General features: G+C 35.4%; 50 protein-coding genes (1 of these 50 cut by a window edge). 35 read left to right on the top strand and 15 right to left on the bottom strand.

The annotated features are described in order from the left end of the window. The 20 genes from tilS to NO995_RS16295 all read left to right on the top strand — a co-directional run. A protein-coding gene (tilS, locus tag NO995_RS16200) for a tRNA lysidine(34) synthetase TilS (RefSeq protein ID WP_258228408.1) crosses the window boundary here: on the top strand, nt 1-951 show its 3' portion. The gene continues 375 nt to the left of window position 1, outside the view; only the last 951 of its 1326 coding nucleotides appear in the window; the start codon falls outside the window, past its left edge; its stop codon occupies nt 949-951. Next, entirely contained in the window at nt 951-2576 is a 1626-nt protein-coding gene (gene ade / locus NO995_RS16205) for an adenine deaminase (RefSeq protein WP_258228409.1), read from the top strand. The genes tilS and ade overlap by 1 nt, the downstream gene beginning before the upstream one ends. A gap of 2 nt (nt 2577-2578) precedes the next feature. After that, complete coding sequence (locus NO995_RS16210) at nt 2579-3535, top strand: YheT family hydrolase (RefSeq protein WP_258228410.1); 957 nt, start codon at nt 2579-2581, stop codon at nt 3533-3535. 96 nt (nt 3536-3631) lie between these two features. Then, nucleotides 3632-4087, top strand: coding sequence for a (2Fe-2S)-binding protein (locus NO995_RS16215; RefSeq protein ID WP_258228411.1), 456 nt, complete (start codon nt 3632-3634; stop codon nt 4085-4087). Nucleotides 4088-4098: 11 nt separating this feature from the next. Continuing rightward, entirely contained in the window at nt 4099-6291 is a 2193-nt protein-coding gene (locus NO995_RS16220; RefSeq protein ID WP_258228412.1) for a xanthine dehydrogenase family protein molybdopterin-binding subunit, read from the top strand. Nucleotides 6292-6311: 20 nt separating this feature from the next. Next, nucleotides 6312-7340 (top strand): XdhC family protein, encoded by a 1029-nt coding sequence (locus tag NO995_RS16225; RefSeq protein ID WP_258228413.1) that lies wholly within the window; start codon nt 6312-6314, stop codon nt 7338-7340. A 4-nt stretch (nt 7341-7344) separates the two neighbouring features. Then, nucleotides 7345-7959, top strand: coding sequence for an NTP transferase domain-containing protein (locus NO995_RS16230; RefSeq protein ID WP_258228414.1), 615 nt, complete (start codon nt 7345-7347; stop codon nt 7957-7959). 1 nt (nt 7960) lies between these two features. Beyond that, the gene (locus NO995_RS16235; RefSeq protein ID WP_258228415.1) at nt 7961-10255 is read left to right on the top strand and encodes an FdhF/YdeP family oxidoreductase; all 2295 of its coding nucleotides are present in this window, start codon (nt 7961-7963) and stop codon (nt 10253-10255) included. Nucleotides 10256-10424: 169 nt separating this feature from the next. Further along, the gene (gene nirB, locus NO995_RS16240; protein ID WP_258228416.1) at nt 10425-12935 is read left to right on the top strand and encodes a nitrite reductase large subunit NirB; all 2511 of its coding nucleotides are present in this window, start codon (nt 10425-10427) and stop codon (nt 12933-12935) included. Between the two features lie 24 nt (nt 12936-12959). Next, nucleotides 12960-13337, top strand: a complete 378-nt coding sequence (gene nirD, locus NO995_RS16245; RefSeq protein ID WP_240573260.1) for a nitrite reductase small subunit NirD — start codon at nt 12960-12962, stop codon at nt 13335-13337. A gap of 15 nt (nt 13338-13352) precedes the next feature. Next, entirely contained in the window at nt 13353-13937 is a 585-nt protein-coding gene (locus NO995_RS16250; protein ID WP_240573259.1) for a DUF4202 domain-containing protein, read from the top strand. 13 nt (nt 13938-13950) lie between these two features. Further along, on the top strand, nt 13951-15768 hold the full coding sequence (locus tag NO995_RS16255; RefSeq protein WP_258228417.1) for an ATP-binding protein: 1818 nt from the start codon (nt 13951-13953) through the stop codon (nt 15766-15768). 140 nt (nt 15769-15908) lie between these two features. Beyond that, a complete protein-coding gene (locus tag NO995_RS16260; protein WP_240573257.1) occupies nt 15909-16574 on the top strand; it encodes a response regulator transcription factor in 666 nt (221 codons plus the stop codon). Nucleotides 16575-16932: 358 nt separating this feature from the next. Beyond that, nucleotides 16933-20454: a nitrate reductase gene (locus NO995_RS16265; protein ID WP_258228418.1), complete on the top strand. Its 3522-nt coding sequence runs from the start codon at nt 16933-16935 to the stop codon at nt 20452-20454. A gap of 5 nt (nt 20455-20459) precedes the next feature. Then, entirely contained in the window at nt 20460-21899 is a 1440-nt protein-coding gene (locus NO995_RS16270; protein ID WP_258228419.1) for a rubredoxin, read from the top strand. 128 nt (nt 21900-22027) lie between these two features. Further along, the gene (locus NO995_RS16275; protein WP_258228420.1) at nt 22028-22441 is read left to right on the top strand and encodes a response regulator; all 414 of its coding nucleotides are present in this window, start codon (nt 22028-22030) and stop codon (nt 22439-22441) included. Between the two features lie 147 nt (nt 22442-22588). Beyond that, nucleotides 22589-24523: a PAS domain-containing sensor histidine kinase gene (locus NO995_RS16280; RefSeq protein WP_258228421.1), complete on the top strand. Its 1935-nt coding sequence runs from the start codon at nt 22589-22591 to the stop codon at nt 24521-24523. Then, nucleotides 24510-24827, top strand: a complete 318-nt coding sequence (locus tag NO995_RS16285) for an Hpt domain-containing protein (protein ID WP_258228422.1) — start codon at nt 24510-24512, stop codon at nt 24825-24827. Before NO995_RS16280 ends, NO995_RS16285 begins: the two co-directional genes overlap by 14 nt. A 9-nt stretch (nt 24828-24836) precedes the next feature. Next, nucleotides 24837-25550, top strand: a complete 714-nt coding sequence (locus NO995_RS16290) for a LytTR family DNA-binding domain-containing protein (RefSeq protein WP_258228423.1) — start codon at nt 24837-24839, stop codon at nt 25548-25550. 461 nt (nt 25551-26011) lie between these two features. Next, the gene (locus tag NO995_RS16295) at nt 26012-26785 is read left to right on the top strand and encodes a hypothetical protein (RefSeq protein WP_258228424.1); all 774 of its coding nucleotides are present in this window, start codon (nt 26012-26014) and stop codon (nt 26783-26785) included. Nucleotides 26786-26890: 105 nt separating this feature from the next. On the opposite strand, the gene moaA is transcribed toward NO995_RS16295, so the two are convergent. The 12 genes from moaA to NO995_RS16355 all read right to left on the bottom strand — a co-directional run bounded on the left by moaA (nt 26891) and on the right by NO995_RS16355 (nt 39924). Beyond that, nucleotides 26891-27901, bottom strand: coding sequence for a GTP 3',8-cyclase MoaA (gene moaA / locus NO995_RS16300; protein WP_240573249.1), 1011 nt, complete (start codon nt 27899-27901; stop codon nt 26891-26893). Between the two features lie 269 nt (nt 27902-28170). Beyond that, nucleotides 28171-29259, bottom strand: coding sequence for a tyrosine-protein phosphatase (locus NO995_RS16305; protein WP_240573248.1), 1089 nt, complete (start codon nt 29257-29259; stop codon nt 28171-28173). Between the two features lie 33 nt (nt 29260-29292). Continuing rightward, entirely contained in the window at nt 29293-30135 is an 843-nt protein-coding gene (locus NO995_RS16310; protein WP_258228425.1) for a tyrosine-protein phosphatase, read from the bottom strand. 5 nt (nt 30136-30140) lie between these two features. Then, nucleotides 30141-33014: a TonB-dependent receptor gene (locus NO995_RS16315; RefSeq protein ID WP_258228426.1), complete on the bottom strand. Its 2874-nt coding sequence runs from the start codon at nt 33012-33014 to the stop codon at nt 30141-30143. A 189-nt stretch (nt 33015-33203) separates the two neighbouring features. Next, nucleotides 33204-34268: an AraC family transcriptional regulator gene (locus NO995_RS16320; protein ID WP_258228427.1), complete on the bottom strand. Its 1065-nt coding sequence runs from the start codon at nt 34266-34268 to the stop codon at nt 33204-33206. A gap of 97 nt (nt 34269-34365) precedes the next feature. Beyond that, complete coding sequence (gene moaCB, locus NO995_RS16325) at nt 34366-35277, bottom strand: bifunctional molybdenum cofactor biosynthesis protein MoaC/MoaB (protein WP_258228546.1); 912 nt, start codon at nt 35275-35277, stop codon at nt 34366-34368. Nucleotides 35278-35300: 23 nt separating this feature from the next. Further along, nucleotides 35301-35744: a molybdenum cofactor biosynthesis protein MoaE gene (locus NO995_RS16330; RefSeq protein ID WP_258228428.1), complete on the bottom strand. Its 444-nt coding sequence runs from the start codon at nt 35742-35744 to the stop codon at nt 35301-35303. A gap of 2 nt (nt 35745-35746) precedes the next feature. Continuing rightward, entirely contained in the window at nt 35747-36826 is a 1080-nt protein-coding gene (moeB, locus tag NO995_RS16335; RefSeq protein WP_258228429.1) for a HesA/MoeB/ThiF family protein, read from the bottom strand. Nucleotides 36827-36831: 5 nt separating this feature from the next. Then, a complete protein-coding gene (locus tag NO995_RS16340; RefSeq protein WP_258228430.1) occupies nt 36832-37632 on the bottom strand; it encodes an NTP transferase domain-containing protein in 801 nt (266 codons plus the stop codon). 1 nt (nt 37633) lies between these two features. Beyond that, nucleotides 37634-38377 carry a sulfite exporter TauE/SafE family protein gene (locus tag NO995_RS16345; protein WP_258228431.1) on the bottom strand — a complete coding sequence of 248 codons (744 nt, stop codon included), beginning with the start codon at nt 38375-38377 and terminating at the stop codon, nt 37634-37636. Between the two features lie 16 nt (nt 38378-38393). Further along, nucleotides 38394-38732: a winged helix-turn-helix domain-containing protein gene (locus NO995_RS16350; RefSeq protein ID WP_240573239.1), complete on the bottom strand. Its 339-nt coding sequence runs from the start codon at nt 38730-38732 to the stop codon at nt 38394-38396. A gap of 13 nt (nt 38733-38745) precedes the next feature. Further along, nucleotides 38746-39924 (bottom strand): molybdopterin molybdotransferase MoeA, encoded by a 1179-nt coding sequence (locus tag NO995_RS16355; RefSeq protein ID WP_258228432.1) that lies wholly within the window; start codon nt 39922-39924, stop codon nt 38746-38748. A gap of 195 nt (nt 39925-40119) precedes the next feature. On the opposite strand from NO995_RS16355, the gene NO995_RS16360 reads away from it, so the two are divergent. The 11 genes from NO995_RS16360 (at nt 40120) to NO995_RS16410 (ending at nt 50629) form a co-directional block, all read left to right on the top strand. After that, nucleotides 40120-40830, top strand: coding sequence for a Crp/Fnr family transcriptional regulator (locus NO995_RS16360; protein WP_240573237.1), 711 nt, complete (start codon nt 40120-40122; stop codon nt 40828-40830). Nucleotides 40831-41095: 265 nt separating this feature from the next. Beyond that, the gene (locus tag NO995_RS16365) at nt 41096-41509 is read left to right on the top strand and encodes a globin family protein (RefSeq protein ID WP_240573236.1); all 414 of its coding nucleotides are present in this window, start codon (nt 41096-41098) and stop codon (nt 41507-41509) included. 18 nt (nt 41510-41527) lie between these two features. After that, entirely contained in the window at nt 41528-42355 is an 828-nt protein-coding gene (locus tag NO995_RS16370) for a DUF3365 domain-containing protein (protein ID WP_258228433.1), read from the top strand. 54 nt (nt 42356-42409) lie between these two features. Continuing rightward, nucleotides 42410-42889: a hypothetical protein gene (locus tag NO995_RS16375; protein WP_258228434.1), complete on the top strand. Its 480-nt coding sequence runs from the start codon at nt 42410-42412 to the stop codon at nt 42887-42889. 6 nt (nt 42890-42895) lie between these two features. Next, a complete protein-coding gene (locus tag NO995_RS16380; protein ID WP_258228435.1) occupies nt 42896-43924 on the top strand; it encodes a ferredoxin--NADP reductase in 1029 nt (342 codons plus the stop codon). Nucleotides 43925-43934: 10 nt separating this feature from the next. Continuing rightward, nucleotides 43935-44654 carry a cytochrome c3 family protein gene (locus NO995_RS16385; protein WP_258228436.1) on the top strand — a complete coding sequence of 240 codons (720 nt, stop codon included), beginning with the start codon at nt 43935-43937 and terminating at the stop codon, nt 44652-44654. Between the two features lie 319 nt (nt 44655-44973). Continuing rightward, on the top strand, nt 44974-46362 hold the full coding sequence (locus NO995_RS16390; RefSeq protein WP_240573231.1) for a CmpA/NrtA family ABC transporter substrate-binding protein: 1389 nt from the start codon (nt 44974-44976) through the stop codon (nt 46360-46362). Between the two features lie 113 nt (nt 46363-46475). Further along, the gene (locus tag NO995_RS16395) at nt 46476-47582 is read left to right on the top strand and encodes an ABC transporter permease (protein WP_258228437.1); all 1107 of its coding nucleotides are present in this window, start codon (nt 46476-46478) and stop codon (nt 47580-47582) included. Nucleotides 47583-47615: 33 nt separating this feature from the next. Beyond that, nucleotides 47616-48461: an ABC transporter ATP-binding protein gene (locus NO995_RS16400; protein ID WP_258228438.1), complete on the top strand. Its 846-nt coding sequence runs from the start codon at nt 47616-47618 to the stop codon at nt 48459-48461. Between the two features lie 12 nt (nt 48462-48473). After that, a complete protein-coding gene (locus tag NO995_RS16405) occupies nt 48474-49298 on the top strand; it encodes an ABC transporter ATP-binding protein (RefSeq protein WP_258228439.1) in 825 nt (274 codons plus the stop codon). 62 nt (nt 49299-49360) lie between these two features. Beyond that, nucleotides 49361-50629 carry an alginate export family protein gene (locus NO995_RS16410; protein ID WP_258228440.1) on the top strand — a complete coding sequence of 423 codons (1269 nt, stop codon included), beginning with the start codon at nt 49361-49363 and terminating at the stop codon, nt 50627-50629. A gap of 82 nt (nt 50630-50711) precedes the next feature. Here the strand turns inward: NO995_RS16410 and NO995_RS16415 are convergent, their stop codons facing one another. Further along, a complete protein-coding gene (locus NO995_RS16415; RefSeq protein WP_258228441.1) occupies nt 50712-51731 on the bottom strand; it encodes a hypothetical protein in 1020 nt (339 codons plus the stop codon). A 181-nt stretch (nt 51732-51912) separates the two neighbouring features. Between NO995_RS16415 and NO995_RS16420 the strand changes: the two genes are divergently transcribed. The 4 genes from NO995_RS16420 to NO995_RS16435 all read left to right on the top strand — a co-directional run bounded on the left by NO995_RS16420 (nt 51913) and on the right by NO995_RS16435 (nt 55870). After that, nucleotides 51913-53448 (top strand): YifB family Mg chelatase-like AAA ATPase, encoded by a 1536-nt coding sequence (locus tag NO995_RS16420; protein WP_258228442.1) that lies wholly within the window; start codon nt 51913-51915, stop codon nt 53446-53448. 104 nt (nt 53449-53552) lie between these two features. Next, nucleotides 53553-54293 carry a 5-oxoprolinase subunit PxpA gene (pxpA, locus tag NO995_RS16425; RefSeq protein WP_258228443.1) on the top strand — a complete coding sequence of 247 codons (741 nt, stop codon included), beginning with the start codon at nt 53553-53555 and terminating at the stop codon, nt 54291-54293. 4 nt (nt 54294-54297) lie between these two features. After that, nucleotides 54298-55029 carry a 5-oxoprolinase subunit PxpB gene (gene pxpB / locus NO995_RS16430; RefSeq protein ID WP_258228444.1) on the top strand — a complete coding sequence of 244 codons (732 nt, stop codon included), beginning with the start codon at nt 54298-54300 and terminating at the stop codon, nt 55027-55029. Next, entirely contained in the window at nt 55022-55870 is an 849-nt protein-coding gene (locus NO995_RS16435) for a biotin-dependent carboxyltransferase family protein (RefSeq protein WP_258228445.1), read from the top strand. The genes pxpB and NO995_RS16435 overlap by 8 nt, the downstream gene beginning before the upstream one ends. A gap of 9 nt (nt 55871-55879) precedes the next feature. Here NO995_RS16435 and deoC (NO995_RS16440) read toward each other — a convergent pair whose 3' ends face one another. Next, on the bottom strand, nt 55880-56527 hold the full coding sequence (gene deoC / locus NO995_RS16440) for a deoxyribose-phosphate aldolase (RefSeq protein WP_240573222.1): 648 nt from the start codon (nt 56525-56527) through the stop codon (nt 55880-55882). A 139-nt stretch (nt 56528-56666) separates the two neighbouring features. Then, on the bottom strand, nt 56667-57326 hold the full coding sequence (deoC, locus tag NO995_RS16445; protein WP_240573221.1) for a deoxyribose-phosphate aldolase: 660 nt from the start codon (nt 57324-57326) through the stop codon (nt 56667-56669). Nucleotides 57327-57671 lie beyond the last annotated feature (345 nt).

A 57671-nucleotide genomic window follows, 5' to 3' on the forward strand; every position in this document is an offset into this window, starting at 1 on the left:
GATGATAACTTAGAAACCTTTTTAATCAATTTTACGCGTGGTACAGGTTTGGAAGGTTTAACCGGAATTCCGGAGGTAAACGATATTTTCGTGCGTCCGTTATTGCCTTTTTCAAACGAACAGATTGCCGGTTATGCAAAAAGCAATAAGATTAAATGGCGGGACGATAGCAGTAATAGATCCACTAAATATTTAAGAAATAAATTGCGTCACGATGTGATTCCAATTCTTAAGGAGATTAACCCAAGTTTATTGCAGAGTTTTCAGAATACACTAAGTAATTTAAATGATACGTCGCGTATTGTTGAAGATGCAATCGAAAAATTTCAGAAGGAGGCTATTGAAGATGTTTCCAATCAGCATATAAAATATAAAGTTGAAGCCTTTAAAAAACTAGCAGAACCCAAAGCGTATTTGTATGAAATTTTTAAAGATTACGGATTCACCCAATGGGATGATATTCTAAATTTACTTTCGGCGCAGCCCGGAAAATATGTCGCTTCGGCAACACATCGATTAATTAAAGATCGCGATATTTTAATTCTTACGAATAGTTTTTCAGATGAAATTTCCGAAGAATATATAGAGGTTTTAGATACGAATACAACTTTGAAAATCCCTAATGGATTTCTGGAGTTTTCTGAAGTCGATACTATAGATACGCAACATCATGAGAATTGCATTTATATAGACAAAGCGTTACTGCATAGTCCGCTTACTATCCGTCAGAAAAAACAAGGTGATGCTTTTTCTCCTTTAGGGATGAAAGGCAAAAAGAAAAAGTTGAGTAAATATTTTAAAGACGAGAAGTTTTCGTTGGTTGATAAAGAAAATACCTGGTTGTTTTGTAGTGATGAAAATATTGTCTGGGTAATTGGCAAGCGTGCTGACGACCGATTTAAAGTCACCGATAAGACGAAACATATTTTAAAAATAGAATTAATTCAATAATGACTGTAGTACAAGGACAAATTGTCGATATATTAAATCAGCGAATTTTTAAAGGTGAAGTTACTATTACAGATGGGAAAATTTCATCTATTGAAGCAAAGGACCATGATGTGAATCATTATATTCTTCCGGGATTTGTTGATGCGCATATACATATCGAAAGTTCTATGTTGGTGCCCAGTGAGTTTGCCCGATTGGCTGTGACTCATGGTACAGTAGCTACAGTTTCCGATCCGCATGAAATAGCCAATGTTCTTGGTGTTGAAGGTGTAGAGTTTATGATTGAAAACGGAAAACAAGTGCCATTTAAATTCAATTTTGGAGGGCCTTCCTGTGTACCTGCTACTACTTTTGAATCGGCTGGAGCTGTAATTGATTCCGATGATATTAAGACCTTACTTGAAAACCCGGATATTAAATATCTGGCGGAAATGATGAATTATCCCGGCGTTTTGTTTGATGATGACGAAGTCATGAAAAAATTGTCCTGGGCTAAACATTATAATAAACCTATTGATGGTCATGCACCCGGTTTACGAGGGGATGCTGTTACAAAATATATTAACGCAGGCATAACTACGGATCATGAGTGTTTTACATATGAAGAGGCTTTAGAGAAGCTTCAAAAAGGTATGAAAATTTTAATTCGGGAGGGTAGTGCAGCGAAAAACTTTGAAGCTTTAATCGGTTTGGCTTCTCAGCATTATAACCACATGATGTTTTGTAGCGATGATAAACACCCTGATGATTTGTTAATCGACCATATAAATAAGCTTTGTGCACGTGCGGCAGCAAAAGGTGTCGACGTGTTTAAAGTGTTACAGATGGCTTGTATTAATCCGGTGAAACATTATAATTTAGATGTCGGGTTGTTGAATGTTGGTGATGCTGCCGATTGTATTGTAGTTGAAGACTTAAAAGATTTTAAAACCATTCAAACCTATGTGGATGGCGAGTTGGTTTTTGATAATGGAACATCTTTAATTAAACCGGTAGCCTTCGAAAATCTGAATAATTTCAATTGTGATAAAAAATCAATTGAAGATTTTAAAGTAGAATCTTCTGCGAAGCAAATTCGAGTTATTGAAGCATTGGAAGGGCAGTTGGTTACCAATGAGCTAATTGAAGAGGCCAAGGTTGTTAATGGTAATCTGGTATCGAACGTTGAAAAGGATATTCTAAAAATGACGGTGGTTAACCGATATAAAAACCAGATCCCAGCGATGGCATTTATTAAAAATTTCGGATTGAAAGAAGGAGCAATAGCGTCTTCTGTGGGGCACGATTCTCATAATATCATTGCGGTAGGCGTTTCCGATGAAGCGATTTGTAAAGCTGTGAATTTATTAATTGAAAATAAAGGAGGTATATGTGCCGTATCAGATAATGAAGAACAGGTTTTACCTTTACCTGTGGCTGGAATTATAAGTGACGGAGATGGAAAAACTGTTGGAGAAGCTTATGCAAAACTTGATGCTATGGCTAAAGATTTGGGTAGTACGTTGTATGCACCGTACATGACCTTGTCTTTTATGGCTTTACTTGTTATTCCATCATTGAAATTGAGCGATAAAGGGTTGTTTGATGGAACGAATTTTAAATTTACTACATTAGAAGTTAATTAATTATGCCGGTATTACATAGTACATATAGTCCATCGTTTGTTTTTAGAAACGGATTCGTTTCTACCGTTTATTCTGGGTTAATTCGTTCGGTAAAACTTGAGCAGGAACGCAAGCGTATTGAACTTAGAGATGGAGACTTTTTAGATTTAGACTGGAGTTATGCTTCAGCTAAGTCAGATAAACTTATTTTGTGTTTTCACGGTTTGGAAGGTAATGGGCAACGCCCGTATCTTACCGCAACGGCAAAGCTGTTTAATGAGAATCATGCCGATGCCATTTGTGTGAATTTCAGAGGGTGTAGTGGCGAAGATAATTTAAAATTCAGAAGTTATCATTCAGGTGCTACTGAAGATCTGGAAGATGTGCTTGAGCATGTTTTTAGTCTGAATATATATTCTGAAATTTATTTATATGGTATTAGTCTTGGAGCCAATCTTATTCTAAAATATTTAGGAGAACGCAATGATGTTCCTGAGCAGATAAAGGCTGCAGTGGCCGTGTCGGTTCCGGCAGATTTAAATGGTTCCTGCAAGGAATTGTTAAAACCTAAAAACCGCCCTTATGCGAATCGATTCCTGAATCATTTAAAGAAAAAGTTATTGAATAAAGCGGTAAAATATCCGAAAGATTTATCGTTTGAAGAATTTTGTACCATCAACACGTTACGTGATTTTGATGAGGTATATACCGCAAAAGCCCATGGATTTAGAGATGCTTCTGATTATTACGAGAAAAGTAGTTGCTTACAGTTTCTTCCTAATATAAAGACAAAAACACTTATTATTAATGCCTTGAATGACTCTTTCTTATCGCCAGAGTGTTATCCAGTGAAAGAGGCAAAACAAAATCCGAATCTGTTTTTAGAAATGCCAAAGAATGGTGGACATGTTGGTTTTATTGATAAAAGCAATGTATATTACAATGAAAAACGGGCTTTAGAGTTTGTTTTTAATTCTTAAAAAAAACTTAAAAGCCGAGAGCAAGTATTCTTTTTTGTATTTTTAAAGGAATTGACTTTGGTCAAACAAACAACCTTTAACTTAATACAAATTACAATGCCTGAGTATAAATTACGCATTAACGGTACTTCCCATAGTGTGGATGTAGATAGCGATACCCCGTTACTTTGGGTATTACGAGATGAGTTGAATCTTCTTGGAACGAAATTCGGATGCGGTATTGGCCAATGTGGCGCGTGTACGGTACATTTTCAAGGTGCTGCCGTGCGAAGTTGCTTGATAGAGGTGTCTACCATTGGTAATTCTGAAATTACAACCATTGAAGGTTTGTCTGAAGATGGTGATCATCCGGTGCAAAAGGCGTGGTCAGAACACGATGTGCCGCAGTGTGGCTACTGCCAAAGCGGACAAATAATGAATGCTGCTGCACTGTTAGCCGAAAATTCAAAGCCTACCGATAAAGATATTGATAATGCCATGAGCGGAAATATTTGCCGTTGTGGTACCTACGTAAGAATCAAGCAAGCCATTAAAACGGCATCTAATCAATAAAAGCAGAACTGATGACAAAAATACAAACACAATACAATCGTCGTTCATTTTTGAAAATTTCTACGGCTGCCGGTGGTGGTATGCTTATTGGTTTTAGTTGGTTAACGGGTTGTATTTCCGAAGGGAAAAAAGATGAAACATTAGCGATTCCAAACGAATGGTTCGATATAAATGGTTACATTAAAATAGGTGACACGGGGTTAGTAACCATCTATTCGCCCAATCCTGAAATTGGTCAGAATGTAAGAACTTCAATGCCTATGATTGTTGCCGAAGAGCTCGACGTCGACTGGAAACATGTTGTTGTGGAGCAGGCACCATTAAACACGGGGTTTTATAATAATCAGATAGCCGGCGGAAGTCAGTCCATTCGCAGAGGTTGGCATCCTTTACGTATGGCGGGAGCCACGGCCAGAAGAATGTTGCTTGAGGCTACAGCTAAAGAATGGGGTGTTGAGGTAACAGTATTAACGGTTGCGAATGGGATTATCAAGGAAATTAACGGCGACCGCACCATGAGTTACGGCGAGATTGCTTCAAAAGCTGTAGGTTTAGAGGTTCCGGAAGAAGTGGAATTAAAAGATATTAAAGATTTTAAGCTTATTTCGACAAGTGTTAAAAATGTTGACGGAAAAAAAATTGTAACTGGAAAACCTTTATTCGGATTGGATTTTCAACGTGAAGGCATGCAATTGGCTATGATTCAGCATCCACCAGCCTTTGGAATGAAAGTGAAAGATTTTAATGAAGCTGACATTAAAACCATGCCGGGTATTAGTGATGCTTTTATTGTTGATATCACAATCCCTGAACCAGGGTATTTTGATGAAAAGGGGTTTTTACAATTAATTGCCATTGTTGGGAAATCGACCTGGCAACTAATGAAAGCTAAAAAAGCATTGCAAGTTAATTGGGAACAAGTAAGTGAACCAGAAAGCTCCGAAATGCATTTAAAGCGTATGGAAGAAACCTTAGCTTCAGAAATGGGCGAAAGCCGAAAAGACGGCAATCCTGAGGCAGCCTTTAAGAAAGCAACTAAAGTTATAGAACGTAGCTATAGTGCGCCTTTTTTGCCGCACAATACCATGGAACCAATGAATTTCTTCGCAAACGTCACAGAAACGTCAGCCGAGCTTATTGGGCCAACGCAAACGCCTCAGGCTTTAGAAGGGTCGGTGTCTAAATTATTAGGATTACCCATTGAAGATATTACAGTAAATATGACGCGTATGGGTGGCGGTTTTGGAAGGCGTTTATATGTGAATTTCGGGGTTGAAGCAGCGGCAATTTCAAAGAAAATTGGTGGTCCTGTAAAATTAATTTACACCCGTGAAGACGATATGACTCAGGGAACCTATAAACCGGCATATTTAGCAACCTATAAAGCAGGATTAGATGAAAATAACAACTTAATTGCATTTTCAGTAAAAGGAACCGGTTTACCCGAAAGTCCGGTATTTGAAAATCGTTTTCCGGCCGGAACGGTAGAAAATTATATTGCTGAAAAAGCGAGTACAAAAACCAATATTACCACAGGTGCCTGGCGTGCACCGCGTTCGCATTTTATAGCAGGTGCCGAGCAATCATTTTTAGATGAGGTGGCCGAACTGGCTGGAAAAGATCCTATAGATTTTAGATTGGAATTGTTAGATAAGGCTATTTCCAATCCTATTGGAAAAAGAAATGATTACGATGCCAGTCGTTATGCGGGTGTTTTAAAACTGGTTAAAGAAAAATCGAATTGGGGACAGGAAACACCTGGAATTCATCGTGGTGTGGCTGCTTATTTTTGTCATAATAGTTATGTAGCTGAAGTCATTGATATTGCCATGGAAGACAATAAGCCAAAAATTAAAAAAGTCTGGTGCGCGGTAGATTGCGGTATTGTCATTAATCCTGACGCAGCAGTAAATATGATGCAAGGCGGCGTGATAGATGGCATAGGTCACGCTTTGTACAGTCAGTTAACGTTTAAAGATGGTGTGCCTCAGCAATCTAATTTCAATCAATATCGATTAATACGTCATTCGCAGGCGCCAGAAGCTATCGAGGTGTTTTTTGTAGAAAATAATATCGACCCAACAGGACTTGGAGAACCCGGGTTACCACCGGCTATAGGTGCTTTAGCTAATGCATTGTATCAGGCGACTGGCGAACGATATTATCATCAGCCTTTTATGTCGTATAAACCTGTTATGGGGTAACATAATTAAGAAAACTATTTATGACACACGAATTTAAAACACTTGTTGAAACCGCTATAGCCTGGAAAAAGGATAATTTTAAAGTGGTATTAGCGACGGTTGTAGCTTTAGATGGCTCGTCTTACAGGCGCCCCGGTGTTCGGATGTTGTTGAATAATAGAGGCTTTTGGAAGGGTGCTGTAAGCGGCGGATGCGTCGAGAAGGAAGTGTATCGCGAATCGGAACGTGTTTTTGAAACTGGTCAACCAAAAATGATGACTTACGACGGGCGTTATCGTTTAGGTTGCGAAGGTGTTTTGTATATTTTGTTAGAATTTTTTAATCCAAGTGAAGCTTTTAATCAAGCATTTTTCTATGGAATTAAAAACCGAAAACCTTTTAAAATTTCTTCCTATTACAAAAAGGAAGAAGGCGAATTTCAGGGCATGGGTTCTGTGGTTGATTTGAATGCTACGTTATTTTCAATGAATGCTGATAATTTTCCGAAAGATGAAAGAAATCAGTTAACAGTATTTAAACAGAATATGCAGCCTTGTTTCAAATTACTTATTATTGGCGCAGAACATGATGCCGTTAAATTATCGCAATACGGGTTGTTAACCGGTTGGGAAGTTACCGTGGTTGCCAGAACAAGCGAATTAAAATCGGCTGAACATTTTTCGGGCACGCGTCTTATACAGCTTGTTGTTCCTGAAGATATCACTGCATTAAACATCGATAATCAAACCGCAATTGTATTAATGACACACAATTTTGCTATAGATTTACGGTATCTGGTGGCTTTAAAGAATTCAAATCCAAATTATATCGGACTCCTAGGGGCGACAAGGCGTCGCGATGATTTGTTATCGCAGTTAATAGAATATTGTCCTAATATTTCAGATGATTTTTTAGATGTTATTTACGGTCCGGCAGGCATAGATATCGGTTCAGAAACGCCTGAAGAAATCGCATTGTCGATAGTTTCCGAAATATTGGCGGTAACCAGAAACAGGGAAACGTATTCGCTTCGTAAAAAATCAGGAAAGATTCATTCAAAATTGAAATAAAATCATGCAAAATGCTCCAGAAATAGCATTGGTAATATTGGCTGCCGGCGCTTCAAAACGCATGGAAAAACCTAAACAATTATTGCCTTGGGGCGATTCCACATTAATAGAACACAGTATAAAAACAGCTTTAAGAGTAAAAGGAAGTCCTGTTTTTGTAGTTTTAGGTGCAAATTTTGAAATTCTAAGTGAGCAAATTGAAAGCTATCCGATTGAAGTTATTCATAATTCAGATTGGAAACAAGGTTTAGGCACGTCAATTTCAAAAGCGGTTAAGTATATAACTGATTTTAAATTGAACTTTGATGGCATTTTATTTCTTCTTGCAGATCAGCCGTTTATCACAACAGATTATTTAGAACAAATTATTGCCAATTACAAGCCTAATAAAGCTCAGATTATTGCAACATCTTATATTGAAGGAGAAAAAGGTGTTCCGGTGTTGTTTGATGCTGAATATGTTTCCGAATTAGAGTCTCTAACCGAAGATGTCGGAGCAAAACGAGTATTAAAAGCTAATGAATCAAAAGTCGAAATTTTATTTAATGATATTAAAAACATAGATTTGGATACCCAAACCGAATATAAAGCTGCTTATAAAGCGCAATTTTTAGATTAACATGAGTTCTTCAGCCCAGGATAAAGCCAAAACACCCGAAACGTTTTCAAATTTAAAAGTGAAAACACCACCTAAAAATAGTGCCGGAATTGAGGGTTTAACTTCAGTAATAGGTCAGGTTTCTAAGTACATGAATTTCTCCGATGCCCTAAAGTTGTCACGTAAAATGAATCAGAAAGGCGGGTTTGATTGTCCGGGTTGTGCCTGGCCAGATCCTGATGACGAGCGTTCTGTTCTTGGAGAGTACTGTGAAAACGGTATGAAAGCTATGGCGGAAGAAGTTCAGAATAAAACTATTGGAACTGAATTCTTCTCGCAGTATTCGGTTGATGAATTAGCGAGTTGGACTGATTTTGAAATTGGTAAGTCCGGACGTCTGGCTGAACCCATGTATCTCCCTGAAGGCGCTACACATTATCAACCAATTAGTTGGGATGAGGCTTTTGCTAAAGTTGCTGGACACTTAAATGGGTTAGAGTCTCCTGATGAAGCGGTGTTTTACACGTCGGGTAGAACTACCAATGAAGCTGCTTTTTTGTATCAATTATTTGTTCGGGAGTTTGGTACAGCTAATTTACCCGATTGTTCCAATATGTGTCATGAAGCCAGTGGTAAAGCTTTGTCCGAAACTTTAGGTATCGGTAAAGGTTCAGTAACCTTAGACGATTTATACAAAGCGGAATTGGTTATGGTTGTTGGGCAAAATCCAGGGACGAACCACCCCAGAATGTTGTCTGCTCTAGAGAAGTGTAAAAAGAACGGAGGAAAAATTATTTCTATAAATCCATTAGCTGAAGCTGGTTTGGTACGATTTACTAATCCGCAAAATCCTTTGAAGCTATTAACCGGCGGAACGAAGCTAACAGATATTCATGTACCAGTAACTATAAATGGTGATGTGGCCTTTTTTAAAGCTATTTTATTGAAGTTGCTTGAAGCAGAAGAAGAAACAGGGAATGTGTTTGATAAAGCATTTATAAATGAATTTACACATGGTTATGATAGTTTTATTGATGATTTAAAACAATATAGTTTCGAAAATTGTTTGCAGAAATCAGGTGTTTCAAAAGAGGTTTTTGATACTGTTTTAGATTTAATCATAAATAAAAATAAGATTATTGTGTGTTGGGCCATGGGGCTAACACAGCATGAAAATGCGGTTGATAATATTCGGGAACTGGTTAATTTATTACTTCTAAAAGGAAGTATTGGTAAAGAAGGTGCGGGAACTTGTCCGGTTCGTGGTCACTCCAATGTGCAAGGCGATAGAACCGTAGGGATTTGGGAAGCAGCACCCCAAAAATTTTTAGATAAAATTGAAGCAAAATACGGTTTTAAGCCAACTACAAAGCATGGGTATTCGGTTATTGATGCCATTAAAGCCATGTATGAGAAAAAAGCTAAAGTATTTTTTGGGCTGGGTGGTAATTTTATTTCGGCTGTACCAGATACCTTATATTCTGGAGAGGCATTGGCTAATTGTAATTTAACAGTTCATGTGAGCACTAAATTAAACCGTTCACATCTGGTAACCGGAAAAGAGGCGTTAATCTTTCCTTGTTTAGGGCGCGCCGAAAAAGATTATCAAAAATCAGGGCTTCAAGTGCAAAGTGTCGAAAATTCCATGGGCATTGTGTCTTCTACAAAAGGCATTTTAGAACCTTGTTCTAATGCATTACTTAGTGAAGTTGCTGTGGTTTGTGGTGTTGCTCATGCCACTTTAAAAGAGAAATCTAAAATCAATTGGTTAAAGTATCAGGACGATTACAATTTGGTACGCCAGGATATTGAAGAAGTCGTTGACGGTTTTAATGATTATAATAACAGATTAAAACAACCGTCCGGATTTTATTTGCCTAATGGGGCTCGTGTTAGACAATTTCATACTAAAACCGGAAAAGCGAATTTCTCTATTAATAAATTACCGTCTTGGAAATTAAAGGAGGAGGAGTTGGTTATGATGACGATACGTAGTCATGACCAGTTCAATACGACTATTTATGGTTTAAATGACAGGTATCGTGGTGTCTTCAATGAGCGACGTATTATATTTATGAATCGGGAAGATATGAATGCTAGAAGTCTGCAAGAAAAGCAGGTTGTTAATATTCAATCCAACTTTAATGGTGTTTTGCGCGAAGCTTCTAACTTTAAGGTGATTGGATATGATATTCTTAAAGGTTGTTGTGCTACGTATTTTCCTGAAGCTAATATCTTGGTCCCTTTAGATAGTTTTGCGCATACTGCCAAAACGCCGGCATCAAAGAGTATAGTGGTTTCAGTTACGTCTATTTAGAAAACTTAATTCTTTCATTGTTGAATCCTTATTATTTTAATTAATACGTATAAAAATGTGTTTCAATTTGTGAATTTGTCAATAATTGACTGATTTTGAAATTTTCACACATTTAATTAAGTATAATTACGTAGTTTTTACTTATGTTTGTAATGTAAAATACGTAGTTATGAAAAAAATAATTGTTGTAGGTAACGGAATGGTAGGTTATAAGTTTTGTGAAAAATTTGTAGCTGAAGTTAAAAGTCAGACTTATAAAATTACTGTTTTTGGAGAAGAGCCAAGACCAGCGTACGATAGGGTGCATTTAAGTGAGTATTTTGAAAATCAAGATGCTGAAGCTTTAGAGATGGCGCCAAGATCATGGTATGAAGAGTACGGTATAGAATTGATAACTGGTGAGCGAGTTGCAGATATCCATCGAAGCAAGAAAACCATAACTACGGCTAAGGATCGGGAGTTTGAATACGATTACTTAGTACTTGCAACGGGATCTTCTCCTTTTGTGCCACCTATTAAGGGGGTAGAAAAGAAAGGGGTTTTTGTGTATAGAACCATTGAGGATTTAGAAGGTATGTTGGCTTATGCAGCGGAGTTGAAAGCTAAAAATCCGGATGCTAAAGCTGCTGTTCTAGGTGGTGGCTTATTAGGGTTAGAAGCTGGTAAAGCGGTTTTAGATATGGGTTTAGAACCACATATTGTTGAGTTTGCTCCTAAATTAATGCCGAGACAATTAGATACCAGAAGTAGTCAGGTTTTAAAACTAAAATTAGAATCTATTGGTTTAAATATTCATTTAAGTAAAGCGACCAATCAGATTTTGGGAGGTGAGGCTATCACCGGGATGGAGTTTGGTGAAGATGACGTTTTAGATGTCGATATGCTAATCATTTCTGCTGGTATTCGTCCAAGAGACGAATTAGCAAAAACTTGTGATTTGCAAATGGGCGTTCGTGGAGGTATTGTAGTCGATAATAAAATGCAAACTTCCGATTCTAACATTTACGCTATTGGAGAAGTAGCGCTTTACAACCAGATGATTTACGGTTTAGTGGCGCCAGGATATGATATGGCTGGTGTTGCAGTTAAACAGATTTTAGGAGAGTCTGATTTTGTAATGCCTGCAGATATCGATATGTCTACCAAATTGAAATTAATAGGTGTTGATGTGGCAAGTTTTGGCGAACCATTTATGCCGGCAAGTCAGGGACATTCTGTAATTTTTGAAAATAAAACTCAACATTTATATAAGCGTATTAACGTGAGCTTAGATGGGAAATCACTTCTTGGAGGGATTCTTGTAGGCGATGCTTCCGATTACAATATGTTGCATCAGATTTATCTAAACGGCATGAAAATTCCTGAAGATCCTTCGCAATTAATTTTACCTGCAAGTGAAGGCGGATCGGCTTTTGGCAGCGTTCTGGATTTACCAGATACAGCGCAAGTATGTTCATGTGAAAGCGTAAGCAAAGGAGCTATTTGTTGTTCTATTACCGAAAATGGTAGTAATAATTTAGGTGATGTAATTGCAGAAACCAAAGCGACAACAGGTTGCGGTGGTTGTAAACCTATGGTGGTCGATTTGGTAAACGAAACGCTTAAATCTTTAGGTAAAGAGGTTAAAGAGGTTATCTGTGAACACTTTAGTTTTAACCGTCAGGAGCTATATGATTTAGTAAAAGTGAATCAGGTTAAAGATTACGATGAAGCGTTAAATTTATTTGGTGACGGTGATGGTTGTGAGGTTTGTAAGCCTGCATTAGCTTCTATTTTCGCTACGATTACCATGGAAACCCCAAATAAGCAATTTGCTATTCAGGATACTAATGACAGATTCCTGGCTAACATTCAACGTAATGGAACATATTCGGTGGTGCCGAGGATTGCTGGAGGAGAAATTACACCTGATAAATTGATTGTTTTAGGTGAAGTTGCTAAGAAATATGATTTATATACTAAAATTACCGGAGGTCAGCGTATCGATTTATTTGGAGCGCAAATTCATGAGTTACCATTAATTTGGAAAGAATTAATTGCAGCCGGATTTGAAAGTGGTCATGCTTATGGTAAATCGTTGAGAACGGTTAAGAGTTGTGTGGGGTCTACGTGGTGTCGTTATGGTATGCACGAGAGTGTCACTTTTGCTATTGAGATAGAAAATAGATACAAAGGATTACGTAGTCCACATAAATTAAAAGGAGGTGTTTCTGGTTGTATTCGAGAATGTGCCGAAGCCAGAGGTAAAGATTTCGGATTGATAGCTGTAGATGGTGGTTGGAATCTTTATGTGTGCGGAAATGGTGGTGCAACACCTAAGCATGCTATTTTATTCGCCGAACAATTAGATGATGAAACAGCTATTAAATACTTAGATCGTTTCCTGATGTTTTATATTAAAACGGCTGGTCCGTTAGTAAGAACGGCCCCATGGTTAGAAAAATTAGATGGCGGTATTGAATACTTGAAAAAGGTGGTGATTGAAGATTCGTTGGGCATTGCAGACGATTTAGAACAAGAAATGAAAGGTTTGATCAATAAATATGAATGCGAATGGAAACAAGCCATCGAAGATCCGAATATTGCTAAACGTTTTAAACATTTTGTGAATTCTGATGATACCGACGATAACTTGGTTTTCGTACCAATGCGTGAACAAAAAATGCCACAAGCCTGGTAATTATTCAATCTAAAAATATTAAAAATGCAAGATATACTTAGTCAATACAATACAGTAACCGAAGCCGATGTTACAACGTGGTTTGAAGTGGGAACCGTTGCCGATTTTCCGGAGAATAGCGGAGCCTGTATAAAGTACAAAACCAAGCAGATAGCGGTTTATAATTTTGTTAGAAAAAATAAGTGGTATGCCGCACAAAATCTTTGTCCGCATAAAATGGAAATGGTGTTGTCTCTAGGAATGGTGGGAGATAAGGATGGGATCGCAAAAGTAGCCTGCCCGATGCATAAAAAGAATTTTTCGTTGGAAGACGGTTCTAATTTAAACGGTGATGATTTAAAAATTGCGACTTATCCTGTTAAAATTAAAGATGGAAATGTGTATATTGGCTTTTCAGACTAATATATACCAAACCAAATGGAACCAACAAGATTTGAAACGGCAATAGCCTTAATAGATAAAAAGAATTCAGAAGATCCTAATGTGTATCACAGTCATGGTTTAGATTTTCCAAAAGAATTGTTATACTCGCAACGCATGTCTCAAAAACTGTTACAGTTTAAGCCGAATGCATCAAGAGCCTTGCAATTGGCAGCCAGAGCGCAACATATATGCCGATGGAAAATTGCAAGAGACGAGTATCCTATGGATCGCGTAGGGTATTTAAAATGGCGAGAAACTCTAAAAAAAATGCATGCCGAATTAACTGCGGAAATTTTAAAGGAAGTAGGGTATGAAGATGAATTTATTGATCGCGTTTCGTTTTTAATTAATAAAAAATTAATCAAGAAAAATGAAGAAAGTCAGACTATTGAAGATGTCATTTGTCTGGTGTTCTTAGATTATTATTTTGAAGAATTTGCTGCTAAGCATGAAGATGAAAAGGTTATTGATATTCTTCAAAAAACATGGGTTAAAATGTCTGATGAAGGACATGAGGAAGCCTTGAAAATTAAGTTTTCAGATAAAAGTTTAGCCTTGGTAAAACAAGCGATTTCTTAAACAGTATTTAAAAATGACAAATAACGGTAATTCATTAGATCAGCGTACGTTTGATAAGTTAAGCCGTTTGTATATTATTGCCCTAAGTACCATTGCGCTTTCGGTAATTGTTAGCCAGATTCTTATTCGCAAGCATTTAAATGCGCAACAAAGTGACTCGACCGTTATTAACATTGCGGGAAGACAGCGTATGCTTAGTCAGAAGCTTACAAAGGACATTGTTGCACTTTCAGTCGAGCAGGAATTAAAAGAGCGTATTCTACTTAAAGATAAAATAAAGGCGACCTTAAAACTTTGGGAAACGTCGCATTATTCACTTCAGGAAGGAAGCGAAAGTTTAGGGCTTCCAGGGAATAATAGTACTGTTATTTCAGATAAGTTTCAAAAGTTAAATCCTATATTCAATACGATAAGTCGTTCGGCTCAAACAATCATAGAAGATATTGAGAATGTCCCGCCGTTACCGAATTCGGCTTTTTCTGAAGATATTAAAAAGGTTAGGCAGAATGAAGGTGAGTTTTTGTCTGTGATGGACGAAATTGTAAATCAATACGATTTAGAAGCTAATGAAAAAGTGAGCTGGTTACGTCGTTTGGAGATGTTGCTTACTATTTTAACGCTTATCATTTTACTGGCTGAATTTTTATTCATTTTTTGGCCAACAGCAAAGTCGGTTAGAGCGACTTTGGCAGAATTATTATCGGCAGAACAACGTGCCAAGCAAATGGCTATTGATGCTGACGAACTGAGTGTAGCCAAAGAGAAATCGATGCGTGAATTACGTGCTTTAAATCACGCCATGGATGAAACTTTATTGTTTGCTCGTATTACTCAAAGTGGAAATGTGGTTCATATTGGAAAACGATTTTCACGATTGTTTAAGTTTTCAGGATTTAATGTGACTACAAGTTTTTCAGAAGTGATTTCTGTGCACGAAAAAGAGCAGTTGGTTTTAGAAAGTATCATTTCAAAAAGTAAGAAAACCGGTTGGCAAGGCGAGGTTAAAGCAACTACAAAAGATCATGAAGATATCTGGTTAGAGATGGCTATCATTCCATTTAGTCCAAGCGATGATCGCCCAGAACTTTTAATTATTGCTTCCGATATTACTACCAGAAAAGCAGCACAGTTAGAAATAGAACGCCTAACTAAAGCGAGTTTTGAGGAGAAGATGGATCAGCAGAAAATCATCTCCAGTAAGATTATTGAAAATCAGGAAAAGGAACAAAATCGCATAGCAAAGGATGTTCACGATGGTATTGGACAAATGCTTACCGGATTAAAGTATAATTTGGAAAGTATTGATATTTCAGATATTGATAAGACAGCTAAAAAAATTGAGCATTTAAAGGAGTTAACCACTAATATTATTAAGGGAGTAAGAACGGCAACCTTTAACTTAACGCCACCAGAATTAACCGATCATGGTATTGTTCCAGCGATAAATAAGTTAACGCACGAGTTGGCAAAATTAACAGGGAAAAATATTGTACTATTTAACAAAACCGACTTTAATAAGCGTCTGGATTCTCTGGTTGAAATTAATATTTACCGAATTGTTCAGGAGGCTATTAATAATGCGATTAAGTATGCCAATTCTACGCATATTTTAGTGTCGTTATCACATAGTGAAAATATACTTAGTATTGTTATAGATGACAACGGAAAGGGGTTTGATCCTTCGAAGGTTAAGAAAGTAAAAGAAGGTGATGGAGGTATGGGGATGACCTTTATGAAAGAACGTATAAAGTACATAGAAGGGCGCTTTTTTATTCATTCTGAAATAGATAAAGGCACGCGGGTAACTTTAAATATTCCTATTAAAGAGTAAGTATTTTCACTTAAATTTTATATTTTTGCTACGTAGGTTCTTTCTGTGTCATTTAAATATTGAGTAGCTTAGCTGAAATAATATTAATAAAGAACTTTCTAAATTTTAAATGTCGCTTTAGTGATTAAATTGATAGTATTATGAGTGTTATAAATGTAGTTTTAGCCGATGACCATGTTTTAGTAAGAGATGGAATTAAGGCGCTTTTAGAAGATCAGGATGGTATTAAGGTCATTGATGAAGCTTCAAATGGGCTTGAGGCTCTTGAAGTAATTAAAAAGCAAAATCCACATTTGTTAATTGTCGATATCCGCATGCCAGAAATGAATGGTATTGAGGTTGTTCAAAAAATAAAAGAGCAGCAAATCGATGTTAAAACACTGGTGTTATCAATGCACGATTCTGAAGAATATGTAGTAAAAGCTATTCAGGCAGGTGCCGATGGCTATCTGTTAAAAGGAGCCAGTAAGGAAGAGTTTCTAAAAGCATTAAATAGTATTGCTGGTGGTGGTAAGTATTTTACCGGAGATGTTTCAGCTATTATCATGAATAATTTTGTAAGCGGTAATGCGGTTAAGGAAACTCCAAAAATTAAGAAAAAAATTAACGATCCATTTAATTTAACGAAACGCGAACGTCAGATTCTTGAACTTGTTTTACAGTTGAAAAATAATAAGGATATTGCTGAAGAACTTGAAATTAGTAAGCGTACTGCAGAAGTTCATCGTTTTAACTTGATGAAAAAATTAGAGGTTAAAAATCTAATGGAGTTAAGTAATAAAGCTAAAGAGTACGATTTAGTTTAACTGTTGTTCATCTTAAATTTGTTAATTGTTTCATATTGGTATTTAATTCTATTCAATTTTTAACATATTCTTAAAAAGTTATTTTATTCTTTAACGAAACTGTATTTATTGTTTTATACGTATTTTTAATTTTTAAAATTAAGTATTTATACTTAATTTTGTAAGTGTAAGGATGCTGTTTTCTCTTTTCAATTTTGAAAATTCAATAAAGCATCATCTTTTAGAAATGCAAGTTAGAGTTGCTTGAATTAGTAAATTGAAAAAAGAAAAGGGTTCTTTTTATCGTATTACTAATAATGATTGTATCCTGACTTTGTGTTGCTAAAATGTTTTAAATTAGTGTAAAACGCAGTGGTTTATGTTAAAAAATGAAGTAAAAACAACGTGCTCGTATTGCGGCGTAGGATGTGGTATTATCGTTAAAAAGGACAGTAATAATAAAGTCATTGTAGAAGGCGATAAAGACCATCCGGTAAATAAAGGTATGCTGTGTTCAAAAGGAATGAACCTGCATTATGTGGCAAACGACACTTCAGACCGAATTTTATATCCAGAAATGCGTTGGAGCCGTTCACATCCTCGTGAACGTGTAAGCTGGGATGATGCCTTAGATCGCGCTGCGAGTGTTTTTAAATCTATAATAAAGAAACACGGTCCGGATAGTGTTGGTTTTTATGTTTCAGGACAAAGCTTAACCGAAGAATATTATATTGCCAATAAATTAACCAAAGGATTTTTAGGAACCAATAATATCGATACCAACTCCAGACTTTGTATGAGTTCGGCGGTGGTAGGCTATAAAAAAACCTTTGGTGAAGATAGTGTTCCAATTTCGTATGCCGATATTGAATTGGCTGATTGCTTTTTAATTACAGGAGCTAACCCAGCGTGGTGTCATCCTATATTATTCCGCCGCCTGGAAAAACATAAAGAGGAAAAACCGGATGTGAAAATTATTGTGGTAGATCCGCGTAAAACCGATACGGCTAATTTTGCCGATATTCATCTGCAATTGATTCCTGGAACCGATATCATTTTATATAATGCCATTGCAAGAAGCATTTTCGAACGTGGATTAATAAATGAAGAATTCATAAATAATTATACCGAAGGTTTCGATAAATATAAAGAACAGCTAGGTGAAACTACGGTTAAAGAAGCTTCAAGATTATGTGGTGTTCCCGAAAAGGATATTAGAAAGGCGGCCGACGTTATTGGTTTGTCTAAAGGCTTTATTAGCATGTGGGCCATGGGGTTAAACCAAAGTGTCGTGGGGACCGATAAAAATCTCGCTTTATTAAATCTGTCTTTGATTACTGGGCAGGTTGGGAAACCTGGCTCCGGACCATTTTCACTTACAGGTCAGCCCAATGCTATGGGTGGTCGTGAGGTTGGTGGTATGGCTAACTTATTGGCGGTTCATAAAGATTTAATGAACGAAGAACATCGCCGGGAAGTGGCGCAATTCTGGGGAGTTGAAAAGATTTCACCAAACCCGGGATTAACCGCTACACAGATGTTTGATGCTTTAGAATCTGGAAAATTAAAAGCCATTTGGATTGCCTGTACCAACCCGTTAGTGAGTTTACCCAATACACATCGTATTGAAAAGGCCATGAAGAACGCCAAATTCGTTGTTGTTCAGGATATTTCTCATAAATCGGATACTGTAGCTTACGCCGATTTGGTATTGCCGGCTGCTGCATGGTTAGAAAAAGAAGGAACGATGACCAATTCAGAGCGTCGAATTTCGTATTTACCAAAGGAAATTAATGCGCCTGGTGAAGCCAGACCCGATGTTGAAATCTTTTGTGATTTTGCACAGCGCATGGGTTTCAGAGGGTTTAACTATAATAGTGCCGAGGAGATTTACGATGAGTACGCTGCAATGACAAAAGGTACTAATATAGATGTATCCTTTTTAAATTACGACCGATTAAAAAATGAAGGAACCTTTCAATGGCCGGTTTCGGAATACAGACATCCAGGAACGCCAAGGTTATTTCAGGATAAAAAATTCTATACACCATCGCAAAAAGCAATATTTAATGTGCCGGCAGGTATTATAAATACATCGCTTCAACCCAATGATGAGTATCCGTTAATATTAACAACAGGGCGTGTGCGAGATCAATGGCATACCATGACCAAAACGGGTAAGGTGGCACGTTTAAAAACGCATTATCCAACACCTGTATTAGAAATTAATCCGGTAGATGCTTATTTATCTAAAATTAAAGATGGCGATATTACCGAAATAAAAAGTGAAAACGGAACCGTACGTGTTAGAGCTAAGGTTACTGAAAATATAGGAAAGGGAGTGGTGTTTTTACCAATGCACTGGGGAAAACAATTGCAGAGTGACCTAAATAGGGCTAATAATTTAACCAACACCCATATCGATCCGCAATCGAAGGAGCCTGATTTTAAATTTACACGTGTATCAGTTTCAAAATATAAAAAACCGGTAGAGAAAATAATTATCGTAGGCGCAGGAGCAGCGGCATTCAGGTTTGTTCAAAATTATAGAGAAAATAACCAAGAAGATGAAATTCATGTGTTTTCAAAAGAACCTAATTTGTTTTATAATCGCGTACTTCTTCCTGAGTATATCACTGAAGAGTTGACCTGGGAACAACTTTTGAAAATTAAAAAAACCGAATTAAACAAACTGGAAATTAAAATCCACCCAGAAACTTTAATTGATAAAATAGATTCCGAAAATAAAATTGTGACTGATAGTCACGGTGTACAACATACGTTTGATAAATTGATATTGGCTACAGGAAGCCGTGCCTTTATCCCAAAGGATGTTCAAATTAATCTTCCCGGCCGATTTACCATGCGTAATAAAAGTGATGCCGATAGTTTTAAAGCTTATTTAGACGCCACCGGATTGCCACCTGAGGAACAGCATATTGTGATTGTTGGGGGTGGATTGTTAGGGTTGGAGCTGGCAGCTGCCATGAAGCATAAAAAAGTGAAAGTCACTATTATTCAACGTGCTTCAAGGTTAATGGAACGTCAGTTAGATGCGATTTCAAGTAAGTTACTATCGTTAGATGTTCAGGAGCGAGGTATTCAGATTTATTTTGATAATGAGGTGAGCACGGTGTTTGATGATGAGGATACCGGCGAATTAAATATCACTTTAAAAAGTGGTAAGTTTATTACTGCTAATGCCATTGTTTATGCTATAGGAACGATTCCAAATGTTGAAATTGCTCGCGAAAATGGCATTGTTTGTGGACGAGGTGTTAAGGTGAATCAGCATTTACAATCGTCGCATCAAGATATTTTTGCTATTGGGGAAATTGCAGAATATAACAATCAGTTATTCGGAATTACATCGGCGGCAGAAGAACAAGCCAATATTCTTTCAAACTACATAGCAGGAGATGTTAGTTGTGCCTACAATGGTTCGGTTTTAATGAATATTCTAAAATTCAACGATTTGAATTTGTGTAGTATTGGTGAGATTAAAGTTCCTGAGAATGATGATTCTTATGAGGAAGTCATATTTACAGATATTTCGAAGCGGTACTATAAAAAATGCATTGTTAAGGACGATTTATTAATTGGCGCGGTTTTAATGGGCGATAAAAATGAGTTTGCCGAGTTTAAAACCATGGTAGAGAGTAAAATTGAAATGGCCGATAAACGGGATACTTTGCTTCGAGGTGCTTCAAACGATGTGCCTGTTCTAGGTAAACTGGTATGTTCATGCAGTCAGGTAGGCGCCGGAAATATTGAAGAAGCTATTAGTAAAGGGTGTACAGACTTTACCGAACTTTGTAATAAAACGGGAGCTGGTTTAGGTTGCGGAAGTTGTAAAACTGAGGTTAGAGAACTATTATATGGAACGAAGGTTTTAGCATAAGAACTATGAAAATCAAGACAAAAGAATCATACAGATTAAGAATCAACGGAGGGGTGCTTTCTCCGGGCGAGTTAAAATATATTTGTGAAGCCGCAGAAGGTTTAGGTTTAGATGCTATTTCGTTTGGTTCACGTCAGGATATTATTTTTCCGGAGGAAATAGATGAATCTAAGTTTAGTCAGTTTGATAAAATAAAGTTTATTAAACCCAAGCGTGATGGTATGGAAAATATTGTATCGTCATATGTTTCTGCTGATATTTTGCCAAGTACCTCCTGGTTAACAAGTGATAGGTATTTATATGTTTTAGAGCAGTTTAAGCATAAATTAAAACTTCGCGTCAATATTACAGACCCAAAGCAGCGACTAGTGCCTTTGTTTACAGGAAATGTAAACTTTATCGCCTCAGAACACGAAGATTACTGGTATTTGTATGTAAGACTTCCGGAATGGAAAAAAACAGTGATGTATCCGGCTTTGATTTATAGTTGGGATATGGATAAAATAGAACACGCTATTGAAAAAGTCTTAATTGAAGAGTCTGAAAATGTAGAAACCCTTTTTGAGCTGGTTAGTGATGCTGTAGATACCAATAACAGAACAGTAGACAGACCTTTGGAAGTGCCTTTTTATCCGTTTCCTTATTATGAAGGTATGAATCGTTTTGGCGATAAATATTGGTTAGGATTGTACTGGAGGAATAACCGCTACGACATCAGGTTTTTAAAGGCGATGTGCGATTTATGTGCCGAAAATAAAATTGGTAAAATTTCAATTACGCCGTGGAAATCCTTTATTGTAAAAGGTATTCCAATGAAATTTAAATTACAATGGGAACGCTTTTTAGGAAGTTATGGTATTAATGTACGTCACTCTATGCTCGAATTAAACTGGCATTTGCCGGTTTTTGATGCTGCTGCTTTAAATCTTAAAAAGTATCTGGTTACCAATTTCGATCAGAATGATATTAGTACCTATGGACTAACTTTTGGCATCTCTAATTACGAGAGTAAAACCTATCATTTTACCTCCATAGTTATTGAAAAAAACAAGCAACCAGAGAATTTAGGTGATTTTATAATTAGAGATACCTATAATTTATTGTATGCCAAGAATTTCGATCCGAATACACGAGAATACATCATGCATGTTCAGGATGTCGATAAGGTTGAACTTCCCGGCTTACTTATGGAATTAAGTAAATTGTATTTTGAACAATTGGGAATGGAGCGTGAAGAGGAAGTGGAAACTAATGTCATTAAAGATATGAGTGAAGAAGAAGTATATCAGTGTAAAGATTGTTTAACCATATATAATGCAGCTTACGGAGACCTTACACAGGATATTGTTCCTAATACACCTTTTGAAAATTTACCGGAAATGTATGAATGTTCCATTTGCGAAGCACCTAAAAGCAGTTTTGAAAAAAAGGTATTTGTGAAATAATAAAATTTAAAATCCATCCACCGACACTTTTCAGCTATTCGTCTACACTAAAATTGAAATTAACGAAATCAAATGCTATTTGAGCGAATTACTTATACATTTGAAGTTCATTTTGATTGGATTTATTCATGAACAACGTGTTAAACATATTACTTATTGAAGACGATGCCATCGAGGTGATGAAATTGAATAGGGCAATTTCGTCTTTAAATCTAAATCATAATATTATAGAAGCGCATAACGGAGAAGATGCGCTTATTTTTTTAGAACAAAAAAATAATCTTCCAGACATTATTTTGTTAGACTTAAATATGCCGAAAATAAACGGTATTGAGTTTTTAACAATACTTAAAAATAATGATGTTTTAAAGTATGTTCCTACTATTGTTCTAACCACGTCAAGTAATCAAAAAGATTTGTTAGAATGCTATAAAATTGGCATCGCAGGATATGTTTTAAAGCCGTTAAAGTACGACGAGTATGTTTTAAAAATTGAAAGCTTATTGAAATACTGGAGCATGAATGAGCTTATCAGGGTTTAAGGTAAATTCTTCATTTTTAGACCTTATTGTTATTCTGTACAAATTTATAAAGTAAATCTTACGTTTTATCTTTCAATTCTCGTGTAATAATCGTTACTTTACTAATAGAAATAAAACGTCATACCCTAATTTTTAATACCAATATTAATGCGTCAAGATGAGATTGACATATTAAAACAGCAATTAGCTGAAGAAAAGGCTGCGCGTATTTCTGCAGAAACCGAATTGTCTGAAGTTAAAAAACGATTAGATAATACTGAAAATGGCCTGAAGGTTGGGTGTGAAAGTATTGTCGATGCATACCTTATAATGGACTTATCGGGAAACATTCTTAAAATGAATGAAAGCGCCCGAAATATACTAGACTTTAATGGAGACGGAATTGGTTATAACCTGATGTCTATGGTGAATCCGGAAGATCTGGAAAAGGTTAAAATTTCCTTTAAACAGCTTTTAAATGAGGGAATAATTACCAATTTCGAATTAAAGATTAAAACCCCGTTACAGCAATATAAAATTGTTCAGATTAATGGCAATATACTTTATGAAAATGGTAGCCCTGTAGCAGCACAAGGTATTATTAGAGAAATTACTAAAAGCAAAGAAGCAGAAGAAAAACTAAGGGAATCTGAAGACCGACTGGCAACGGTAATACTAAATCTTGACAAAGGTATTTTATTAGAAGATGAAAACAGAAGCATTATCGTTACCAATAATAAGTTCTGTGAATTTTTTAAAATTCCATTACAACCAGAAGAACTTGTTGGTGTAGATTGCAGAAACGCTGCCGAAGAGGCAAAGTATTTGTTTAAAGAACCTGAAGCTTTTGTAAATAGAATCAATACCATAATTAACCATAGAGAAGTAGTTACGGCGGAAGAACTTGAGATGGTTGATGGTCGTGTTTTTGAACGCGATTATGTTCCGGTTTTTAGAAATGGTGAGCTGAAGGGGCATTTATGGACGTATAAAGATTTTACGGTAAGGCGTCAGTACAGAGAAACTCTGGATCAGGAACGTTTAAAGTACAGAAACGTCATTACAAAAATGAATCTGGGTTTGGTAGAAGTCGATTTAAAAGATCATATTATTGTTGCCAATGAAAACTTCTTGCGAATGTCAGGGTATTCGGCCGAAGAACTTATAGGTTCAGATGCTAAAAACTTATTTAGATTTGATCAGGAATTCTTTGAAGAAAAACGTGGAAATCGCGATCAGGGTTTAACCGATTCCTATGAAATAAAAATGATTACCAAACGTGGTGAAGAACGCGATTGGTTAGTTAGTGTTGCGCCAAATTTTGATAGTAACGGCAACATGATAGGAACTATCGGTATTCATTTAGATATAACTCATGTAAAAAGTTTAGAGCGCGAAAAGGTAGATCTTCTGGGGGCTTTAGAGCGAAGTAATAACGAATTACAGGAATATGCACATATTGTATCTCACGATTTAAAGTCGCCTTTGCGTAGTATAAATGCTTTGGTGAGTTGGATTAAAGATGATAACAAAGGGAAATTAGATGCGCCCACCATTCAGAATTTAGGTTTAATAGAAACTACTTTAGAGCGCATGGAGCAATTAATATCCGATGTGCTTGCCTATTCCAGTGTCGGATTTTATGAAAACGAAAAAGAGCCCGTTAATGTTCAGGAAGTTGTTCAGGATTTAATTGAGATACTATTCATTCCAGAACACATAACAGTTTATATTTTAAAGCCTCTACCTGTAGTTTTCGGACATAAAACTAAAATACAGCAGTTATTTCAGAATTTAATAAGCAACGCTATTAAGTTTATAGATAAAGAAAAAGGGTTTATTTATATCTCTTTTGAAGAGTTAGACGAGGCCTATCAATTTTCAGTTCAGGATAACGGAATGGGTATCGATAAAAAGTTTCATGAGAAAATTTTTAAGGTTTTTCATGCTTTAAAAAAGAGTCATGATTCAACGGGTATTGGATTGTCTATTGTACAAAAAATTGTTGAACTGCACCATGGTAAAATTTGGTTAGAAAGTAAGCCTAATAAAGGCACTACATTTTTCTTTACATTAAAAAAAGGAACTAATGGAACAGCCTAATATGTCATACATTCAAAGTATGTCTGGAGGCGATAAGGCTTTCGAATACAAGATTATAAATATCATTAAACGAGAATTTCCTGAAGAAATAGCAACGTTTCAATATAATTTAAAGTCGGAAGAATACCAGAAAGCAGCAGATAATGTCCATAAACTTAAACATAAAATCCTTATTTTGGGCCTCGAAAAAAGTTATTACACAGCGGTTGCATTCGAGGATAATTTGAGAGAAGGTAATGCGAATTTGCATACTGAGTTTGAAGCTATTTTAATGAACCTAACCAATTACCTTAAAACATTATAATCGAGTTTTATGAATTGTATTATTATTGATGATGAAGAAACAGCAAGAGCTATAATTAGCCAATTATGTTCTAAAACAGAAGATTTAACTGTTCTGGAAGAGTTTCCGAATGCAATTCAGGCTATGAAATATTTAAACCAAAATAAGGTTGATTTGATTTTTCTTGATATCCACATGCCCGATTTTACAGGTTTCGATTTTATTCAAACATTGAAAAATCCACCTAAAATTATTTTAACCACATCGGATTCTAAGTTTGCCATTGATGCCTTTGAATACGATTGTATAGTTGATTATCTTGTAAAACCGGTATTACCTGTGCGTTTTGAAAAAGCTGTTTTAAAGGCAAAAAAAACAGAATTAAAACAGGATGCTGTGGTAGAATCAGAATCCAAAGAGCAAACAGCTTCCGATAACGATCTTTATGTGAATATTGACAGACGCTTGATAAAGATTGACATTCCCAGTATTTACCTTATTGAAGCTAAAGGCGATTATATAAATATAAAGACCCAAACCAAAAACTATACGGTACATTCAACCTTAAAAAAGATTGAAGAAAAATTACCGACCGATTTATTTTTAAAAGTACACCGTTCGTATATTATTAATGTTGATGAAATTGTTGATATTGAGGATAATAGTGTGCTTATAAAGAAAGACGTGGTACCAGTAAGCCGTTCAAACCGTCCTGAATTGATGAATAGGTTAAATCTGCTATAACGACTTAACATTCGATTACTTCCATTCATCTACACTTTTAATGGCATTCGGCGAAAAAGGTGCAGATATCCTTCTATTCGTATTTATATTTGCTACAGGTAAATAACAATGTTAGGGTTATTTTTAAGTGTTTTAACTTTTCATATTTTTTTAAGTTGTGTTATTTACCGAATAATGTGTTAGCGTATGGTTTGGTAGGCCATACGACAATAAAATAGAGGAACGTTTATGTTTGAATGATTAATAGCAAAACTTCTATTTGAAAAGGCAGAAACTTTCGTTTTTGCCTTTTTTAATTTAGGGGGTGTATTTTAAATATATATGTCTATTCTACACTTATAGCTTTTTATTCAACTAAACAAAATTACCATTCGTCTATAGTAACAGGAATTCCGGCTAAGATATCCTCGTTTTTAAGTAATAAAAAGACACATTTGTTATATACAAAATCCAGAAGTTTAATGAGAATTGCAATAATAACAAATTACCCGATAGGCAAGGATGCTTTAGGTGATTATGCTTATCATTTAATTAAACGTTTCAGGCAAAACGAATTGATTTCGGAAATTGTATTATTAACCAATAAACGATTTGGAAAGGAAGGGTTGTTTTTTACAGAATTGGGATGTAAAATACAGGTGAAGGAGTGTTGGTTTTTAAATAGTTTGACTAATGTTTTTTCAATAAACAGGGCAATAAAAGAAACAAAACCAGACGCTGTATTGTTCGATTTTAAGAAGTCTATGTTTGGAGACAATAAAATAGCTAATGCTTTAGGAATGTTATTACCCTTTGTATGTAAGCTAAAGAAAATACCAAATGTTGTGGTTTGGCATGAGATTTATAATGAAGATGCATTTAAATCTACCACAAAGTTTTTGGTTAGACAATTAAATAGATTCATGCAACTTGCTGATGGGGTGGTGGTCACAAAACAATCTCATGAGAAATTATTAAACGAAAAGTACAGTGTTAAAAATATAATTTTTGTATCTCAAAATATTAATATCCCCGAAGAGCTTAAAGTCTCTCAACTAACTAAACTAAATCAAATTGCCAACTTCGGGGATATTATTGAGTACGATGTAACAGAAGAATTGAGTGGGAAAACAGAAGAATCGATTTGGATTAATAAAGTGGTTGATGTTTGTGTAAATATGTTTCATGAATTAGTAGAAAAGAAGGCATATTTATACCAGAAAAAGGTGAAGAAATTCATCATGGAAACAAGTTAGTGTATTGGGGGTTACTCTCTCAACATTTGGTTTAGGTACCAAATTTTAACCCTTTTTCGAGGAAGTCATTTTTGGCTTCCTTGTTTCTTTTTAAAGAGATCGTAACTACCCGCCAATAGTTATCATACTTCGGTTTTTGTTGTGGCGTTCTGGTTCCTGGAGTTTTTCTAAAGTATTCATACCGCCACGCACTTTAAATTTTGCTTTTACAGCTTTCTCAATAATTGGCTCTATGGAGTTTCCGGCGCGAAGGTTTCCTAAAATATCAGATTCAGTAGCCGAAAACAAACAATTTTTTAATTGTCCGTTAGCTGTTAAACGCAGTCGGTTGCAAGAATCACAAAACGGATTGGTAACCGAACTAATAATGGCAAAACTACCAGTATATCCTTTTATTCTATAGTTTTTAGAGGTATCGTTAGGAGCGTCCTTTAAACGTTCTACTTGAGTTTCATCAAAAGAATCATAAACAATATTCATAATATCGCTGTAAGATACCATTTTACTCATATCCCATTTATTACCATCAAAAGGCATAAATTCTATAAACCGAACAGTAATAGGTAAGGTCTTCGTGAAATTAATAAAATCGATAACTTCATTGTCGTTAAAGTCTTTCATTAAAACGACATTCAGTTTAACTTTAAAACCTTCTTTAACCAAAAGTAAAATATTATTGTAGACTTTTTCAAAGTTATCTCGACGTGTAATTTCTTTGAATTTATCTCGATTTAAAGAGTCTAAACTAATATTTAAACTTTTTACATTATTAGTCTTTAAAACTTCAATAAACTTATCAATAATAACAGCATTAGATGTTATGGAAAGTTCTACAGGTAACGACGCCAGTTTTTCTAATACTACTGGGAAATCTTTTCTAACCAAAGGTTCTCCACCTGTCAGTCTGATTTTAGAGACTCCATGCTTTACAAAGGTTTTAGCAATCTCGTAGATTTCCTCGTAAGTCATTAAATGGCTTTTAGGAGACAGAGGCACACCTTCTTCCGGCATACAATACGAACAACGTAAATTACAGCGCTCTATTAGTGAAATACGTAAATAGGCGTGGTCTCTACCAAAATTGTCCTGTAATATGTTTTTAGGTGTTGAACTCATTTTAAATCTCCTGCAAATTGGCTTTTAATAAAGTTACGAATAAGCCTTTCAATAGTCAATGCATATCAAATATATAATAGAATTTATAAAGGATGCAGTAATTAAAAGGAAATATTTGATTTAAGCTGAATTTATTGTTTTACACTTAAAAACAACAAAAGCCACAATAAAAATTGTGGCTTTTTAACAAAATGAAAATGACTAACTCAAATTGCTTTCGGTTGCGGAGATTCAATCTTTTCAAATCCCGATTCAACCTATAGTTAGTTTTATTCTAAGAACTTATTTCTCAATTTAGAAATGGCGGTAGAATCCAGTCCTATTTCGGTTTCAAGATAGTTTTGTACAGAGCCATATTCGGCTTTTAAGATATCCATACCTGTTTGTAAATATGAACGTCTAACGCTCATCATTGGTCTTAAAATTCTCTGGTCGATACCGTAGAATTTTGCAGCCTTTTTAATGGTTTCTTCGTTGTTATCATATCTAAAGTAGTTTGATAACGTGTACTCATTATAAATGGTTTCTTCATCAACACCTAAAGCCGTTAAAATTAAAGCTGAGGCATGTCCTGTTCGGTCTTTACCTGCGGTACAGTGGAATAATAACGGTGTTCTGTCGTTATTTAGTAAATCACTGAAAAGGGTTTTAAAGGCGTCTTTACTTTTTAATAAATCTTCTGAAATGTCTTCCATAAGTTTACCGCCGTCAAACGTTTCAGGATTGGCCTCTCTCAGTTTTCCAAACATTTCTTTCATATTGCCATTTCCCATATTTCCAACAGGCACATGAAACCATTGCACACCATTAGGATACATGTCTGGTTTTTCTTCGATTTCTTCGTTGGTTCTAAAATCCAAAATGGATTTAATATCGATAGTGCTCATGTAGGCTAAATCTTCGTTTGTAAGATCTGATAATTCGCCAGAACGATAAATTAAGCCCCATTTTGTGTGTTTGCCATCTTGGGTTGGAATACCTCCTAAATCTCTAAAGTTTACACTGTTTTCTAAATCGATTTCACGTTCGGTTAAGTGTAAAGTATCTTTGCCGTTAACTGCAGCAAAAGCTAAACGTTGGTTAGGAGTGCTGTTTTTAATAGTTATGATTTTGTTTTCGTTAGAAAGTGTTACAGGAGCTTTCCAGTTTATAGTTTCAAAACTGTTACCCGAATATACATTCCAGTTACCTTTGCTTCTTAGAGTTAATTGGTAATCTTTTTCAGGTAATTTATCGACATAAATAACTTCGTTTAAAGTGTATTCTGGTCGTTCTGGTTTTGTATACTCTGCACAAGCCGCAAATACGGCTATACTGGCAACACTAAGCAGGCCTTTTATATGTTTTTTATTTATCATTTGATTTGATACTTATTTTTTGAAAATAGAGTTTTATGACTCTAAATAATTAGTTCTCATTTTATTGACGTCGACATGAATGGTTTCAAGAAAAGTATCAACATTTCCATATTCCTTTTCTATGTTATCTAAAAAGGCATTTATGAAAGCTTCACTTGGACCAAAGTTTTTCTTTAGTTTTTCTAAAGCTTCTTTACCATATTTGGTTGAAATATAATTGTGATATTGTTCGTAAGATTTTGCAAGATAGGTTTTAGTTGCTAAATAATCTTTAACGATGTCGGCTCTATTTACTCCTAACGACCATAAAACTAAAGCGGCTGTCATGCCAGCTCTGTCTTGACCTGCCTGGCAATGCCATAGTGTAGTTTTGCCTGTCTCTAATAAGTTAAATACAGTTTCAAAACCTTTTTTCTTTTGGGTGTCTATTGTACCATAAAATTCAAGCATTTTTTCTTTTGCACTGTATTTTCCGGAAAGCACATCGACGATAAAAGATTCTGCATTAACTGTTTTTCCAGATGGGTCATTTGCCATTAGAGGATAGAAGTACATTTTAATGTCGGAAGGAATGCGATCTGGTTTTTCTTCAACTTCATGGGCTGTTCTCAAGTCAATGACTTGCTCTAAGCCTAATTGTTTAATGGTTTCCTGATCGGCATCGGTTAAAGCTGAAAGTTCTCCTGAACGAAATAGTTTTCGGTATAATACCCGTTTTCCGTCGGCTCCAATAAAACCTCCCATATCTCTAAAGTTGTCTTCACCTTCTAAATTTACGTGAGTTTCGTAGGATTTATTGTTTTCTGAAGTTTGTGCGGTTAAACTAACCGCACAACTTGCTGAAATTAATAGATTGAATATTGTTTGTCTTAACATAAGTACTAAAATATTTGATAGTTGATTCCGAATAAACCTCTGATAGAGTAGTATTCTGTTTGTTCTGGTCTTTCTGAAACCCCTTGGTAGTATCTTAACGGCTCGTTTGTTAAGTTGTTAAGCTCTACATAGATCTTCATGTTTTTAGTCAGGTTGGCCGAAGCAGTAAAGTCTACCGTCAAGTTTTTACCGTACCAACGGTAGTTTTCAGGGTTTCCTTGTACCATAGCTAACGAGGCGTCTTTGTAGTTTCCAGCTAAACGGAATGATAAAGGTCCTTTTTCGTAAAATAATGATGCGTTAAAGATGTGTTTCGACTGACTTGGGATTTTCTCTGTCGTTGTTGAAACTTCAACTTCTCCTGTAGACGCATTGGTTGTATACATTGGTACTTCCATTTCAGAATCAGCAAACGTATAATTCGCTTCAACACCTAATCCTCCTAAGATACCTGGTAAGAATGTTAAACGTTTAGATAATCCTAATTCGAAACCTGCTAACCATCCTGTTTCAGAGTTTTGTGGTTGTGTAACCTGAAATAAATTGCCATTGATAGTCTGGAAACTTCTTCCTGTATAGATTACATTTTCTAAGGCTTTATAGAAAGCACCTCCACTTAAAATCCCTACATTTTCAAAGAAGTATTCTCCAATTAAATCGAAGTTATTCGAGTAAGTAGGTTCTAATTTAATGTTACCACGACTAATAGTGTTTGGAGTTGTTAGTAAACTAATGGTTTCTGTAGGATTAAGTTCAGAGAAGTTAGCACGTGCCATCGTTCTTGTGTAGGCAAACTTCACGTTTAAATTGTCCTGAGCCTGGTATTTTAAGTGAACCATTGGTAAAAGAGAACCAAAATCGTTGTTGTTCTTTACTTTTTCAATAGTTGTATTATCATCAGCATCGGTTACAACAGAGTGACCTTTATACTCTAAGTTTGTGTGTTCGTAACGAACTCCTCCGATAACTTTTAACTTACTTGTTAAATCGTAATCAGCCATAGCATAACCAGCCATTACTTGCTCGTAACCTGAGTAGAATGAACCTGCTGAAGATGGGTTGTTTTCGTCAAATTTGATGTTGTAGAATAACGGGTTCGCATCATATTCATCGGTAAATAAATTATCGATTTGATCTAAGCGGATTGTGTTTTCAACTAATACGTTGTTGTACGGACTTCCAATTTCCGATAAATAACCGCCTCTTGAAGGGAATGTTCTGGTTTCAAAATCACTCATCGCAATTGGAGCACCGTAGTAATTTCCTAAATATAAGCTGTAAGTGTAAGGGGTACCACGTTCTAAGTCCATTCTTTTAAACTTACCACCAACTTTAATTCTTAATTTGTCGTTAGCGTTGTATGTTAAATCTAATTTAGCGGTGTAATCGTCTTCTAAACTGAAGGCAGGATAAGCCATTTTGTTGTTTAGTAGTAGTTGATCTGCTGTAACAGGAGCGTCTAAATACGGTTGAATATTATCGTAGTGATCGCCGTTGTATCCAGCCGGTGAATCTATATCTAAGAATTTGTATCCGTCGCTTGTTAAGTTGTTATAAGTAACAGGAGTAGAGAATGTCGCCATTAAATACGCTTCGGTATTGGCATCAGAACCTTTTACTTTTTTGTTACCCATTTCGGCTGAGTAGGTCGATAATTTCCAGTCTAAATCGAACTTTCCGTTATTGAATTTATGGTCACCCCCAAACTCGATACCGTGCATGTTAATATCTACAATACCGTGTCTTACACGAACATCCATATCGCTATCATCAAAGTTAAAGATATGCTCTACTGCAGACTCTTCATCTTTGAAGTTGGTGTAAAGACTTCTTAAGTATAAGGTGTTGTTATCGTTTGGTTTAAACTCTAACCCTGTGTTTAAACCTGTTGTGGTTCTTGCTCCCAAATAGTCGCGTAACTGTAGGTTGTTAATCGCTTGGTTATCCTGGTCGTAAACTAACTCGTAGTTATCTGTACCCCAGTTCCTGTTCCAGTAGGTTCCAGATACTAAGAATCCTATTTTTCCATTTGCTACGCGGTCACCATAAACTAAAGATCCACTCTGGATTGGTTTTTGAGCCTGGTTGTTGTAGCCGTAACCTAAGTTTACGTTTAAGGTTTTCTTAGAAGGCGCTGTTTTGGTAATGAAGTTAACCGAACCTCCAATCGCATCACCTTCCATATCAGGGGTAATCGCTTTAGAAAGTTGTACATATTTAATCATTTCTGAAGGGAAAATATCTAAAGGCGCCGTACGTGTTCCACCGGTATTATCAGATGTTCCTTCAGTCGATGGCATACGGTCACCATTCATTAACGTTGAGTTCCAAGCGATTGGTGTACCACGTACAATAACGTAACGGCCTTCACCGTGATCACGTTCAATAGAAACTCCAGAAACACGTTGTACGGCTTCAGCGGCATTTCTGTCTGGTAATTTACCAATAGCGTCAGAAGCTAAAACCTCCATAATAGCAATAGAGTTTTTCTTGATGTTTAAGGCTTTTTGTTGATTTGGTAAGTTGTTACCCTGAATAACAATCTGGTCTAATTCATTTCCACTGCTTAATGCAATGTCTCCAATATTTACAGGTTCGTTTTTTCTGGCAACGACTTCAACTTCCTGAGTTTTGTATCCTATATATGATACAACAAGTGTTAATTCTCCAGGGTTTACATTGGTAATGTTAAAATGCCCGTCGAAATCTGTGTTGGTACCATTAGTAGTTCCTTTAACAATAATGTTTGCACCAGGAAGAGCTCCCAGTTCATCTTTTACAGAACCTATAATTTCTGCATTTTGTGCCATAGCACGTCCACTTAAACAAAAGACTAATAGTAGTCCGAAATAGTTTAAAAGTGTTTGTTTTGTTTTCATTTAAAAATTGGTTTTGATTAATTTTTGATGCAAATATTATATCGATACCAATGAAAAAGGTTTGTTGTACTTGAGAAGGACGTTTTAAACGTATGTCTTAAATAATTCGAACTTATTTTCGTTATAACTAAATGATTTGTAGGTATTTGTGTTTTGTTAAGAAATTTAATGTTCTTCATTAACAAAAAGTTAACTAGCAAAAAAAAGGGTTTGTTTGAACGATTTTGGTGTTTGTCCGGTTACTTTTTTGAAGTAGGTATTGAAGGTAGATTTTGAATTAAACCCACAACTGAAAGCAATATCTATAATATTTTCGTTTTGTTTAGAATTTGACAGTTTTTGAACCACCGCATTCACACGATATTCATTAATAAACTGGTAGAAATTCTTATTGAAGCCTGTATTTAATACCTGAGTAACGTGATGTTTTGGAATGTCTAATCGTTTTGATAATTGCAGAAGTGTGAGTTCAGGATCTAAATAAGGCTTGTTAGATTTGAAATAAGATTCAATTTTGGTTTTATAGTTATTTAAATCAGAATCGCTTAAATTGGAAGTCGAGTATTTCTGTTCTTCTGTTTCATTTGTTATCGCTGTAGTAGAAACGTATTCCGGGTTTTGATAGGTTTTAATTTTAAAAAGAACAACAGTTATAGAGGTTGCTAGGAAAAATACATAGGTTAATCTGGCGTTGATGTATAATCCGAATTGCGATAAAATTATAATGATGAAAAATAAGGAAACCAGTGCTACAAAAATGTAAGATAGTATCTTTAAGAACTTAACACGTTCCTTTTTGATAGTTTCATTATAGCTATTTAGTTTTTTTAGACTTAAAATTGGATAAATCCCTAAAGAGGCAATTTCTGAAAGTATAAAGACTTCGTAGATGTCTAAAAATCCGTGGTTATCATAGAAGCTGATTTGAAATAAAATAACAATGAAACTGATTGTTGAAACAACAAACGGACTAAAATGTAATAAAATAGATTTTAGAGTTATTTTTTCTTTTAAAGATGTTGTCGCCAGATAGAGTATAGGGCCGTAGGCAAAACTAAAACTTGTAGGGACATTATAGTATACCGGGTTGTTTTTAAGAAATACTAAAAAAGTAAGTTTTGTTGATAAATGCAACGAAATAAAAAACATGAAAAGAGAAATAAGTTTCTCGAAAGTGTCTTTGTTTCTTTGTGATGCTAAAAGGATAAATGAAAATATAGCCTGAAAAACTATAATGCTAATTAGGTAATTCATTAGGAAAAATTTAATCCGTAAAACTACCTCTAAAGAAACCAAAGGCATTTAACCTGAAGTTAATTTTAGTTTACCTTCAGGTTAAATGTAGTTGTGTTTAATCGTGTCTGGCACCTCTTAATACCCCGAAGATGTGTAAAACCGAAGGGAAGACAGCGTCCATCGATTCTTTGGCACCATTGGTTGATCCAGGTAAAGCTAGAACTAAGGTGTTTTTTATTGTTCCAGCAATGCTTCTGGAAAGCATAGAATAGGGCGTTCTTTCCTGTCCATAATTGCGTATAGCTTCTTCAATGCCAGGAATACGTCGGTCTAAAATTGGGATTAAGGCTTCAGGAGTTACATCGCGATTTGAAAGTCCTGTACCACCTGTGTAAATCACTAAATCAATTCCGGCTTCCTGATAAGTTTTTGCTTTATTTTGAATGATTTCCAGTTCATCGGGAATCACGATATAATCTTCAATTTTTACATTACTCGCTTCCAGTTTTTCAATAATAGCTTTTCCTGCTCTGTCTTCTTTTTCTCCGGCCGAAATGGTGTCGGAGCACACAATAACAGCGGCTTTGATATCTGTTCTGAAACGGTTTTTAAAATCAGACTTGCCACCTTTTTTGTTTAGTAATTTAATCGCGTGAATTTCGATGCCTTTATCAATTGGCTTCAGCATATCGTACATATTTAAAGCGACCACGCTGGCGCCATGCATGGCTTCAACTTCAACGCCGGTTTTGTAAATGGTTTTTACAGTGAATAACACGGTAATTTCTAATCCGTTTATCTCGTATTCCACGCCTGTGTATTCAATAGGTAATGGGTGGCAATCTGGTAATATGTCTGGTGTACGCTTTACGCCAAGTAATCCGGCGGCTTTGCTCATCGCTAAAACGTTTCCTTTTGGAACCGTATCATTTTTTATAGCTTCAATGGTTTCAGGTTTACTTACTTTTACAATAGCTTGAGCTGAAGCAATACGTAGTGTGGTGTTTTTATTTGTGATATCGACCATGGTATGTTGAATCGTTAATGGGTTTAATTGTTTTTCTTCCACTGATGCGTGTTGTCTTCAAAAATTTCCTTTCCAAAAACAGGAACCTGGGCTTTTATTTCTTCTACGATATATTCCAAAGCCTCAAAAACGACTTTTCTTCTTGGTGAAGAGACAAAAACGAATAAACATATTTCGCCTGCTTTCACTGTGCCTAAACTATGGTAAATGTGCATGCAGGTTAAATCGAATTTTTCAAAGGCAGATTCGCGAATCTCATGGAATTTTTCGTTAGCCATATCTTCGTAGGCCGTGTATTCAATAGCAGAAACAGTTTTACCATCGATAACATCGGCACGTACCTGCCCTAAAAATATGTTGTGAGCGCCAATGCTTGTTTTCGTTTGGTGTTTAGCAATAGAATTGCCAATGAATTCAGATGAAATGGCCCCTTGCTGAAATACGTTTTTTATTTTTTTGTCGGTCATTATTATTGATTTTGTTGTGTTAGGTATTCAATGATGTCCGGAGCACCTTCTTTTAGGCTGAAACAGTTTTTAATATTTAAATCCTGGAATATGGAAACAGCCTTTTTGCTTCGGATACCAGACTGACAAAAAATATATTTGTCTTTATCTGGTTGAATTTGGTTTAAATGTTGGTTTAGTTCACTTAAAGGGATTAACGTAACAGCTAAACCTTCAACTTTTGGAGTTTCGTGGACTTCCCTAATATCGATAAGCTGAATGTTGTTTTGATCTAAAATATCTTCAATAGAAACTGTTTTTGGTTCTATTTCGCAAAAAACTTCGGTCGTTTTTGTTGTGAAACTATCTTTGGTTTTCAGTATCTTTTCAATTTCATTTTCGTTCTTCGAAATACCTAAAACGGTTGTCTGACTATTAAGAGCATTATAGCAAAGCAGTTTTCCGGAAAGTGTATTACCAATACCTAAAATGATTTTTAACACTTCGTTTGCTTGCATCGTGCCAATAATTCCTGGTAAAACCCCTAAAACACCAATCTCTGAGCAATTTGGAACTGAGTTTTTTTCGGGAGCTTCAGGGAACAGACATCGGTAAGTTGGTCCGTTTTGGTAATTAAATACCGAAACCTGTCCTTCGAACTTATAAATCGCTCCAAAAACCAGTGGTTTGTTGGTGATAACACAAGCGTCGTTTATTAAATAACGAGTTTCAAAGTTGTCGGTACCATCAACAATAATGTCATATAGTTTAAAAAGTTTTAAGGCATTTTTATGATTTAATCTTTCCTGATAAGCGATAATGGAAATACTATCGTTTAAATCTTCCAGACGTTGTTTAGCTGCTAATGCTTTGTTTGTTCCAACTGTTGCTGTGCCAAATAATATTTGACGTTGAAGATTAGTAATATCAACTACATCGAAATCAACGATACCAAGTGTGCCAACACCTGCAGCAGCTAAATATTGAAGGATTGGGCAGCCTAAACCACCGGCACCAATAACTAAAACTTTAGCGTTTAGTAGTTTGTTTTGACCGCTTTCACCAATTTCGGAAAGTATAATATGTCTACTGTATCTATTCATAATATCTATCCTCCGGCAAATGGAGGTAATATGGCGATGTCTTCACCGGTTAATAGGGTTTCGTTAGAAACTAATGCTTTATTTTGAGCGACTTTAAAGTCTTTTAATTTTAATTTAGGATATTTTAAAGTGAGTGATTCTATTAATTCGGTAACCGTTGTTTTGGTATGCTCAATAGTTTCTTCATCGATTTGAGTTACTTCAGCGATTTGTCCGAAATACTTGATGTTAATAGTCATTTTTAATTGTTTTAATTCCTCAGGTGTGTTCACGTTCATGACGCTATCGGCTAGTTCAGAAGGTAATGTTATGGTTTTTACTTTAAACTGATTTACGGCATGTCGCAATCGGCGTTCATCATTGTTTAAAAGATTAATAAACGTTTCGGCACAGGTTGATTTGTAAATGGCAACCAAAGGCATCGTTTTTCCGTGGCTTTCTACTTGAATAATGTCGACGTTATCAGAAATATGATTAATAAGTACTTGCAGGACTTCGGGCTTTATTAAAGGAATATCGCAACTTAAAACCACATTGTAGGGTGTTTTCGATGCTTTTAATCCAGAAGCAATGCCTGCAACAGGACCGGAATCTGTGATAATATCTTCAATTCTACGTTTATTAAAAATATCATAATCTGAATGGTTAGACACTATAATAATTTCAGAAACCAAAGGTTCTAGAGCATCGATAACATGTTGGGTAAAAAGCTTGCCGTTAAGCGCAAGAAAGCCTTTGTCTGTTCCCATTCGACTACTTTTTCCGCCGGAAAGAATAATCCCTGTTATGTTGTTTTTTGTTATCATGTTAAGTAAAGAATAATTTAATACAAGCAATAACTAAAACAAAAGCTAAAATATAACGAAGTGCTTTATTGTTGATTTTTTTGCTTCCTAAGTAGCCTCCAAGAACCCCTCCAATTAGCGCGATAGCTACTAAAATAAACGATTCCTTTTCTAAGGTAATACCGCTACTTAGTTGTCCGATAAGGCCAGATGCAGAATTAACCCAAATAAACAGGGCTGAAACCGCAGCGGCTTCTTTCATTTTGCCCCAATGCAGCAGCAAAATAATTGGTGTTAATATGATACCGCCACCAATACCAATGAGTCCGGAAAAAAATCCAATTATACCGCCAACAACTAAGCCTTGCCAAAGTTTAACGTCTTTTATAGTGTCATTTTCTTTTCCAAATAAATTCAGCATTTTTAAAATGGCAAATACTAACAAAACAGCTAATATTTTTTTGTAAATAGAGGCGTCAATTTCAATGGTACCTCCCAGAAAGGCCAGAGGTATTGAGGTAATGGCAAAGGAAATGAATAGTTTTTTATTAAAAAATCCGCCACGATAGTAATAGTAAAACGATATGCCGGCAACAAACAAATTTAACAATAAGGCAGTGGGTTTCATTGTTTCTGGAGCAAACGAAAACAAAGCCATTAAGGCCAGATAGCCGCTGGCTCCTCCGTGTCCGACACTAGCATATAGGAAGGATACAACGGGTAATAGAAATAGAAAAACATATATATTTTGGTTGTCCAATAGCATATGGTCGAGGTAGTGGTTAAAGAGATTTGATTTTTTCTAGCTGCAGATCTAAAAACTCCCAGCAGTTTTTGTTAATATCATCAAAAACTTGAATTAATGATTTACCATATTCGGTTAATTCAGCACCGCCACCACCTTTGCCACCAATACTGTTTATGGTAACGGGTTGCTTTGCTGATTTGTTTACAGAATCGACTAAATCCCAGGCTTTTTTATAAGATATGTTTAATGATTTTGCTGCTTTAGAAAGCGAACCAGTGTCATTAATAGCTTTAAGTAGTTGTACGCGACCTTCACCCAACAATACATTATCTTCATGCTCAATCCAGATGCGACTTTTTATCTTGTAACTCATGATAAATTAGATTTTAGACGGGAAGCAGAATGACTTCAACTAAATCATCTACTTTTATTTTAGATTGTTCACCTGGCATAAAAACCAAAGCGTTACAAATGGCATAGGTTTGCAGCATGGACGAGCTTTGTCCTTCTAATATGGTAACTACATTACCATTGTAAATAGCTTTTAAAAATTGCGGGCGATCGCCGTGTTTTTTGAATAACGATTCTGACTTTACCTGAATTCGTGGTAATTTATAGAATTCATTATTCATAAGTCGTTGTAAAGCCGTGAAAACATACATGTAAAAACAGGTTAACGATGCGGCGGGGTTGCCAGGCAAAGCAAATATATAAGTGTCTTCTTTGGTTCCAAAAAACAAAGGTTTTCCTGGTTTTTGGTTTACTTTATAAAAATGTTCTTCCACATGTAAAGCTTTTAATGCTTCTCCAACAAAATCATAATCACCAACCGATATTCCTCCTGAAATAATAACTAAATCATGCCCTTTAATAACTTTGTCAAGTGTATTTAGAGTTTCGTTATAATCGTCCTTTACTTTGTGAAGTGTTACATCATAGAATTTTAAGCTGTATAATGTACTTAGAAGCATTTTTGAATTGCTTTCGTAAATCTGGCCGTATTCCAAATGTAAACCTGGTTCTATTAATTCATTTCCTGTTGCGATAATAGCAATGGTAGGTTTTTGGTATACATTAACTTCTTTAATACCCAAAGAACTTAAGTATCCTATGGCAGCAGGTGTAAGTTTGGTGTCTTTAGCTAGCGCTAACTGACTTTTTTTTACCTGTTCGCCAACGGTTCTTATGTTTAGGTTTATGGTAATGGGATCGTCAAGTTTAATTGTGTTTTCGTTTCTGGATATTTTTTCTTGCATAATAACGGTATTTGCAGAATCCGGAACCGGTGCGCCTGTAAAAATTCTAACGGCTTCTCCTTTTTTTAAGATAGGTTGATGATTGTCTCCTGCCTTTATTTCTCCAATAACGGTATAGGTTAATTTATCATGCCAGTTTAAAGCATAGCCGTCCATTGCCGATTGCCTAAAAGGCGGCATGTTAATAGGAGCGTAAATGTTGCTGCTTAATTTGTATCCTCCTGCTTTCTCCAGAGGCTTAGTCGTCTCTTTTAGTAATGGTAAGCACTTGTTTTTTACTATGTCTATGGCTTCGGAAATTGATATCATAATAAGTCGTTATATACTAACAAATATAACGATAATTTTATAATGATTATAAAAAATACGTAATTTTAATAGTTTATTAAGTATTAATACTTATATTTGTTTCAGGTAGAAATTATTATTTAAGTTTAATTATTAGTTTTTTTGTTGGAAACCACTATTCTGAGACATAAAGTTTCAACCACAACCCGTAAAAATATGCCGTATAATACATCGTGTCATACCTGTGAAAATGTTAATTGCTTAATAAAAAGTAATATGGTGGCTTTGGATGGTGTTGAATTGACAGTCAAAAAGAATAATTTACGATGTAAAAAAGGTCAGCAGTTTATTATAGAAGGTGCGCCTGTTAATGGCTTGTTTTTTGTATTAAAAGGAAAGGTTAAAGTTTTTAGGACAGGTATAAATGGAAGAGAGCAAATTGTTCGTTTTGCTCGTGAAGGTGAAATTATTGGACATCGTGGGTTTGGGACTGAAGAGTATTATTCCATTGGAGCTATTGCATTAGAAGATACCGTACTGTGTTATTTTTCTAAATATATGTTGCAAGAGGCTTTATTGAATAGTCCTAAGTTTGCTTACGATTTTATGCTGTTTTACGCTAACGAGCTAAATAAAAGTGAATCTAAAGTGAAATCTATTTCGCAAATGACTGTTCGTGAACGTGTTATAGATACCTTATTATATATAAATAGAAAATTTGGAGTTAATAAAGGGTTTCTTGATGTTACTTTAAGTAGAAAGGAATATGCCGATTACGCCGGAACTACAGAAGAACAGGTAATCAGAGTGTTTTCTGCTTTAAAAAAGGAAAAATTGATTACCGCCAAAGGAAAAAAAATAGGAATTAATGATATAGATATATTGAAAAAGGAGATTAGTGAACATAATTTCTTTTTAGATAGTTAGAAGAGTTTGTTTTAAGTGCTTTACCAGCTTTATTAGTTATTGCCATACGTATTACGTGTGGCTTTTTTTTGTTCTTTACTTAAGCTTAATGGGGGATTTGAAGTAATTATGATTTTTTGCAGGTTTTATTCTGACTAAAAACTGTTGTTGTTGTGTGATATGTCATTGAATAGTAAAGGCACTACGTATATATTTGAAATGTCTTTACGTATTAGTACGTATCTATTTTTAAGTAAATTATACTAACCAAATAATAATGAAAATTATGGAGCAGAAAACAATCACTTTAGTTCAGGAGTCTTTTGAAAAGGTAAAGCCTATAGCTGCGACAGCGGCTGAAATATTTTATTCTAAGTTGTTCGAGTTAGATCCGGCTTTAAAACCTTTGTTTCCAAGCGGTGAAGAAGCGATGAAAGTTCAAGGCAATAAATTAATGACTATGCTGGCTGCGGCAGTTGTTGGGTTAAGTAATCTGGAGGCTTTAATTCCCGTTTTGCAGGATTTAGGTAAGCGTCATGTAGGTTATAATGTAACGCCTGAGCACTACAGTACCGTTGGGGCAGCTTTATTAGATACGCTTGCAACTGGTTTGGGTGATGATTTTACACCTGAAGTAAAAGAGGCTTGGGCTTCGGTATATGGAACCATGTCTACGGTCATGATTGAGGCTTCTTATTAATTTAATTAAAAGGGAATTATGAAAACAAAATTATTATATAGTGTTTTAAAAGTATTAACAATTCAGTTAGTAGTATTGAATTTAGTGTCTTGTGGTGGTGTGGCTGAAGAATCAACTGTCGATGCTGGAGAAGAAAACGTGTTTTCTGTAGATGAGGTATTGGAAATGGTTGCGAAAGAAAATGACGTAACCAGAACTTTATATACAAAAGCAATTGTAGGTAAAGGAAAGTTGCAGGGTATGAAGTTCGATGAAGACTGGAGAAAGGATGATGTGGAAGCAGGGCCATTACCAGCTTTGTTTTTGAGAGGTGTAGCAACGAGTATTAGAAAAAGTCCTGTGCCGCTAGGGCTTTACTTAGGGTCGGATCACCCGGTTAACAAGGCTAATAAATTTGAAGGTAAGCAAGCTGCACTATTTGAAGAAATTAAGAAAGATCAAAAGCCTCAATATTTTTTTGATGAAGAGCAAAAGCTGCATACCGCAATGTTTGCTGATTTAGCCAGTGCGGGTGCCTGTGTAAGTTGTCATAACGCTCATCCTCAAACCACAAAAAGTGATTGGAAGTTAGGCGATGTTATGGGGGCTACCACCTGGCAGTATCCAAAAGATTCATTGTCATATAAGGAAACAGTGGCAGTCTTAAATTCTTACTCAAAAGGTACAATTGATATTTATATGGAGTATCTCGATGAAATCGCGGCGTTTAAAGCTAGTGAAAAACCGGTAATTGGAGATAAGTGGCCGGCAGAAGGTAATTATTTGCCAACAGCTGAAGTCTTTCTTGACAGTGTGAGAAAGTTGGCTTCATATGAAACCATGAATAAGCTGTTAGCAATGAAATAAAAAGCAGGCTTATTTGTAAATTAATAAATACTTCTTGTTGATAATCTGTTTGTAATGAATCTGAAACAAAAACCTACCCTTCTCGGGCTTGTACTTCTCATACTTTTCTTTATTCAGTTTGTTTTTAAACTTGAATGGAAATGGTTACTGGAGCTGCAGACGGGAGAAATGTATAAACGCTGGACAGGTTTGGTTTTGGCTCTGTTTATCACTTTTCAGTGGGTGTTAACTTTAACCAGGGTTATCAAGCGGTTTAGGAAATATTCAGTTAAAATGACTCAAATCCATAAATGGGTTGGGGCGCTAAGTCCGTTGTTTTTCTACACCCATAGTATTGCAGCGGGGTATGGGTATTTAGCTTTGTTAACCTATTTGTTTTTTGCAAATGCCTTGTTGGGATATCTTAATTTAGATGTTGTTAAAAACAATAGTGATTGGCTGTTTAAATGTTGGATGATTTTGCATGTGTTGTTTTCAGTAATTATTACTGTACTTATGGTGTTTCATATAGGAGTTGTTTTTTACTATAAATAATAAAACATGAAATTATTAGTAACGGATATCGTAAAAGAAACAGATGATGCATTAAGTGTCTGTTTTAAAAATGGTAACATATTTAATAAGTTAAAATATAAACCCGGACAATTTTTAACAATACACGTACCTATAAAAGGTCAAATATATAAACGTGCTTATTCTTTTAGTAGTAGTCCATATATAGATAGAGATTTGAAAATTACTATTAAAAGGGTTGATAAAGGACTTGTGTCTAATTTTGTTCATGATAATTTAAAGGTAGGAGACAAGTTGGAGGTTGATAAGCCTATGGGGTCTTTTTTTGTTGAGCCTAAAAAGGGTGAGGCAAAAACCTATGTGTTTTTTGCCGGAGGAAGCGGGATAACTCCGATTTTCTCTATTATTCAGTCGATTCTTGTTAAAGAGGTAGATTCAAAAGTGTTGCTTTTTTACGCGAATCAAACGCTATCGTCTATAATCTTTGCGGAAGATATAAGGCAATTATCTAATATATATCCAGATCAATTTAAGGTAGAACATATTGTTTCTGATTTAAATTTAAGGGCGGAAAATTATCACCAAGGTTTTCTTTCCGATGCTATTTTAACCAGTGTTTTTTCAAAGCACAAACTTGAGTTTGATAATCATGTTTATATGGTATGCGGGCCGTTTGGTTATATGGAGAAGGTAAAAGAGCTTCTGAATTTGAACGGAATTACCAGGGAGAAAATTAAGGTAGAGGTGTTTAAGTTGCCAATGGTGAAAGTTACGGGTAAAGATTTGCTAAGTAATGTTACTATTAAAATAAAAGATCAATCATATGGTATAAAGGTAAGAGGTGATAAATCTATTCTTCAGCAGGCAATGTCTGAGAATATTGCTATACCATATTCATGCAGGTCTGGTATGTGTTCTACCTGTAAAGCGACTTGTGTATCCGGTGATATTAAAATGGTTGAAGGGCATATTCTAGAGCAAAGTGAAGTTGATCAAGGGAAAATATTAACCTGCGTGAGTTATCCGGAAAGTGAGTCGGTTGTTATTGAATTTTAATATTTAAAATATGTTTAAAGTAAATCCATTAAGAAAAAGACAAATAATAGGCGGGGTGTTCGGACTTGTGCTGGGTGGATTTATTTTCTTTGTGTTAACTCTTGATGCTTCAGAAAAGTATGTATCTATAGGTCCTATGAATACCGGGCATAACAATATGTCTTGCGTGGTTTGTCACGCTGATGCTAAAGGGAATCTTTGGCAGCAAGTACAGTCTAATATTTCACATAGTTTTGGTTTTAGAAAAACAGGTGTCGATTTCGGAACAAAGGATGTAACTGTTGATAATTGTTTACAATGTCATGACCGACCTAATGACAGGCATCCATCATATCGTTTTTCAGAACCTCGATTTAGTGATGCTATAAAGGTTATTGATGCAACAACTTGTATTACGTGTCATTCGGAGCATCACGAAGAAAGGGTTTCAGTTCCAACAGCAGATTATTGTATGAATTGCCACCAGGATCTTGAAGTTGAGAACGATCCGTTGGATATTAGTCATGCCATGTTAATTACTAAAAAAGAATGGACGACCTGTATACAATGTCATGATTTTCATGGTAATCATAAATATGAAGTGGCTACCAGATTAAAAGATACTATACCTATGCTAACTATTGAGAAGTATTTTCAAGGAGGGGTCGATCCGTATAGCAATGATAAGAAATATATTGGTTTATCGGAGTTGGAATGGTTGGAGCAATTTAAAAATAAAATCAACAAATAAAAGTGATGTTTTAATAAGTGTTTTAGGTCTTAATTTTTCTTTAATCAACACTTTTATATTAAATCCGCTGATTTTCTAAGTAAAATTAAGCGGATTTTTATTTTTTTACGTATGGTACGTATGTGTAATTACGTATTATGTTTTATTTTTATTTATTTGAAAATAAGGTATTTATGTTGATTTTATGGTTTTTAGCAGGTTTGTTTATGTTTAAAAAGATAATATTACATGTGCTATGCCATTGAAGGGTTGAGTAACTACGTATATATTTGCTAAGTAAATAAGTATTAATACTTAGTTAAACTAAAAATCCTTCAATATGAAATCAGTATTAAAAAAATCAGCATGGGCATTATCAGTTTCATTACTGCTATTTTCTTGTGGTGGAAAAGATTCTAAAAAGAAAGCGGTTACAGAAGATATCGCAGCGAATGTATCTAAAACAAAAACTTTAGATATAGAAAAACCTCAGTTAACCTTTGGTTTTATAAAATTAACAGATATGGCACCTTTAGCCATTGCTAAAGAAAAAGGCTTCTTTGAAGATGAAGGTTTATTTGTGTCTGTAGAAGCACAGTCAAACTGGAAAAATGTATTAGATAGAGTAATCGATGGTCAGTTAGACGGATCGCATATGTTGGCTGGGCAGCCAATTGCAGCAGGAGCTGGTTTTGGTAGACAAGCAGAATTAGTAACGGCTTTTTCAATGGACTTAAATGGTAACGGTATTACAGTGTCTAACGATGTGTGGTCTAAAATGAAAGCTAATGTACCAATGGGAGAAGATGGTAAGCCAGTTCATCCTATTAAGGCAGATGCCTTAAAACCTGTAATTGCGGACTATAAAAATAGTGGGAAAGCCTTTAAAATGGGAATGGTGTTTCCGGTATCTACACACAACTACGAAATTAGATATTGGTTAGCAGCAGCGGGAATTCACCCTGGAATGTATACAGCAGAAAATGTACAAGGACAAATTGATGCAGAAGTATTATTATCTGTAACACCTCCGCCACAAATGCCAGCAACCTTAGAAGCTGGAACAATTTATGGGTATTGTGTAGGTGAGCCATGGAATCAGCAAGCGGTTTTTAAAGGTATTGGCGTGCCAGTGGTAACAAACTATGATATCTGGAAAAACAATCCTGAGAAAGTATTTGTAATGACTAAAAAGTTTGTTGAAGAAAACCCAAATACAGCAATCGCAGTAACAAAAGCATTAATTCGTGCAGGAAAATGGTTAGACGAACCAGGAAACAGAGCGGAAGCAGTAAAAATCTTATCAATGCCTCAATACGTTGGAGCTGACGAAGTAGTGTTAGCAAATTCAATGACCGGAACGTTTGAATTTGAAAAAGGAGATAAACGTGAAATGCCAGACTTTAATGTATTCTACAAGTATAATGCAACCTATCCTTTCTATTCAGATGGTATCTGGTTCTTAACTCAAATGCGTCGTTGGGGACAAATTCCTGAAGCGAAACCAGCCGATTGGTATGCTGAAACGATTAAAGATATCTACAGACCTGATATCTGGAAAAAAGCAGCTTCACTTTTAGTTGAAGAAGGATATATTCCAGCTTCAGATATTCCTCAAACCGATGGATATAAACCAGCAACTACAGACTTTATTGACGGAACATCGTACGATGCAAAAGATCCGATTGGGTATATAAATAGTTTCAAAATAGGAAACAAAGACAAATAAGATATTCAATATTGAATTTAGTAATCATGAGGTTGGTCAGAATAGAGAAGGTATTAACCAAAACGATTCTGGCGAATTCCATAAGACTACTTTAAATAAATAAAAATAAACAGATGAAACAGAGCATAACATTAGATAGAGTGACCAAATTTATGGGGCTTGGATTTTTAATCACTTTAAAATCCTTGTTCACCGGAGATTTAGATAAAGAAGGGTTTAGAAACTTCTTAAGAAAAGTTGTCGTGCCAATCGCTTCCATATTCTTATTTATCGGCTTATGGCACATGGGCGCTAAATCTTTATACAATATAGAAGCAGATTATAAGATTGAGAAAGCTTTAACTGAACAAGGGCAGGAGGCAGCAGATGCTATGAAAGCATGTATAGCTTCTGGAGATATAAGTTGCCAACCTAACACATTACCGTCTCCTGCGCAAGTTTGGGAATCGTATAAATCGTTATTAAGAGATCATCAAATAATTAGTGCAGATAAAGCAGCTTTTGCAGAGAAAACAGCAGTAATAAATGCAAAACGTATTGCTGAAGGGAAAGATTCAATCGTGTATACAGGGCGTCCGTCGTTTGTAGATCAGATTTTAACCAGCTTAAAAACAGTGTTTGCAGGATTTTTATTAGCCTTGGTTATTGCAGTGCCAATTGGGGTTATCATAGGGTTGAGCAAAACGCTAAGAAGTTCTGTTAACTGGTTAATCCAGATTTTTAAACCGGTATCTCCTGTAGTGTGGTTGTTATTAGTGTTCATGATTGTGAAAACGATGACTAAAGATTCAAATTCCGATAGTGCATTCATCATCTCATTTATAAGTGTTGGTTTGTGTTCTATGTGGGCGACTTTAGTAAATACTGCAATGGGGGTGGCATCGGTAGATAAAGATTATATCAATGTGGCTAAGGTTTTGAAATTAGGACCGGTACAGAAAGTGTTTAAAGTGATTTTACCTTCTTCATTACCATTAATATTTACAGGTTTGAGAATCACATTATCTGTGGCTTGGATGGTTCTTATTGCTATCGAATTATTAGCGCAGAGTCCAGGTTTAGGGTCGTTTGTATGGGAGGAATTTCAGAATGGAGCTATTGATTCGAATTCAAAAATTATTGTAGCCATGTTTGTAATCGGTGGTATCGGTTTCTTATTAGATCGAATCATGCTAACCATTCAAAATACAGTATCATTCAATAAGACCAGTGGAATTTAATAAGTAGCAATTCATATTTAAAAAATTAAGAAAATGGCATACTTAGAACTAAATAGCGTATACAAAACCTACGGACAAGGCGATCATGCAACCGAGGTGCTTTCAAATATCAATTTATCGATTGAAGAAGGTGAATTTGTAGCTATCGTTGGGTTTACCGGGAGTGGTAAAACAACTTTAGTAAACTTGATAAATGGCTTATTACAACCAACAAGAGGTGAGGTGCTTTTTAAAGGCTTACCAGTTTTAGGAACAAGTCATGAGCGTGGTGTAATTTTTCAAAATTACTCACTGTTGCCATGGTTGACTGTTGGTCAAAATATATACATGGCTGTAAAAGAGGCTTTTCCGAAGAAAAGTAAAAAAGAACTTCATGAGATTGTTGCAGAGTATGTAGCGATGGTGAATTTAACGCCAGCGATAAATAAAAGACCTAAAGAATTGTCTGGGGGGATGCGTCAGCGTGTGGCGGTTGCAAGAGCGTTAGCCATGAAACCCGAAATGATTATTATGGATGAGCCACTTGGGGCTTTAGATGCCTTAACTCGAGGAAATCTTCAGGATGAAATTTTAAACATCTGGGGTAAAGAAAAGCGAACCGCTTTATTAATCACCAATGATGTGGATGAAGGGATTTATATGGCAGACCGCATTATTCCATTGCGTCCGGGGCCAAAGGCGACTTTAGGACCAGAGTTTAAAATTGATATTGAACGTCCGCGTGATAAAACCGAGCTTAATGATAATGCAAATTTTAAGGAAACAAGAAATGCTATTATCGAATACTTAATGGATATAGGAAATGAGCGTAAATCTGTAGATCAGGAAGTTTACGAATTACCAGATTTAACACCGAAAAGTTTTGTCGGACACTTTTAAAACTTGGAAAATATGACTATAAATACAGCACATACAGATATAGTAACCGAAAACGGTATTACATTTCATGAAGATGTGATGTTGGATTTAAAACACTTGAAAAAAGTTTATCCAACTCCAAAAGGAGATTATGTGGTTCTTGAAGATTTAAATCTTCAGATTATGAAAGAAGAATTCGTAACCATTATCGGGCATTCAGGATGTGGTAAAACTACCATGTTGTCGATGATTGCAGGCTTAAATGAAATCTCAGGAGGTAATATTTCGGTATTAGGACATCATATAAAAGGGCCGGGACCGGACCGAGGCGTCATTTTTCAGGCACCAAGTTTAATGCCTTGGATGACCTCATTGCAAAATGTGATGTTGGGTGTGAATCAGGTATTTCCACATGCTACAAAATCACAACGCACCGATATCGCTAAATACTATTTACAAAAAGTAGGTTTGGAAGATGCCTTTCATAAAAAAGCATCAGATTTATCTCAGGGTATGCAGCAACGTGTAGGTATTGCTAGAGCTTTCGCGATAAAACCCAAAGTGTTGCTTTTGGATGAGCCTTTCGGGATGTTAGATTCTTTAACACGTGGCGAACTTCAGGATATTCTTATTGAAATCTGGAATAAAGAAAAAATTACAGCGGTGATGATTACGCATGATGTGGACGAAGCAATCTTTTTAGCAGATCGTGTGGTGATGATGACCAGTGGTCCTAAAGCAAAAATCGGGGATATTTTAAATATAGATTTTGAACGTCCAAGAACCCGAAAAGCAGTTTTAGAGCACGACGATTATTATAAATACAGAAAACATCTTATTGATTTCTTAGAGCATTAAAAACATAAAAAAACAAACCAAATAAAAACAAACTAACCAATTTTTAACTTAAAAACGAACACATGAAAAAACAATATGTAATTCTAGGGCTAATATTAGGATGCTTGCAATTCGTACATGCGCAATTTACTTTAGATGGCGAATTCCGACCAAGGGCAGAATATCGACATGGTTTTGGGAGTTTAATTGCAGATGATGCCGATGCTGGTTTTGGAATTTCTACCAGAGCACGCTTAAATGCAGGATTCTCTTCTGAAGCTTACACATTTTATCTGAGTCTGCAAGATGTTATGGTGTGGGGTGAAAACAGACAAATTTTACCTTACGATCAAAATAACTCGTTTGCTGTATTTCAGGCTTGGGCAGAATTTAAATTAGGTTCTGGATGGTCAACAAAATTAGGACGTCAGGTATTGTCTTACGACGACCAAAGGATTTTAGGAGGTCTGGATTGGGCACAGCAGGGACGTAATCACGATGCTGCTTTGTTGAAATATAAAAAGGAAAAATTTGCATTGGATGTAGCTTTTGCTTTCAATCAGGATTATTCAAATCCAGCTGGGTTTGTGAATACCAGTACAGCTTATAATACTACAGGTTTCTTTTCTTATAAGACCATGCAGATGGCGCATTTAAGTCAGGCTTGGGAAAAACTATCAGGAAGCTTATTATTTATGAATAATGGTTTTCAGGAATTTGATGATACCGATGCACCAGACGGAACAAGTAATTTACAAACCTTTGGAGCACATTTAGATTATAAAGCCGGAGGTTTTGGAGTGGCTGCGAATGCATTTCTTCAAACTGGACAAAGACAAGGAGAGGTTGATGTAAAAGGAGCTTATTTAGTAGGACTTGATTTAAGTTTTAAAGCTTCTTCTAAAGTTGGTTTAGGCGCGGGTCTTGAAATCATCAGTGGAAATGATGGAGATGCTGGAGAAACCGGAGCGTTCTTCCCGTTATACGGAACCAATCATAAATTCAATGGATTTATGGATTATTTCTACGTAGGAAATCATGCGAATTCAGTAGGGTTATTCGATGTGCATGTTAGTGCGAACTTCACCTTAAGTGAAACTTCAAGTTTATTGGTTAAAGCTTTAAACTTTAGTGGAGAGCAGGATTTACCAAGCGGAGATAAAGCCTTAGGAACAGAAATAGATTTGGTATTTACTAAGAAATTTAAAGGTTATGCCTTAGTTATGGGGTATTCACAAATGTTTGCAGCAGATGGTATGTATGAGTTGAAAGGTGTGTCTGAGGATGCGGCTGCCGATGGACAAAACTGGGCTTGGGCTATGTTAGTGCTTAAACCTAAATTTTTAAACTAATTAAAAAGTGTCTATATAAATTGAGAGAATAATTTTTATTGACTCTAACGGAATCCCGCTTTTATGCGGGATTTTTTTTGTTTTAAAGATTGGAAATGTATTTTAACCAAGAATCACTATTTGCTATCACGAATTTCAATATTTCTTTTGCGGATTCTGAAACAGATGTTTCTAAGAATTTTCTTACCAATCTACCATGTTTTCTTCTTTTTTCTTCAGGTAAGGAATCATCTTTTGTAATTTTAATTGAATTTAGAAGTTCTGTTTGGTTTGAAATACCAATGGATGATTCTTTTATTAAGTTCATTATTTCTTCATCAATATTTGAAATAGTAAAATAATCTGTATTAATGGTAGAGCCAATAAATTGACTTTGATTTGAGTAGTTGTTTTGTTTGTGAATTTGATTATTTGGTGATGAAATAAAAATCTGATTACTTTTTGAACTTAATAATTTAACTATATCTTTAATGAATTCTGAATTATCTTGTAAATAGCTATTTTCAATTTTTAATATGTCAAGTTGTCTCTTGTAATGATTAATTTGACTTTTTAATTTTAATATTAAAATATCAGTTTCTTCTGTTGTGACACCTGCGGCTGTTTTTACATTAATTTCATTTTTATTTGAGTACAGATACTTTAAGTAATCGTCAAACCATTCTTGTAATGTGTTTTTATCTAATTGTTCAGGTATATCAAATGATATTTGAAGACCATCTTCGCTATCCATTGTATGCATTTTTATAGATACTTTTTTACTTTCTTCTACAAAAGTTGAGAAAAATGAAAGATATTGGTTGATAGCAGTTTTTAGGTGTTTGTCTATTTTTATTAGTGTATATTTTTTTAACTGTTTATTTGCTTCGGTAGCTTCTAATTCAGCTTTTTCTTTAGCAATAATTAATTCACCATTTTTTTGATGCAACCTATTGTTTGTTTCAAGTCTAATATTGTTGTTTTTGTATAAGCTTAATGTTAATAGGGATAGTATTGTTATCAAAATAATAGAAAGAAATGATATTAAAACGGATAAGTCTATTTTTTCTGAATTTAATAATAAAAGTATATTAATAGATAAGTTTAAATAAGATTGAAGCATTAATTATGTCTTGGTTTTAAAGGTTATATTAAACTAAAATAGTTATAATCTTACAATATTTGTAAAGAATTGAAATGTTTAATTTGTATATCGGTTACTGTATTCTTTTGTTAAGAAATTAAAAAGCTGTTAAATAGTTTTTATAATATTTTCTTACATTTGTAAGAGAAAATTGTCATAGATGCTGAAAAAAGTATTTGGAAGTGCCGTTTTTGGTGTCGAAGCCACAACAATCACTGTAGAGGTTAATGTTGATTCAGGTATTGGCTATCATTTGGTAGGGTTGCCGGATAATGCAATAAAAGAAAGTAATTATCGCATTGCGGCTGCATTGCAGAATAACGGCTATAAAATTCCCGGAAAGAAAATCACCATCAACATGGCGCCTGCCGATTTGCGTAAAGAAGGTAGTGCCTACGATTTAACTTTGGCTATTGGTATTTTAGCAGCATCCAAACAAATTAAAGCAGAAAATTTAGAAAAGTATTTAATTATGGGAGAACTTTCATTAGATGGAAGTTTGCAGCCGATAAAAGGAGCTTTGCCTATTGCGGTTAAAGCGCGCGAAGAAGGTTTTAAAGGTTTTATTCTGCCTAGCCAAAATGCTAAAGAAGCTGCCATAGTTGATAATTTGGAAGTGTATGGGGTAGATAATATCAAACAGGTCATTGATTATTTTGATAAAGGTGAGCCCCTTGAGCAAACCATAATCAATACTCGAGATGAGTTTTATAAAAACTTAGAATTCCCGGAATTCGATTTTAGCGATGTTAAAGGACAGGAAGGGATTAAGCGCTGTATGGAAATTGCAGCTGCCGGAGGGCATAATATTATTTTAATTGGTCCGCCGGGAGCAGGAAAAACCATGTTAGCGAAACGTTTACCAAGTATTTTGCCACCTATGACATTGCATGAGGCTTTAGAAACTACAAAAATACATTCGGTTGTTGGTCGTGTAAAAGATAGTGGATTGATGGCGCAGCGTCCGTTTCGAAGTCCTCATCACACAATTAGCGATGTTGCGCTGGTTGGAGGTGGAGCTTTTCCGCAACCGGGAGAAATATCGCTGTCGCATAATGGTGTGTTGTTTTTAGATGAATTACCTGAATTTAAACGCAGTGTTTTAGAGGTGTTACGTCAGCCTCTGGAAGATCGGGAAGTTACAATTTCAAGAGCGAAATTTACGGTAACCTATCCGTCATCGTTTATGTTGGTAGCCAGTATGAATCCAAGTCCGGGCGGATATTTTAACGATCCGGATGCGCCGGTAATGTCAAGTCCGGCTGAAATGCAACGGTATTTAAGTAAAATTTCAGGGCCATTGTTAGATCGTATCGATATTCATATAGAAGTCACTCCGGTACCATTTGAAAAGCTTTCAGAAGATCGAAAAAGTGAATCTTCGGTAGATATCAGGAAACGGGTAACCGAGGCCAGAGCGATTCAAACCAGACGATTTTTAGAATTAGATTCGGTTCATTATAATGCTCAGATGAATACGAAACAAATTCGAAAATATTGTGTGTTGGATGAAGCTTCAAAGATGTTACTCAAAACAGCGATGGAGCGATTAAATTTATCGGCCAGAGCTTATGACAGAATTTTAAAGGTGGCTAGAACAATTGCCGATTTGGAAGCTTCTGAAGAGGTGAACGGATCTCATATAAGTGAAGCTATTCAGTATCGTAGTTTGGACCGGGAAGGTTGGTTAGGGTAATTTTTATCTGAAATTTTATTGGTTTTCTCTAGTGTCGTTGAAATGAATATTCAATAGATTTGCTTAGTTTTAATCTTCTTTCTTTATAAAATAAAACTAAGGCTATGGAATTATTTCATGTGGATATTAATGCCGATGTGGGTGAGGGCATAGATAATGAGGCGCAGTTAATGCCATTTTTGTCTTCCTGTAACATTGCTTGTGGCGGACATGCAGGAGATGAAGTAACAATGAGCAAGGTCGTGAAATTAGCAAAAGAGCATCAGGTGAAAGTTGGGGCTCATCCTTCATTTCCCGATAAGGAAAATTTTGGCAGGCAAGCTATGGATATGTCATGTGCGGCATTGTTTGCGTCCATAAAGCATCAAATTGATAGTTTGCTTGTTGTTTTAAAAGAAGAGCAGGTAGACTTGCATCACATAAAACCCCATGGAGCACTTTATAACATGGCTGCAGCCGATAAAAAGTTAGCAGAGGTAATTATTGAGGTTGTGAAAACTTATGCTATGCCAGTTCAGTTGTATGTCCCGTACGGTTCGGTAATAGCAGATTTAGCGGTTCAGAATAATATCCCGATTGTTTATGAAGTGTTCGCAGATAGAAATTATAATGATGATTTGTCTTTAGTTTCCAGGACGAAAAAGGAAGCTTTAATTCATGATATAGATGAGATGTTTGAGCATGTTTACAGGATGATTTCTATGCGAGAAGTTAAAACTTTAGATGGTATTAAAGTGCCGATTCGGGTAGATACCATTTGTGTACATGGAGATAATGTTGAAGCCATAAAACTGGTTGAAAATCTTTGGAAAAAGTTGGGAGAAAAAGGAGTGAAAGTTTATTAGGTTTATGAAGTATAATCTATCGTATAAACTCTATGGTGAACGTGCTGTTCTGATAGAATGGCCACAGGAAATAAGCGAGAATATTTTAAAAGATGTGCTTAGTTTTAAGTTGAAAATTGAAAAATTTAATCTTAAACAAATACTTGAGATTAAGCAATCATATTGCTCATTATTAGTTATTTATGATTTTTGTATTGAAAATTTAAAACCTGAAATATCAACTATAAAGAAAATCTATGATAAGAAAGGTGAGGCTGAAGAATTAAGTTTTAGGCAATGGGTAATTCCTGTGTGTTACGATGATGTTTTAGGGCTGGATTTAGAGGAGTTGGCTGAGCAAAAAAAGATGTCTAAATCCGAAATTATTCAGCTGCATTCCGAATCGATTTATACAACTTATTTTATCGGTTTTTTACCTGGATTTTTATATTTAGGAGGCCTGAATGAAAGGCTGAATACGCCTCGAAAATCAACCCCACGATTACAAGTTGAAAAAGGAGCCGTGGCTATTGGAGGGAATCAAACTGGAATTTATCCAATGGCAAGTCCTGGTGGCTGGAATATTATCGGGAACACGCCTGTATCTTTGTTTGATATAGATAAGAAATTACCGTGTTTTGTTAAGCCAGGAGATAAAATAAAATTCAAACCGGTATCTCTTGAAGAGTATAATGGCATAAAGGCATTGGTTGAAGCCGGGTTGTATCAAGTAGAAAGTAAGGAGGTTTATGGTTAAAGTTTTAAAACCTGGTTTTTATACTAGTATTCAGGACTTTGGAAGATTCAATTGTCAGCAATATGGTGTGCCGTATTCAGGAGTCATGGATCGCTATTCGGCAGGTTTGGCAAATGTGGTTTTAGGAAATGCACCTGATTTAGCGGTTATTGAAATGACGATGACGGGGCCAACGCTTCAGTTTGAATGTAATACGTTTATTTGCGTTGCAGGAGCACATATGAATCCTAAGGTTAATGATAGGCTGGTTGAACAAAATAAACCTATTGAAATACACGAGGGGGATGTGCTCTCTTTTGGGAAATTCGAAAAAGGCATTCGGGGTTATCTTGGTGTTTTAGGTGGATTTCTTTCTAAGGAGGTGCTGGGAAGCCGAAGTATGTATAAAGGGATTACAAAGCAAAATGTTTTATTGAAAAATGATATTATTGAAATTAATGTAAAAACTTTGTTTTCAATGAATAAACACTCCTTAATTAAAGTTAAAGATGATGTTTTTAAAAGTCATTTCATAGAGGTGCTTAAGGGGCCGGAATTTGATTTATTAACCCAGGAACAGCAAGAGTTTTTGACTTCAAATATATTTTCAGTTTCAAAAAATAATAGTCGCATGGCGTATCAGTTAGAAGAGCGCTTAGAGAATGCTTTAAAACCGATTATAACATCTCCTGTATTGCCAGGCACCGTGCAATTAACACCTTCGGGGCAGTTGATTGTTTTAATGCGAGATTGTCAGACTACAGGAGGATATCCAAGAGTGTTTCAACTAAAAGAATCGTCGATCAATATTTTAGCGCAAAAGTTTACAGGAGATATGATTCAGTTTCGATTATTGGAATAATAAAAATAATTACTTTCCAGTAACAATAGTAATGCCTGCCGATGTTCCTATGCGATCGACTCCAAGTTTAATATATTCTATGGCGGTTTTAAAATCTTTTATGCCACCTGAAGCTTTAATTTTTGCACGACCGTTTGCTGTAGATTTCATAAGTTTTACATGTTCAAGTGTTGCGCCATGCGGACCAAATCCTGTAGAGGTTTTTATAAAATCGGCACCTGCTTGAATGGTTAGCTCGCACGCTTTTATGATTTCATCATCAGTTAAGTAGCAGGTTTCAATAATAACTTTTAAAACCTGATTTGGTAGTCGGTTTTTAACCGAAGCAATATCTCTAACCACACCTGTATAATCTTTGGCTTTTAGTAAACCTAAATTAATGACCATGTCAATTTCATCGGTACCATCTTTTAGGGCTTGTATGGTTTCGTAAATTTTGGCTTCGGTACTCATGGCACCTAATGGAAATCCAACGACAGTACAAACCTTTACATTGCTGTTTTTGGTGTGTTCTTTGGCTAATGAAGTAAAGTAACTATTGGTGCACACCGAGAAAAATCTGAATTTCTTTGCTTCTTCACATAACTTTATAATCTCAGCTTCGGTAGCTGTAGGCTTTAAAAGAGTGTGGTCTATATAACTGCTTAGGTGTGTCATAATAATTGCGGTTATACTTAAAGAGGTGTAAGTAAATAAGTTTAGTAAATATAATACAATTTACGTGTAAAAAAATTAACGCAACAAAGGTATTAATATTTACTAAACTTAAAGGTGATTTTTTATAAGCTAACTTAGACTATAAGATAGGTCTTGCTTTTTTGTTTTTTTTATTAAGAAGTGCGTTAAAGCCAATACGGTGCACACCTACTTCCAGATATTTCATGCTGGTCTCAAGATCTTCAATATCGCCGGACGCCGTTATTTTTGCAGCATCTTTTATGGTTTTCTTAATAATTTTTGTTGCGGTTAATGTGGCGCCACCTTTTGAAAACCCACTGGATGTTTTAATGAAATCGACATTGGCATCTAAACAGATTTCACAAGCCTTAATAATTTCATTTTTATTTAATTCTGAAATCTCTAAAATAACCTTAAGTGTTGTATTTCCAATTGCCATTTTAACGTCGCTGATGTCTTTTAAAACAGAAACGTAATTTTTGCTTTTTAAGAAGCCTAAATTAATAACCATTTCAATTTCTTCAGCACCGTCCTCAATAGCTTTTTTTGCTTCAAAAACTTTAGCTTCGGTAGACATAGCGCCAAATGGGAATCCGACAACCGAACAGACTTTGGTAGGAGAGTTTTCAAGTAGTTGACTTGCTAAAGCTACGTAAGAGCTGTTAATGCAAACGCCGTAAAAATCATTTTGAATAGCCTCGTAACAAAGGTCGATAATTTCGCGTTCTGTTGTTGTAGGTTTTAAAAGAGTATATTCTATATGCTTAGATATATTCATAGGGATGAGTAGGTTTTAAATGCTATTAATTCTCGTTTTATATACGAGTAGTGTAGTTTTGGGGACTACGTTTGGGGGCAAATTTAACTAATTTTAACTAACGTTTTTTTATTGTTTTAGGCTCATTTTATTAACAGTATAGTTTTTAGATTATTGTAATTGGTGCTATGTTAAATTATAAAATTTAAATTTATAATGAAAGAAAAAACAACTGATTTATTTGTATTTTGTCTTTATTTTGTTTGTAATTATTTGATTTAGTGATATTTGGTGTTTATTTGTGGAGTTGTGGTTTATGTATAAAACAAAAGGTTACCTTTTGGTAACCTTTTGTTTTTAATTAAT

Origin of the sequence: Aestuariibaculum sp. M13 (assembly GCF_024723255.1) — a bacterium.
GTDB lineage: Bacteria > Bacteroidota > Bacteroidia > Flavobacteriales > Flavobacteriaceae > Aestuariibaculum > Aestuariibaculum lutulentum.

Excerpts from the sequence above, each read along its gene's own strand:
- NO995_RS16420 (WP_258228442.1), top strand. The coding sequence starts at position 51,913 with ATGCTGAAAAAAGTATTTGGAAGTGCCGTTTTTGGTGTCGAAGCCACA.
- NO995_RS16280 (WP_258228421.1), top strand. The coding sequence starts at position 22,589 with ATGCGTCAAGATGAGATTGACATATTAAAACAGCAATTAGCTGAAGAA.
- NO995_RS16270 (WP_258228419.1), top strand. The coding sequence starts at position 20,460 with ATGAAAATCAAGACAAAAGAATCATACAGATTAAGAATCAACGGAGGG.
- NO995_RS16380 (WP_258228435.1), top strand. The coding sequence starts at position 42,896 with ATGAAATTATTAGTAACGGATATCGTAAAAGAAACAGATGATGCATTA.
- NO995_RS16250 (WP_240573259.1), top strand. The coding sequence starts at position 13,353 with ATGGAACCAACAAGATTTGAAACGGCAATAGCCTTAATAGATAAAAAG.
- NO995_RS16365 (WP_240573236.1), top strand. The coding sequence starts at position 41,096 with ATGGAGCAGAAAACAATCACTTTAGTTCAGGAGTCTTTTGAAAAGGTA.
- NO995_RS16410 (WP_258228440.1), top strand. The coding sequence starts at position 49,361 with ATGAAAAAACAATATGTAATTCTAGGGCTAATATTAGGATGCTTGCAA.
- nirB (WP_258228416.1), top strand. The coding sequence starts at position 10,425 with ATGAAAAAAATAATTGTTGTAGGTAACGGAATGGTAGGTTATAAGTTT.
- deoC (WP_240573222.1), bottom strand. The coding sequence starts at position 56,527 with ATGACACACCTAAGCAGTTATATAGACCACACTCTTTTAAAGCCTACA.
- NO995_RS16350 (WP_240573239.1), bottom strand. The coding sequence starts at position 38,732 with ATGAGTTACAAGATAAAAAGTCGCATCTGGATTGAGCATGAAGATAAT.
- NO995_RS16235 (WP_258228415.1), top strand. The coding sequence starts at position 7,961 with ATGAGTTCTTCAGCCCAGGATAAAGCCAAAACACCCGAAACGTTTTCA.
- NO995_RS16315 (WP_258228426.1), bottom strand. The coding sequence starts at position 33,014 with ATGAAAACAAAACAAACACTTTTAAACTATTTCGGACTACTATTAGTC.
- moaA (WP_240573249.1), bottom strand. The coding sequence starts at position 27,901 with ATGAGTTCAACACCTAAAAACATATTACAGGACAATTTTGGTAGAGAC.
- NO995_RS16345 (WP_258228431.1), bottom strand. The coding sequence starts at position 38,377 with ATGCTATTGGACAACCAAAATATATATGTTTTTCTATTTCTATTACCC.
- NO995_RS16355 (WP_258228432.1), bottom strand. The coding sequence starts at position 39,924 with ATGATATCAATTTCCGAAGCCATAGACATAGTAAAAAACAAGTGCTTA.
- pxpB (WP_258228444.1), top strand. The coding sequence starts at position 54,298 with ATGAAGTATAATCTATCGTATAAACTCTATGGTGAACGTGCTGTTCTG.
- NO995_RS16275 (WP_258228420.1), top strand. The coding sequence starts at position 22,028 with ATGAACAACGTGTTAAACATATTACTTATTGAAGACGATGCCATCGAG.
- NO995_RS16220 (WP_258228412.1), top strand. The coding sequence starts at position 4,099 with ATGACAAAAATACAAACACAATACAATCGTCGTTCATTTTTGAAAATT.
- NO995_RS16230 (WP_258228414.1), top strand. The coding sequence starts at position 7,345 with ATGCAAAATGCTCCAGAAATAGCATTGGTAATATTGGCTGCCGGCGCT.
- NO995_RS16390 (WP_240573231.1), top strand. The coding sequence starts at position 44,974 with ATGAAATCAGTATTAAAAAAATCAGCATGGGCATTATCAGTTTCATTA.
- pxpA (WP_258228443.1), top strand. The coding sequence starts at position 53,553 with ATGGAATTATTTCATGTGGATATTAATGCCGATGTGGGTGAGGGCATA.
- NO995_RS16305 (WP_240573248.1), bottom strand. The coding sequence starts at position 29,259 with ATGATAAATAAAAAACATATAAAAGGCCTGCTTAGTGTTGCCAGTATA.
- NO995_RS16360 (WP_240573237.1), top strand. The coding sequence starts at position 40,120 with ATGCCGTATAATACATCGTGTCATACCTGTGAAAATGTTAATTGCTTA.
- moeB (WP_258228429.1), bottom strand. The coding sequence starts at position 36,826 with ATGAATAGATACAGTAGACATATTATACTTTCCGAAATTGGTGAAAGC.
- NO995_RS16330 (WP_258228428.1), bottom strand. The coding sequence starts at position 35,744 with ATGACCGACAAAAAAATAAAAAACGTATTTCAGCAAGGGGCCATTTCA.
- NO995_RS16370 (WP_258228433.1), top strand. The coding sequence starts at position 41,528 with ATGAAAACAAAATTATTATATAGTGTTTTAAAAGTATTAACAATTCAG.
- NO995_RS16400 (WP_258228438.1), top strand. The coding sequence starts at position 47,616 with ATGGCATACTTAGAACTAAATAGCGTATACAAAACCTACGGACAAGGC.
- NO995_RS16310 (WP_258228425.1), bottom strand. The coding sequence starts at position 30,135 with ATGTTAAGACAAACAATATTCAATCTATTAATTTCAGCAAGTTGTGCG.
- NO995_RS16285 (WP_258228422.1), top strand. The coding sequence starts at position 24,510 with ATGGAACAGCCTAATATGTCATACATTCAAAGTATGTCTGGAGGCGAT.
- NO995_RS16225 (WP_258228413.1), top strand. The coding sequence starts at position 6,312 with ATGACACACGAATTTAAAACACTTGTTGAAACCGCTATAGCCTGGAAA.
- NO995_RS16340 (WP_258228430.1), bottom strand. The coding sequence starts at position 37,632 with ATGATAACAAAAAACAACATAACAGGGATTATTCTTTCCGGCGGAAAA.
- deoC (WP_240573221.1), bottom strand. The coding sequence starts at position 57,326 with ATGAATATATCTAAGCATATAGAATATACTCTTTTAAAACCTACAACA.
- NO995_RS16320 (WP_258228427.1), bottom strand. The coding sequence starts at position 34,268 with ATGAATTACCTAATTAGCATTATAGTTTTTCAGGCTATATTTTCATTT.
- NO995_RS16260 (WP_240573257.1), top strand. The coding sequence starts at position 15,909 with ATGAGTGTTATAAATGTAGTTTTAGCCGATGACCATGTTTTAGTAAGA.
- ade (WP_258228409.1), top strand. The coding sequence starts at position 951 with ATGACTGTAGTACAAGGACAAATTGTCGATATATTAAATCAGCGAATT.
- NO995_RS16215 (WP_258228411.1), top strand. The coding sequence starts at position 3,632 with ATGCCTGAGTATAAATTACGCATTAACGGTACTTCCCATAGTGTGGAT.
- moaCB (WP_258228546.1), bottom strand. The coding sequence starts at position 35,277 with ATGGTCGATATCACAAATAAAAACACCACACTACGTATTGCTTCAGCT.
- NO995_RS16265 (WP_258228418.1), top strand. The coding sequence starts at position 16,933 with ATGTTAAAAAATGAAGTAAAAACAACGTGCTCGTATTGCGGCGTAGGA.
- NO995_RS16210 (WP_258228410.1), top strand. The coding sequence starts at position 2,579 with ATGCCGGTATTACATAGTACATATAGTCCATCGTTTGTTTTTAGAAAC.
- NO995_RS16405 (WP_258228439.1), top strand. The coding sequence starts at position 48,474 with ATGACTATAAATACAGCACATACAGATATAGTAACCGAAAACGGTATT.
- NO995_RS16295 (WP_258228424.1), top strand. The coding sequence starts at position 26,012 with ATGAGAATTGCAATAATAACAAATTACCCGATAGGCAAGGATGCTTTA.
- NO995_RS16435 (WP_258228445.1), top strand. The coding sequence starts at position 55,022 with ATGGTTAAAGTTTTAAAACCTGGTTTTTATACTAGTATTCAGGACTTT.
- NO995_RS16395 (WP_258228437.1), top strand. The coding sequence starts at position 46,476 with ATGAAACAGAGCATAACATTAGATAGAGTGACCAAATTTATGGGGCTT.
- NO995_RS16415 (WP_258228441.1), bottom strand. The coding sequence starts at position 51,731 with ATGCTTCAATCTTATTTAAACTTATCTATTAATATACTTTTATTATTA.
- NO995_RS16385 (WP_258228436.1), top strand. The coding sequence starts at position 43,935 with ATGTTTAAAGTAAATCCATTAAGAAAAAGACAAATAATAGGCGGGGTG.
- NO995_RS16375 (WP_258228434.1), top strand. The coding sequence starts at position 42,410 with ATGAATCTGAAACAAAAACCTACCCTTCTCGGGCTTGTACTTCTCATA.
- NO995_RS16290 (WP_258228423.1), top strand. The coding sequence starts at position 24,837 with ATGAATTGTATTATTATTGATGATGAAGAAACAGCAAGAGCTATAATT.
- nirD (WP_240573260.1), top strand. The coding sequence starts at position 12,960 with ATGCAAGATATACTTAGTCAATACAATACAGTAACCGAAGCCGATGTT.
- NO995_RS16255 (WP_258228417.1), top strand. The coding sequence starts at position 13,951 with ATGACAAATAACGGTAATTCATTAGATCAGCGTACGTTTGATAAGTTA.